Source organism: Algoriphagus sp. AGSA1 (genome assembly GCF_021390545.1).
Classification (GTDB): domain Bacteria; phylum Bacteroidota; class Bacteroidia; order Cytophagales; family Cyclobacteriaceae; genus Algoriphagus.
Genome location: NZ_JAJUWR010000002.1, coordinates 57,672 through 115,342, shown reverse-complemented (window position 1 = coordinate 115,342; position 57,671 = coordinate 57,672). Strand labels below are relative to the sequence as shown.

The 57,671-nt window shown below is 43.1% G+C and carries 45 protein-coding genes (2 of these 45 cut by a window edge); 28 read left to right on the top strand and 17 right to left on the bottom strand.

The window, feature by feature from the left end:
* Positions 1 to 112: the 5' end (the start) of a cellulase family glycosylhydrolase gene (locus LZF95_RS01625; protein ID WP_233753241.1), read on the bottom strand. 1,307 nt of this gene lie to the left of the window's left edge; 112 of the gene's 1,419 nt are visible here — the first part of the coding sequence; its start codon is at positions 110 to 112; its stop codon lies beyond the left edge, outside the window.
* A gap of 73 nt (positions 113 to 185) precedes the next feature.
* On the opposite strand from LZF95_RS01625, the gene LZF95_RS01620 reads away from it, so the two are divergent.
* The 9 genes from LZF95_RS01620 (at position 186) to LZF95_RS01580 (ending at position 6,534) form a co-directional block, all read left to right on the top strand.
* Positions 186 to 1,163, top strand: a complete 978-nt coding sequence (locus LZF95_RS01620) for a cation diffusion facilitator family transporter (RefSeq protein WP_306422248.1) — start codon at positions 186 to 188, stop codon at positions 1,161 to 1,163.
* A gap of 32 nt (positions 1,164 to 1,195) precedes the next feature.
* Positions 1,196 to 1,447 carry a hypothetical protein gene (locus LZF95_RS01615; RefSeq protein ID WP_233753370.1) on the top strand — a complete coding sequence of 84 codons (252 nt, stop codon included), beginning with the start codon at positions 1,196 to 1,198 and terminating at the stop codon, positions 1,445 to 1,447.
* A 98-nt stretch (positions 1,448 to 1,545) separates the two neighbouring features.
* Positions 1,546 to 1,842 carry a hypothetical protein gene (locus LZF95_RS01610; protein WP_233753240.1) on the top strand — a complete coding sequence of 99 codons (297 nt, stop codon included), beginning with the start codon at positions 1,546 to 1,548 and terminating at the stop codon, positions 1,840 to 1,842.
* 179 nt (positions 1,843 to 2,021) lie between these two features.
* The gene (locus LZF95_RS01605; RefSeq protein WP_233753239.1) at positions 2,022 to 2,444 is read left to right on the top strand and encodes a nuclear transport factor 2 family protein; all 423 of its coding nucleotides are present in this window, start codon (positions 2,022 to 2,024) and stop codon (positions 2,442 to 2,444) included.
* Positions 2,445 to 2,465: 21 nt separating this feature from the next.
* The gene (locus LZF95_RS01600; RefSeq protein WP_233753238.1) at positions 2,466 to 3,158 is read left to right on the top strand and encodes a response regulator transcription factor; all 693 of its coding nucleotides are present in this window, start codon (positions 2,466 to 2,468) and stop codon (positions 3,156 to 3,158) included.
* Positions 3,158 to 4,534: a HAMP domain-containing sensor histidine kinase gene (locus LZF95_RS01595; RefSeq protein ID WP_233753237.1), complete on the top strand. Its 1,377-nt coding sequence runs from the start codon at positions 3,158 to 3,160 to the stop codon at positions 4,532 to 4,534. The genes LZF95_RS01600 and LZF95_RS01595 overlap by 1 nt, the downstream gene beginning before the upstream one ends.
* Positions 4,535 to 4,644: 110 nt before the next feature.
* Positions 4,645 to 5,160: a hypothetical protein gene (locus tag LZF95_RS01590; protein WP_233753236.1), complete on the top strand. Its 516-nt coding sequence runs from the start codon at positions 4,645 to 4,647 to the stop codon at positions 5,158 to 5,160.
* Positions 5,161 to 5,293: 133 nt separating this feature from the next.
* Entirely contained in the window at positions 5,294 to 5,767 is a 474-nt protein-coding gene (locus LZF95_RS01585; RefSeq protein WP_233753235.1) for a hypothetical protein, read from the top strand.
* Complete coding sequence (locus LZF95_RS01580) at positions 5,764 to 6,534, top strand: YoaK family protein (RefSeq protein WP_233753234.1); 771 nt, start codon at positions 5,764 to 5,766, stop codon at positions 6,532 to 6,534. Before LZF95_RS01585 ends, LZF95_RS01580 begins: the two co-directional genes overlap by 4 nt.
* Before the next feature lie 83 nt (positions 6,535 to 6,617).
* Here the strand turns inward: LZF95_RS01580 and LZF95_RS01575 are convergent, their stop codons facing one another.
* The 13 genes from LZF95_RS01575 to LZF95_RS01515 form a co-directional block, all read right to left on the bottom strand.
* Positions 6,618 to 7,697 (bottom strand): bile acid:sodium symporter family protein, encoded by a 1,080-nt coding sequence (locus tag LZF95_RS01575; protein ID WP_233753233.1) that lies wholly within the window; start codon positions 7,695 to 7,697, stop codon positions 6,618 to 6,620.
* Between the two features lie 93 nt (positions 7,698 to 7,790).
* Positions 7,791 to 9,275 (bottom strand): mandelate racemase/muconate lactonizing enzyme family protein, encoded by a 1,485-nt coding sequence (locus tag LZF95_RS01570; RefSeq protein WP_233753232.1) that lies wholly within the window; start codon positions 9,273 to 9,275, stop codon positions 7,791 to 7,793.
* A gap of 129 nt (positions 9,276 to 9,404) precedes the next feature.
* Complete coding sequence (locus LZF95_RS01565) at positions 9,405 to 10,304, bottom strand: RraA family protein (protein ID WP_233753367.1); 900 nt, start codon at positions 10,302 to 10,304, stop codon at positions 9,405 to 9,407.
* A 353-nt stretch (positions 10,305 to 10,657) separates the two neighbouring features.
* Positions 10,658 to 11,932: a mandelate racemase/muconate lactonizing enzyme family protein gene (locus LZF95_RS01560; protein WP_233753231.1), complete on the bottom strand. Its 1,275-nt coding sequence runs from the start codon at positions 11,930 to 11,932 to the stop codon at positions 10,658 to 10,660.
* A 37-nt stretch (positions 11,933 to 11,969) separates the two neighbouring features.
* Positions 11,970 to 12,902 (bottom strand): RraA family protein, encoded by a 933-nt coding sequence (locus LZF95_RS01555; RefSeq protein WP_233753230.1) that lies wholly within the window; start codon positions 12,900 to 12,902, stop codon positions 11,970 to 11,972.
* A 60-nt stretch (positions 12,903 to 12,962) separates the two neighbouring features.
* Entirely contained in the window at positions 12,963 to 14,480 is a 1,518-nt protein-coding gene (locus LZF95_RS01550; protein WP_233753229.1) for a SusD/RagB family nutrient-binding outer membrane lipoprotein, read from the bottom strand.
* An 11-nt stretch (positions 14,481 to 14,491) separates the two neighbouring features.
* Complete coding sequence (locus LZF95_RS01545) at positions 14,492 to 18,025, bottom strand: SusC/RagA family TonB-linked outer membrane protein (RefSeq protein ID WP_233753228.1); 3,534 nt, start codon at positions 18,023 to 18,025, stop codon at positions 14,492 to 14,494.
* 43 nt (positions 18,026 to 18,068) lie between these two features.
* Positions 18,069 to 19,079 carry a FecR domain-containing protein gene (locus LZF95_RS27730; protein WP_233753227.1) on the bottom strand — a complete coding sequence of 337 codons (1,011 nt, stop codon included), beginning with the start codon at positions 19,077 to 19,079 and terminating at the stop codon, positions 18,069 to 18,071.
* A 76-nt stretch (positions 19,080 to 19,155) separates the two neighbouring features.
* Positions 19,156 to 19,746 carry an RNA polymerase sigma factor gene (locus LZF95_RS01535; protein WP_233753226.1) on the bottom strand — a complete coding sequence of 197 codons (591 nt, stop codon included), beginning with the start codon at positions 19,744 to 19,746 and terminating at the stop codon, positions 19,156 to 19,158.
* A gap of 85 nt (positions 19,747 to 19,831) precedes the next feature.
* Complete coding sequence (locus LZF95_RS01530) at positions 19,832 to 20,971, bottom strand: DUF819 domain-containing protein (RefSeq protein WP_233753225.1); 1,140 nt, start codon at positions 20,969 to 20,971, stop codon at positions 19,832 to 19,834.
* Between the two features lie 8 nt (positions 20,972 to 20,979).
* Positions 20,980 to 22,065, bottom strand: a complete 1,086-nt coding sequence (locus LZF95_RS01525) for a DegT/DnrJ/EryC1/StrS aminotransferase family protein (protein WP_233753224.1) — start codon at positions 22,063 to 22,065, stop codon at positions 20,980 to 20,982.
* Entirely contained in the window at positions 22,046 to 23,335 is a 1,290-nt protein-coding gene (locus tag LZF95_RS01520) for a glycosyltransferase family 4 protein (protein ID WP_233753223.1), read from the bottom strand. Before LZF95_RS01520 ends, LZF95_RS01525 begins: the two co-directional genes overlap by 20 nt.
* A gap of 398 nt (positions 23,336 to 23,733) precedes the next feature.
* Positions 23,734 to 25,185, bottom strand: a complete 1,452-nt coding sequence (locus tag LZF95_RS01515) for an NADP-dependent isocitrate dehydrogenase (RefSeq protein ID WP_233753222.1) — start codon at positions 25,183 to 25,185, stop codon at positions 23,734 to 23,736.
* A gap of 211 nt (positions 25,186 to 25,396) precedes the next feature.
* Between LZF95_RS01515 and LZF95_RS01510 the strand changes: the two genes are divergently transcribed.
* The 16 genes from LZF95_RS01510 to LZF95_RS01435 all read left to right on the top strand — a co-directional run bounded on the left by LZF95_RS01510 (position 25,397) and on the right by LZF95_RS01435 (position 48,388).
* Positions 25,397 to 26,182, top strand: a complete 786-nt coding sequence (locus tag LZF95_RS01510) for an enoyl-CoA hydratase/isomerase family protein (RefSeq protein ID WP_233753221.1) — start codon at positions 25,397 to 25,399, stop codon at positions 26,180 to 26,182.
* A 16-nt stretch (positions 26,183 to 26,198) separates the two neighbouring features.
* Positions 26,199 to 27,704 carry a lipopolysaccharide biosynthesis protein gene (locus LZF95_RS01505; protein WP_233753220.1) on the top strand — a complete coding sequence of 502 codons (1,506 nt, stop codon included), beginning with the start codon at positions 26,199 to 26,201 and terminating at the stop codon, positions 27,702 to 27,704.
* A gap of 158 nt (positions 27,705 to 27,862) precedes the next feature.
* Positions 27,863 to 29,590, top strand: a complete 1,728-nt coding sequence (locus tag LZF95_RS01500; RefSeq protein WP_233753219.1) for a tetratricopeptide repeat protein — start codon at positions 27,863 to 27,865, stop codon at positions 29,588 to 29,590.
* Positions 29,583 to 30,323 (top strand): DUF4292 domain-containing protein, encoded by a 741-nt coding sequence (locus LZF95_RS01495; protein ID WP_233753218.1) that lies wholly within the window; start codon positions 29,583 to 29,585, stop codon positions 30,321 to 30,323. Before LZF95_RS01500 ends, LZF95_RS01495 begins: the two co-directional genes overlap by 8 nt.
* Before the next feature lie 5 nt (positions 30,324 to 30,328).
* Positions 30,329 to 31,576, top strand: a complete 1,248-nt coding sequence (locus LZF95_RS01490) for a murein hydrolase activator EnvC (RefSeq protein ID WP_233753217.1) — start codon at positions 30,329 to 30,331, stop codon at positions 31,574 to 31,576.
* 112 nt (positions 31,577 to 31,688) lie between these two features.
* Positions 31,689 to 31,889, top strand: a complete 201-nt coding sequence (locus LZF95_RS01485; protein WP_111322719.1) for a twin-arginine translocase TatA/TatE family subunit — start codon at positions 31,689 to 31,691, stop codon at positions 31,887 to 31,889.
* 18 nt (positions 31,890 to 31,907) lie between these two features.
* A complete protein-coding gene (gatA, locus tag LZF95_RS01480) occupies positions 31,908 to 33,335 on the top strand; it encodes an Asp-tRNA(Asn)/Glu-tRNA(Gln) amidotransferase subunit GatA (protein ID WP_233753216.1) in 1,428 nt (475 codons plus the stop codon).
* A 14-nt stretch (positions 33,336 to 33,349) separates the two neighbouring features.
* On the top strand, positions 33,350 to 34,735 hold the full coding sequence (locus tag LZF95_RS01475; RefSeq protein ID WP_233753215.1) for a LysM peptidoglycan-binding domain-containing protein: 1,386 nt from the start codon (positions 33,350 to 33,352) through the stop codon (positions 34,733 to 34,735).
* A 124-nt stretch (positions 34,736 to 34,859) separates the two neighbouring features.
* Complete coding sequence (locus LZF95_RS01470) at positions 34,860 to 35,957, top strand: DUF4837 family protein (RefSeq protein WP_233753214.1); 1,098 nt, start codon at positions 34,860 to 34,862, stop codon at positions 35,955 to 35,957.
* A 22-nt stretch (positions 35,958 to 35,979) separates the two neighbouring features.
* Entirely contained in the window at positions 35,980 to 38,250 is a 2,271-nt protein-coding gene (locus LZF95_RS01465) for an NADP-dependent malic enzyme (RefSeq protein WP_233753213.1), read from the top strand.
* Positions 38,247 to 38,843, top strand: coding sequence for a Holliday junction branch migration protein RuvA (gene ruvA, locus LZF95_RS01460; RefSeq protein ID WP_233753212.1), 597 nt, complete (start codon positions 38,247 to 38,249; stop codon positions 38,841 to 38,843). The genes LZF95_RS01465 and ruvA overlap by 4 nt, the downstream gene beginning before the upstream one ends.
* Before the next feature lie 160 nt (positions 38,844 to 39,003).
* Positions 39,004 to 45,993 (top strand): cell surface protein SprA, encoded by a 6,990-nt coding sequence (gene sprA, locus LZF95_RS01455; RefSeq protein WP_233753366.1) that lies wholly within the window; start codon positions 39,004 to 39,006, stop codon positions 45,991 to 45,993.
* A gap of 55 nt (positions 45,994 to 46,048) precedes the next feature.
* On the top strand, positions 46,049 to 46,426 hold the full coding sequence (gene gcvH / locus LZF95_RS01450) for a glycine cleavage system protein GcvH (RefSeq protein WP_233753211.1): 378 nt from the start codon (positions 46,049 to 46,051) through the stop codon (positions 46,424 to 46,426).
* A 10-nt stretch (positions 46,427 to 46,436) separates the two neighbouring features.
* Positions 46,437 to 46,805 carry a VanZ family protein gene (locus LZF95_RS01445; protein ID WP_233753210.1) on the top strand — a complete coding sequence of 123 codons (369 nt, stop codon included), beginning with the start codon at positions 46,437 to 46,439 and terminating at the stop codon, positions 46,803 to 46,805.
* A 68-nt stretch (positions 46,806 to 46,873) separates the two neighbouring features.
* Positions 46,874 to 47,551, top strand: coding sequence for an energy transducer TonB (locus tag LZF95_RS01440; RefSeq protein ID WP_233753209.1), 678 nt, complete (start codon positions 46,874 to 46,876; stop codon positions 47,549 to 47,551).
* Positions 47,552 to 47,716: 165 nt separating this feature from the next.
* Positions 47,717 to 48,388 carry an energy transducer TonB gene (locus LZF95_RS01435; protein ID WP_233753208.1) on the top strand — a complete coding sequence of 224 codons (672 nt, stop codon included), beginning with the start codon at positions 47,717 to 47,719 and terminating at the stop codon, positions 48,386 to 48,388.
* Positions 48,389 to 48,482: 94 nt separating this feature from the next.
* Here the strand turns inward: LZF95_RS01435 and LZF95_RS01430 are convergent, their stop codons facing one another.
* The 3 genes from LZF95_RS01430 to LZF95_RS01420 are packed head-to-tail and all read right to left on the bottom strand — an operon-like array spanning position 48,483 to position 53,740.
* On the bottom strand, positions 48,483 to 49,364 hold the full coding sequence (locus tag LZF95_RS01430; RefSeq protein ID WP_233753207.1) for a YicC/YloC family endoribonuclease: 882 nt from the start codon (positions 49,362 to 49,364) through the stop codon (positions 48,483 to 48,485).
* 14 nt (positions 49,365 to 49,378) lie between these two features.
* Entirely contained in the window at positions 49,379 to 52,672 is a 3,294-nt protein-coding gene (locus LZF95_RS01425; RefSeq protein ID WP_233753206.1) for a biopolymer transporter Tol, read from the bottom strand.
* A 21-nt stretch (positions 52,673 to 52,693) separates the two neighbouring features.
* Complete coding sequence (locus tag LZF95_RS01420; RefSeq protein WP_233753205.1) at positions 52,694 to 53,740, bottom strand: FAD-binding oxidoreductase; 1,047 nt, start codon at positions 53,738 to 53,740, stop codon at positions 52,694 to 52,696.
* Between the two features lie 56 nt (positions 53,741 to 53,796).
* On the opposite strand from LZF95_RS01420, the gene LZF95_RS01415 reads away from it, so the two are divergent.
* The 3 genes in view from LZF95_RS01415 to porU are tightly spaced (each overlapping or abutting the next) and all read left to right on the top strand, a layout consistent with a single transcriptional unit that may run on beyond the window.
* Entirely contained in the window at positions 53,797 to 54,450 is a 654-nt protein-coding gene (locus LZF95_RS01415) for an MBL fold metallo-hydrolase (RefSeq protein ID WP_233753204.1), read from the top strand.
* A complete protein-coding gene (gene pssA / locus LZF95_RS01410; protein WP_233753203.1) occupies positions 54,447 to 55,136 on the top strand; it encodes a CDP-diacylglycerol--serine O-phosphatidyltransferase in 690 nt (229 codons plus the stop codon). Before LZF95_RS01415 ends, pssA begins: the two co-directional genes overlap by 4 nt.
* Positions 55,136 to 57,671, top strand: partial view of a type IX secretion system sortase PorU gene (gene porU, locus LZF95_RS01405; protein ID WP_233753202.1) — the 5' portion only. The gene runs 716 nt beyond the window's last position; the window shows 2,536 of its 3,252 coding nt (coding positions 1-2,536); it begins with the start codon at positions 55,136 to 55,138; its stop codon lies off the right edge, out of view. Before pssA ends, porU begins: the two co-directional genes overlap by 1 nt.

Here is a 57,671-nt window from a genome sequence, read left to right as displayed (position 1 = left end):
TTTCTTTAGATAGAGATAAATTGATAGGTTCTGTCTCTTCATCTTCTCCGCAAGAGAAAAGAGTCAGAGAAACAAATGGCGTTAATGCCAGTAATCTAAACAGGTTATTCATAAGGGTTGATTTTCAGATACTAAAATACCATATCCCCTATTCAGAGGAGGAGGATGAATGTTAAACAAAGGGGATGCATTTGTTACCTGATCTGGCAAAACACAAAAAGAATTTGATATTGCAGCCAATCCCTTCCAAAAAAAGAATAATCCCTACTTTTGTCATTCTCTCCCTTGTCCCTCCCATGAGCAGTTCAAGTTTAGCCATCAGAACCGTTATTTTCAGCATGCTGGGTAATGTTGTGTTGGCCGCGATTAAATTCTTGGCGGGCATTTTTGGCAATTCCTATGCGTTGATTGCCGATGGTATAGAGTCAGTGGTGGACGTGTTCGCTTCGATTTTGGTTTTGATAGGATTACGGTATTCTGCCAAACCTGCAGACGAAAACCACCCATACGGACATGGAAAGGCAGAACCATTGATCACCTTTTTGGTTGTGGTATTTTTAGTCATCTCGGCAGTCACCATCGCCTGGCAAGCCTACCAGCATATCATCACTCCACATGATTTACCCAAACCATTTACCCTGCTCGTATTGACGGTAATTATACTTTGGAAGGAAATTTCTTTTCAGGTAGTAATGTCACGGAGCAAAAGACTAAAAAGCAGTTCTCTCAAAGCTGAAGCCTGGCATCACAGAAGTGACGCGATTACTTCTGTAGCGGCATTTATAGGGATTTCCATTGCTATATTTGCTGGAAAAGGATTTGAAAAAGCAGATGATATTGCAGCGCTTTTCGCGGTGGCCTTTATCCTTTTCAATTGCTACAAGATCTTCCGTCCGGCTCTTGGCGAGGTGATGGATGAAAACAATTACGAGGAACTGACCGCCCTGATCCGCAAAGTCTCCCTGACTGTTCCTGGCGTGAAGGGAACTGAAAAATGCTACATCCGAAAGGCCGGAATGGAATACCATGTAGATTTGCACGCACTGGTGGAGGGGAAACTCACGGTCACCGAAGGCCATGATATCTCCCATCAGTTGAAGGATAAACTCTGTAAGACAATTCCGGAATTGGGAAATGTATTGATTCACATAGAGCCTGTCTGACTCTTCCGTAACTGACATTCAAAAAAACTTGTATGCTCGAAATCTTGTTTTTTCAAAGAGCTAATAAAGTCCGACACGAAGCCTACTTGGACAACTTGGAACCAAGTGATTCATGTAAATTTGTAAATTCAGACTATGCAGAGTCACTTCGGATTTTATTGGTCAGGCTTACTGGTTTCGGTTATTTTATCCCCATACTCTTAGCCAGTCTAACAGGCTACTTCCTAGCTCCCAAGACCCCTTTTATCAGTTCTCAGAAGGAAATCCATCCGGTACAGAAATAGGTTTTTATACTGCCTATCTTCAATTTCAGAGCGCAATTCTTTAAAACTTTGGTTAACTTAAAGTTGAATCTACTTTGAGACTTTAACCTGACTTTACCATGAATATCCTCGAAAACATGTCCTTCCATAATGATCGCCCCTCCGTCTGTGCAATCAAGCGAACGGATAAAATCAACTATTTTGCCATTGGATTGATTCATGATCAATATCTGAAAAAACACACCACTAAAGACCCCTCCCTTCTCACGGTACTCCAAGGAGAGCTGGAATTTTTCATACATGGTGGGGTAATTGTTCTAAAAGAATTTGACACTTATGAGATACCTGTGATGGTCGAACACGAAGTGAAAGGGCTGAAAACCAGGAATATTTTCACTATTGTGCAGGAAAAATAGCTTTGCAGGGCACAAGTTTATCAATCAACCTTCCTCTAAGTTTGATACGGGGTCACATGGGAAATTTGATCTTAATCCCATGTTGAATACCCTAATAACCGTCAATTTCAGTACCTTAATTATCGCATTAGCTTAAAATTGCTATGATTTCCATTTCAAACCCATAACTCAATATAACCATGAAAACAATTTTCACACTAGTTTTATTTATCAGTTTCACCAGTGCTTTTGCGCAAGCGGAGAAGGAAGTAGCCTCCCAGGTAGAAAAGCTCCGTCTGGCATTAATTGATCCCACAGTTGCCAATCTAAGTGAATTGACCTCTATACATCTCAGTTATGGACATTCCAATGGAAAGTTGGAAAACCAAACCCAATTTATCGAAGCATTGGTCAGTGGAGCATCTGATTTCGCGACAGTCGAGTTTCAAGATCAAACGATACAGATGCAAAAAAATCTTGCTATCGTGCGCCATAACCTGGCCGCCGATGTACTGGACGGAGGCATTGCAAATTCCATAAAAATAGGCGTCATACTGGTGTGGCATAAGGAAAAGGGTAATTGGAAACTTATTGCACGTCAAGCTTACAAATTACCACAGTAACACTCCTCAAATTAACTTCTTTTGAAAAAAATATTATTAGTAGAGGATGACACCCGTGTGTGCAGTTTTATAAACAAAGGACTGAGCGAAAACGGCTTTGAAGTCACAGTGGCCATGGATGGCACCATGGGACTTCAGGTTGCCTTGAGTAGTCAGTTTGACCTGATCATACTGGACATCATGCTGCCTAACATGAACGGTCTGGAAGTCTGCAAACAGATCAGAATCCAGAATAAAACCGTCCCCATTCTATTTTTGACTGCCATGGGCAGTACAGAAAATGTCGTCATCGGACTGGAATCCGGAGCTGACGATTATCTAGTGAAGCCATTTAAATTCATAGAACTAGTGGCCAGAATCAAAACCCTGCTTCGCCGTGGGGGGAAGATGGAAGAAAATGATAAGCAAGACCACCAGATCTATCAATTTGCCGATTTGGTTTTGGATGATACTGGGAAAACGATTTCAAGAAACGGAAATGAAATATCGCTGACCTCTACAGAATTCAGGCTTCTACTGATGTTTATGAAAAACCCTAGAAAGGTGCTCAGTAGAGTAGATATGCTACATGAAGTATGGGGAGTAAACTTTGACCTAGGCACCAATGTGGTAGATGTCTATGTAAATTACCTACGTAAAAAACTGGATAAGTACGGTGAACAAAAACTTATCCACACGGTAATAGGAATGGGGTATGTGTTAAAGGAAAATTGATGAAACTCCAAAACAAGATAATCTACATTCTGCTTACTGCCTTTATTGGGTACACACTGCTTTTCAGCGGCTTTATCTACTATTCAATTTCCAGATTTGCTTTTACGGATTTCTACAAAAGACTAGAAATCAGAGCTATTGCCACAGCTAAAATCGAGCTGGAAAAACAGAAAGATGGGAATGTGGTACAGCAGCTCAGACAAGATTATCTGGAGCCACTTACAAACGAACAACACCTAATCCTGGAAGATATAAATCCTCAAAACATATCCACCGATCCCAGACTAGTGGATTTTAATCAATCATTCTTGAAAAAAGTGGTCATAGATGGAATCGGGACCTATAGTCATCATAATACCTTCTTCTATGGAACGATATATAGGACTCCAAATCAAAAAGCGCATTTGGTAATCTTATCAGCTGAAAATTATTTCATTACTCATCATTTGGCATATCTGAGAAATCTAATCTTCACCTCTCTGATAATTGCCTTTCTGTTGATCGTCCTGTTTTCCATCATGTTTTCCAGAAAAATTATAGAACCTATTCAGAATATCATCAATAAGACAAAAAAAATCGGTTCCGAAAACCTTCATATGAGACTGGAAATCCCTGAAAACAATGATTCTGTACGGGAGCTCGCCCAGACATTCAACGATATGCTCAATAGACTGGAAACTTCTTTTGAAACACAGAAAAACTTCATTAGCAACGCCTCTCACGAGTTGAATACACCATTGACGTCTATAATAGGAGAAGCAGATGTCACTCTTTCTAAAACCAGGAAAACAGAGGAATATATAGAGTCAATCACCGCTATTTTGGGGGAGGCTGAGAAACTTCAGAAAAAAACGCAAGCTTTATTGCTATTGGCCCAAACCGGATTTGATGGAAAGCGGCAAAAATTCGGAAAGGTGAGAATGGATCAGCTGATACTTGATGTAAAAGAAACCGTTGAAAAAATCCAAACCAAAAACAGAATATGTCTGGATTTCAGCCTCTTGCCCGAAAACCCACTTTTGCTGAAAGTCATGGGGAATGAACAGCTACTTCACTTAGCAGTATCCAACATAGTCTTGAATGCATGTAAATATTCTGATGGAAAGCCCGTCAACATAGCCCTGGGAGTCATGGATGGCAATATCATCATTATTGTAAAAGACACTGGAATCGGTATCCCCTCTGATGAAATAGAGTACATTTATGACCCTTACTTCCGGGCTTCCAACACTAAAAATCATGAAGGATATGGGATTGGCCTGCCATTGGCACGAAACATCATCCGGATTCATGACGGCGAGCTGAAGGTGTACTCCAAAATAGATAAAGGTACAACTGTAGAAATCCATTTGCCAAAAGGAAATTTTGTTCTCTAATCGTATTCTAATCTAACCGCTTACATTCTAATTAGATCTTAATCCCATTCTTAATCCATTCTAATAAGTCGAAGGTAATTTAGGCCGTGTCCAATAAACCAACAGGAACAATGGCTAAAACTATTTTAATACCTACAGATTTCACGGTAGAATCACTGAATCTTGCGAAGATTGCTCTACAAAACAATCTGGACAAAGGCGAGAAACTTAATGTAATATTGGTATATGGGCAGTGGGTATCCACATCCATCAATGAATTACTCTTTTATTCCAAGGCCAAAGTGCTGGAAAAACTGGAAACTGAAGAATTCAAAACCAGCTGTCAGATGCTTCTGGGAAAATATGAGAATACGATAGTACAAATGTCCATTGACATCTTCAGTGGAACCAACCAAAATGCCTTTGAAAATTACCTACTCGGGAATAAAGTAACTGAGGCATATATCTCTCCAAATTATTCATTCAAGCTAAAAAACAGCAGCAGTTTTGATCTTACTCCATACTTAAACAAGAGTAACATACCCCTCATAAAGGTAAACTGGGACACTTCAACTGTACTTGGTCAAGAAAATTCAAAAGATGAGCTATCGGCGCTCTTTTTCACCCATGGGCAAATGGCTCACTAGAAAGCCAAGTCTGAGCCTGTAGTAGGCGACACAAGTTCGCTTTGGGTTCAGTATGCCTGCTAAAGGTTGACTGGCCGCCCCAACATCTCGCTGCCAAAAGAAGTCTAGTCATGGAAAGACAAACTACAAACAAATGAAATTCAATCTATTATATCCAACGTCTTTCTCTCTGGTACTAGGAGTTTACTTTACCTTACTTTCTTTTCAGGAAAGCCCAGAAATCCAACTGCTCGGTGAGTGGAAGGAAGTCTCATGGGAATACGAGAAACTGGATTCTCTCATCTCAGATGAAAGCTTTGATTATATGCTGACCGATCATATCAAAAGCCAAATCAGCAAGAACCTGATCATTCATAAAGCTGAAATCTGGAATTTTGTAGATGAACATACTTTGCAGATGAAAAACAACGATTCCCAAAACTCCCTAAAGTGGACACTTAAAGGGAGAGGCAACATACTCCAGATCCATGGATCTGAAGGTATCATGGAATACTACGTCATCCAAGAACTCAGCGCTGATCGAATGGTTCTACATTTCAGTTTTGACATGCAATTACGTGGAATTGTGAAAATGACATTTGAGCGATTGAGCACAAAAAAAGCATGATCAGCAAACACATAAACAGAACCAATAAGGAGAATATACAGCTGGGATCTCTTACAGCATTCTCCGCGGGAATGGTAAACGTCATTTCCGTGATTATTTTCTTTGCTTTCACATCCAATGTAACTGGACACTACGCCATATTGGCCCAAGAAATCTCCTTTGGCAACTGGTATCAAGCACTTGTAGTCTTGGGGTGGATATTTTTATTTTTCATGGGAAATTTCAGCTCCAACTTCATTGTAATTAATTTCCGGAATCGAAATGCCTATCTCGCCCATTCTCTCCCTATAATCATAGAAATCCTATGTCTCTTGGCAGTAGGAACTCATATTCAATTTTTCTATCAAGAAACACTCTTGGAAACTGAACTGATGGTAAGCGCCATGCTTTTTGCAATGGGAATCCAAAACGGTCTCACGGCTACCATTTCCAATTCAGCTGTAAAAACCACCCACCTTACAGGACTTACCACTGATTTGGGAATATTAGCCTCCTTATTTACCAAAGAACAAAACCGTAAGAATCCCGAGTTGCGGAGGAAGTGGAATTTACTTCTGGCGATTATGTTCTCCTATTTGTTAGGAGGTATTTCTGCTGGATACATTTATTTGACCATCGCCTATAACGTTTTTTACATAGTCTGCTTATTTCTGTTGATTGTAATCGGCTATGATTTTTATCGATTAAAAATGTCTTATCTCCTGACCAAAAAACAGCCTTACTATCGAAAAATCATCAAGGATACAACAGCACAACTCACACAATAACCTGAGTTGATCTTTAATGAGAAGAAGCTAGAGTTCTATGTTTAACAAGCCTTGGTTTACCATTCTGTTATTTATTGCCTTTTTTACTCATCTATGGGTTTCTTATGCCAATAAGAGGCTAGGATCGATCCTGTCACGTTCATCAATGGCCCAAACACTGCCGGTGCCAAACCTACCGTGGCGATCTTGCCCATCTCCTTGGCAATTCCTGATGCCAGTCCTCCGTTTTGCATCCCCACCTCTATGGCTATTGTTCTACAGTCCCTTTCATCGAGTTTGAACAATCTACTGGACCAATAGCCCAAGGTGTAACCTGCCAGGTTGTGTATCACTACCATAATGATGAGCAGAGGCCCGATATCCAAGAGGCTATCCCTTCCTGCGGCCACAATGACCACTAGAATAAGTGCGATCGCCGCCATGGAAATTATCGGCATCAAATCATCCAGCCATTTGGCCTTTCCCCGCAGGAAATAATTGAACACCAATCCCCCACCTATAGGAATGATTACCATCTTCACTATGCTGAACATCATGTCCATTACATTGATCTCCACAAATTCACCTGCAAGCCAGCCCATCAAGAACGGGGTGACAAAGGGAGCCAGCAATGTTGTCACGGAAGTTACGGTAATGGAAAGTGCCAGGTTTGCTTTGGCCAGAAAGCTCATCACGTTAGAAGCCATGCCACTGGGCGAGCAACCGATCAAAATCATCCCGGCGGCGATTTCCGGAGGAAAACCGCTTGATTTTGCCAAGACAAAGCCGATAAACGGCATAATGGTAAACTGGCATAATACACCGATCAATACGCCTTTGGGCATTTTTACCACCCCGAGAAAATCCTTGACACTCATGGATGTCCCCATGCCAAACATGATCACTTGAATCAACGGAACAATCAATGTGGAGAATTTGAATCCATCATATTCTACAAAATACTGAGGAAAATAAAGAGCCATAGTCACGGAGCCAAAAATCATCATGGCATAGGCATAACCTTTTAGTTTTGGTATTCCTAAAAAAGCAATGGCACAGATAAAGAAAAACCCGATCCAGAGAAATCCTGCTTTTGCTATACCAACAAAGATACTAACAGCTAGTGCGGCCAGTAATAGAACGCCTGTAAGAATTGAAAGGGATTTTATGATTTTGGGATTCAAAATAAAGGAATTTGGGTGAATGCTTTAGAAATTTGTCCAGGAACTAGACTCTCACTAGTTCCCGGAACTATAGGTTGGGCTACAAGATAAGTTTTAACTGTAAGTCCTATCATGGGAACGTTTATCATTCCACATATCGGTAGGGGCAAAATAAGAACCATCTGAACGGTGTAGGTGGGCTTTTACCACTTCCTCGTTCAGTTCTATTCCCAAGCCCGGAGCGTCCAGCGGCACCGGGGCGTAGCCTTTATCAATTATTTTTCCACCTCCGGTCATGGTCACCATATCCTCCCACCAAGGAATATCCACGGAATGATGTTCGAGCGCAAGGAAGTTTTGGGAGGCAGCGGCGCAGTGTACGTTTGCCATGAATGAAACCGGGGTTCCTGCTTGGTGCATGGCCATAGAAATCCCTTTTTCCTCTGCATAATCGGCAATTTTCTTAGTTTCCAAAAGCCCGCCGGATGATGCCAAGTCCGGATGGACAATGTCCACGGCATGGTTATCTATAAGGTCTTTGAAATACTGTAGCAAATAAATATCCTCCCCTGTGGTGGTAGGAGTGTTTAACGCATCAGTGATTGTTTTATGCTGCTGCCACATCTGCCAAGGCACCATATCCTCAAGCCAAGCCAAGCGGTACTTATCCAAGGCCTGCCCTAATCGTATGCAGTTGTTCAGATCAAAATGCCCGTAGTGATCTGTGGAAATGGGGATATCATAACCGACCATCCCCCGTACATGATCTACTATTTTGGCAAGCTCATCCAATCCCTTCTCAGTGATCTGTACACCTGTAAACGGGTGGGCGGTATTCGCATATGACATATATCCTCCTTGCCATTGGCTTTTCCCCATTTTGAAAATCTCAGGATTGACTATACAGCCTGGAATATCGATGATTTCACCTATTGACACATCCATTTTCAGCCAAGTATAACCCTGTTCCTCCGTTCTGTATTTGATCAGTTTCAGTTGCTCTTCTGGGGATTCGGCTTCGGGAGTATCGGCATAAAGCCTAACTGAATCCCTATATCTTCCTCCGAGAAGTTGCCAGGCAGGAACATTATATGCTTTTCCACAAAGATCCCAAAGAGCCATTTCCACAGCACAAACGCCCCCTGCTTGCCGGGATTGGCCTCCAAATTGTTTGATGATCTTGAAAATTTTCTCAACATTGCAGGGGTTTTCACCGAGTATCCTGCTTTTCAGCATCAGGGCATACTTAGGATCCGCTCCGTCTCTCACCTCTCCTAATCCATAAATCCCCTGATTGGTATCTATCCGGATGATTGCTGTGCCTCCCATTACATTGGTCAAAGCATAACGAAGATCTGTGATTTTCAGGTCGGAGGGAGCAGAGGCTCTACGGACATTTTTGGAGGTTTCTGCCAGGGTGTCTTCCATAGATAGCCCCATCAAAGCGGTAAGGCTTAATCCGCCAAGAGCGGTTTTTTTAAGAAAGTCCCTGCGGTTATCAAGGGTAAGGGGATTTTCGATCTCCGCCTGACGCTGTGCCGCATACTGCTCCTCTCTGAGTTTGTTTTTATAGACTAGATCTTGAAGGGTGTTTTTCATAGTAAATTGGGTTATTGAATTGATTATTTAACAGATTTGTATAATTGAGATCAAATCCCTGAATCCTAGATGCGGCAGACGGATTGTATCTGATAGTTGATTGAGAGCTCAGCCTTATAAATTTCCCTCTCAATAGTTACGCTCTTTAAGGTATTCATCCAGCTCTTGCTTTGTCATCGGTAGCTTTCCTGGGTAATTATTCAGCCAGTCCAGAAAATCCTTTTTGATTTCTTCAGTCCACTCACTATCAATCTGTCCGGGAAGATATTTTCCTTCTCTGAGCCGGAGGTGTCCAAATTCATCTCTCAAGCCTGTAACCTCAGAAGTCAGCACCAGTTCCTCTACCAAATGCGCAGGAATGAAGATCACTCCATACTTCTTAGCCAAAACCACATCTCCTGGAAGTACCGTTGCCCGTCCAATGCGGATTGGTGTATTGATGGATGTGAGCATCATCTGTTGGATGTATGAGGGATCCTGCCCTTTGATCCAGGCATTGAAACCATGGATCTTGGATAGTCCTTCCTGATCCCTGACAGATCCGTTAAAGATCACGCCCCGCTGGGACTTAGCATAGATCGCATTTCCGAGGTTATCCCCTATAAGAGTACCATCCGCTATTTTACCATATCCATCTGCCACATATACATCTCCGGTAGTCAATATATCTATAGGCCAGGAATTCGTCCCCCCTTTTGGTGCTCTCCCCTCCTTTTCCACGCCCTGGGTCTTGACCTGCTTTTCCAGATCCGGCCTCAGTGGCATATATTGCGCAGTGACCACTCTTCCTGTCATGGCTTCATCCGGAAGCATAATCTGCCATTCACCTTCATACTGGTTTTGGTAGCCTTTATTCCGCAGTACACCCCATGCTTCTTCTATGGAGATATTCTTTAGTCGCTCCAAAATGGCATCTGGGACTTTAGGCCTACCATCGGGAAATCTTTCTCCGTCCCAGCCTGGTGTCAATGCCTTGATATACTCGGCTGATGCCCCTACATTCTGGGCGGCTACTGGGAAATAGGGCATCAGAAAATAAATCACAGTAAGAATCCCTAATGAAAGTTTCAGTGTTTTGATGTGTGAGGTCATTGTACTCATTTAAGGTTGGGTTAGGTTAATTTGTTGAATGTGTTCATGCGCATTCAGGTTATGTACTTTAGGTTCTAAGGTCGTTCCTGATTTTTTTATTGAATACAGCTATCCAGACAATGACACTATATGGCAAAAGCTACCAAATGTCAATTAACTTATATCCCCGAAAGACCAACTTGCCTACTCTGAAGCGGACACACCCACTCTAGAATCACTCAAGCTAAGAAAGTGATACAGCTGGTATTTATTGGGCATCAGTGATAGTCTATTCTATAGTTTACACAGGGTCACTCAAAGAAAGGAATGCCCGGGACGGCGTGCTTCTTCATCCCTTCCTCATTGATTTCCACACCGATTCCAGGTTTTTCAGAAAGGGTAATGAAACTATTCTCTGTTCGCGGGCCATCGTAGGTTACAATATCCTTCCACAAATCGTCTGTATCCATATAAATCTGCCATTCCATAATCTGAAAGTTCGGTACTGAAGCACATACATGGCAACTGGCCATTGCGCCAAGAAAAGAAGCTACCATATGTGGGGAAAAAGGCACATAATACAAATTGGCCAAGTTTGCGATCCGCTGCCCTTCGCCTAATCCACCTGCTTTCTGCAAGTCAGGCATAATGATATTCAAGGCTCCATCAGACAATAATTTGGTGAATCCGTAAGCGAGATAGATGTTTTCGCCAGCACAGATTGGAGTACTTGTTTCTTGGGTAATATGCTTATACACTTCAGGATTATCTGCTGGGATTGGCTCTTCCAGAAACATCAGGTTCAAGGGCTCGTAAAGTTTGGCCATTTTCATCCCGGTGACGGCATCATATCTCCCGTGCATATCCACACAGATATCGATATGCGGTCCCACCTCCTCACGTACAGCTGCGATGGCATTGTACATACGGTCGATTTCCGCCGGGCTAGCAGTCCAGTTGAATCGGTCATATTTATTGGGATCCCTGCCATCATCCACATCAAATTTGACTGCATTATAGCCCTTATCCACTGCCCCACGCGCGGCTTCAGCATAATCATTAGGCGTAGGATTGGTGGAGGTATAAAGCGCAGTATCACAATAGACGCGGATTTTATCCCGGAATTTACCCCCCAAAAGCTGATAGACAGGTACGCCAAACACCTTTCCGGTAATATCCCAAAGGGCTGTTTCGATAGCAGTCAACACCGCCACAAAAACCCCGGATTGTGCCCCACCAAAAAATGCTCCTTTACGGATTTGCTCTGCAAGTCTATTTGGGTTTAGGGGATTTTGGCCTCTCAACATCCTGCCCATACGCTGTACCATATAATAGGTTCCCTGTATGGCATCCACAGCTTCTCCGCATCCCCATACATCCTGATCAGTATAGATTTTCACATAGACTGCTCCTCGCACATAACCGCATTTTACATCTGTGATTTTAAGATCCGATGGATTTGAGTAGGGATTCTGTTTCGCAACCGCTTCATTTAATCCTGAAAAGGTGCCCATCAGCCCGGCTCCTGCCAAGCCGGCAAATGTGCTTTTTTGAAGAAATGATCTTCTTGAATTTTTAGGTTTCATAGGCTGTTTTTGGTTTTGTTAATTTTTAAATGAGGGGTTACCAGGTCCGTTCTTTTAAAATCTCCTGAATCTGCGCTCTGGCAATGGGCAACTCATCAATATGATCCTCAAGCCACTGTGAAAAATCCCTTTCTATGTCATCCGACCATCTTGTATCAATATCGCCGGCAGTGTATTTCCCTTCACGGATTCTTTGGTGACCAAACATGTCCCTTAAGCGAACAACTTCGGAGGTAACCACGACTTTTTCAGCCAGATGTGCGGGAATAAATGACACTGCGCCATCTCTCCCAAGGACAACGTCTCCCGCCATGACCGTTGCCTGCCCTATTCTTGTAGGATGATTGATCCCTGTAAGCATAGTATTGAGATCTCTAGGTTGGTTGTGGTGAGAAGGATGATAGGTTCGATAGTAGGAGGTAAACCCACCAATTTCCTTCAGGCCAGGAATGTCACGTACGGCACCATTATATACTATTCCATTCCCTGAATTGGCATAAATGGCATTGCCTACATTATCACCGATCGTGGGACCTCCATCATGAATCCCAAACTGATCCACCACATATACATCTCCCTGTACCAATAGGTCCACCGGCCAGACATTCTGTCCTTTTTTACCTTCAGCTTTGCCTCTGGCATCTATAGCCCCGTGAATATCAGGTCTGCCGGGCATGAAGGTCGCCGTCAATGCCCTCCCTACAAGAATGCTGTCCGGGTTGATCATTTGCCACCCATCAGCATATTGGTATTTGTAGCCTGCATTTTTCATCACTGCCCACGCCTCATCATGGGTCACGATTTTCATCCGTCTCAATAGCTCATCTGAAACTTTGGGGCGTCCGTCCTCAAACCGTTCCCCTTCCCACTCTTGGGTGAGAAAAAGCATTTCTTCTTTAGAAATCTGTTGGGCGGAAGATTCTATCATTAAAAACAATAGAAGCAATAGGGTTATATAGGTTCTGTTCATTTTGGAATATAACTAATATTAAAAAAACCGAGACTGGATTTTCCAGACTCGGTAGTATTTTTATTTGTCCCACCACACTTTTGTGGCAAGATTATCAGGACCTTGGGCCGAAATAGCTGCGGAGACATTCTCTGAATTCACAGAAATCTCCGAATTTGGATAGGTTAGCCTATTGATGAACTCGACTTCTCTGCCTGGATATGGATTAGGCAAAAGATCCGGATAACCACTTCTGCGGAAATTCGCAAATGCTTCCGGTCCATTCAGGAAACTGGAAACCCAGTATTGTGTATTGATCTGTTCCAGGGCATTTGATGGATCAAACGGGTTTTCCTCAAGGTATTGATTAACTTCCGAAGCGGCTATATCAGATGCTTCGTCTATTGTCCCTAACTGATTCATATGCGCCCGTACTCCCGCAGTGTAGTATTCCTCCACAGTGCCTGTATTGATCCAGCCTCTTTCCCTAGCTTCAGCCATCAGCAAATAATTTTGTGAAGCTGTTACCAGGAAGTTCGGAGCGGTATTTTTGGTCACTCTCCTCCTGTCAGCTTGAGCAAATTCATAAAAACTCACCAATCCTAAGTCAGAGGCAGCTTTTACCGCTCCGGCATTATCATTTCCCATAGGAATGCCTATGTGAACATCCGCATCATACGTTTCATTCTCCGGAATTTGCTCAGGCCCGGACTTTGCCCCGACGTACGTCACGGCGATAGCGGACAATCTTGGATCATTTGTATTTTTCAGATAGTTGACAAATGGCTCAGTGAGATAGAAATTGGAAGCCTCAGTAGCATTTAGAAAGTTACCGATTGGATTTGTGTAGTTAGGATCATGGCGGATAGCTGCATTATCGGAATTATTCAGGATCACACCGCCTTGAACAGCAGCTTGGACCACCTGTGCGGCCCTGTTTGGATCCACTTTGCTCAATCGCATCCCTGCTCTCAACAATAAGGAGTAGCCAAAACTCCTCCATTTTTCCACATCCCCGTTATAAAGTACATCTGCGGTCTCTAGAGTTCCCGATACATTAAGGCCAGCAGTAGCTTCTGTCAATTCCTTGATTAAATCTGTATAAATAGCTTCTTGAGAATCATATACAGGCAGGTAAATCTGGTCCGAGTACCCTTTGCCACCTTCAAAATAAGGGATGCTGCCGTAATCATCCGTCAACACCATAAAGGCAAATGCCTGAATAATCCTAGTCATTTGCATTAAATTGGACCGGGTCTGATCTTCTTCCAACCTAACGATAACATCCCGGGTGTTTTTGATGACATTTCTATAATATCCCTGCCACAATTCCTGAGTCAAAGTTCTGTTATCTTGGTTGTAATTAGCTCCGGAGACTAACCCGGAATTAGGTGTGACTATCTGCTGAACCACCCCCATATCATAGACCAGAGAACCATTGGGATAGGCACAGCCTACGATCGCTGCGTTTAGCTGGAATGCGGGATCAATCGACGTGGCACTTACTTTATTGGTATTCAGCTCATCAAAGTTGCTGTCGCAGGCCGATGAGTACAGCACCACGAGTATGATTAGTATATATTTAGATATCTTTTTCATGGCTATTTGGGTTAAAATTTGACATTCAGATTGAAACCTAATCCCCGTGTGGAAGGGAGACCTGTTGACTCCATTCCCACAAGATTATCTGAGGAGTAGCCGAATGATTCCGGATCAATATTGTCCACCCATTTTTTGATCATGAATACATTATTGGCGACAAAGTTGAGCTTAACCGATCTGAACGGCTGGTTTTCAGGTAGATGCTTGGTAAAATCATACCCCAGGGTGATCTGTCTCAGTTTCCAATACCCTCCATTGTATATCACCGGCTCCACTAAGGCCTGAGATCTCACGATTTCCCAGTAAGATTGTACAGGTGCCACCACGGTATTTGTTTCACCTGCCTCATTCACCCCTTCTCCCACTACTCCGCCTTCTCTACCTTCCAGTGTCATCTTGTGAAGTCCGTGACGAACGGCATTGAAATTGGTACCGGAAAGCATAGTGTTTCCAAGCTTGAAATCAATCAGAAACGATAACATCACCCCTTTATAATTAAAGGAATTGTTGATTCCGCCCACCCAATTAGGCAATGCGCTACCAAAGTTTACCAGATCTGTAGTTCTGAGAGGCAGTCCATTGGCTCCAAAAATTTTCCGCCCCTGTTCATCCCTCCTAAAGCCAAAACCTGCTACCTGTCCCATTTCCATCCCCACAATCTGGCGCAATTCCCCGTTGAAAACGTGGGTGCCGACAGTGATTCTTTCCCCGGGTGTATCAGTCAGCAGGCTGAGTACTTCCGTTATATTATAGGCAGCATTGAAGGTAGTCTCCCAAGTGAACTTGTTATTCTCCATAGGAACGAGCGTCAAAAGCATCTCTACTCCTTTATTTACGCTTTGTCCGCTATTGATGGAAGTATTTACAAATCCACTTGCATCCGAAATCTGCGCACTCACGATCTGGTCTGTGGTGAGTTTGCGGTAGAAAGCCATGTCCAGACTGACCCTACTCTGGAACATCCCCAGCTCGAAACCTACCTCAGCTTCCCCTATCCGCATAGGCCTCAAATTAGGGTTGGGGAGGTTAGTACCTGTGGGACCACCCACCGGCTGACCGTCAAACAGGTTGTTATTTATCCCATAAAAAAGCACATTGGAATATGCTCCCACATCAGCATCACTCCCCACTTCCGCATAAGCAGCCCTGATCTTACCGAAATTCAACCAACCGGAGGTGGAATAGTTTTCGGTAAACACCCAGCTCGCTGATACCGAAGGATATAAGATACTTCTATTTGCCTTGGAAAGAGTGGAGAACCAGTCATTTCTAATTGTACCTGTCAGGAAGAACTTGTCCTTATAGGAAAATTCAGCTGATCCATATAGTGAATTAACAGCCCGTTCATTAAGATCATAAAGGGGATCTTTAGCTCTGCCATTTTGTACAGTATATAAGCCCCGAACCACAAAATCAGTCACTTGGACACTATTCAGTTCAGATCGGCGCTGCATGTGGTTCCCTCCAAAATTTGCGTTGACCCTCAAGTCCCCGAATTCTCTGTTGGCATTGATAAGGAAGTCTGTATTGATCTCCCGGAACCTTCGCTGCTCCTGGGTGTACATACCATTTACAAAACCTTCCGGGGCCTCAGCTCTAGATGCTTGTCCCGTTGGGAAGTTGTTGTAATCCTGGTCTCTGGACCAAAAATCCTCTCCAACTCTCCCTTGAACAAACAACCAATCATTTATTTGATACTTTAGCGCAACGTTCCCGAAAATACGGTCCCTTTTTATATTCTGAAATTGATCAGAGAGCGTGAAATATGGGTTTGTCCTGTTTCTGAACCTGGAATAGACCGCCTCATTCCCATTGGCATCATAGCGATTGTCCCGCAACACATCCAGCGGCATTGAATTGGCCATATTGTACAAAGCCACCGGAATGGTATTGTCCTGTTCCCCGATGTTAGGCGGATTGGTGTTTTTTTCGAAGGAATAATTAAAATTCCCCCTAAAGGAGAATTTAGGCGAAAGCTCATAGCCAAACCCTAAGTTGATCGTCTTTCTATTGTAAGAGTTATTAGGGACTATCCCCTTACTATTGAGATCGGAAAAGGATAGACTAAGACCGCCCTTTTCCGTAGAGGTGGCCAAAGTCACTGAATTGGTCACATTTTGTCCATTACGGAAAAAATCGTTGATAATTCCCCTCACCGGCTCGTATGGAACGGTAACCCCGTCAAACAGCATCTGCGTCATTCCCGGCTGGAACTTCTCTCCAAAAGACCACTGCCCTGACGTGGGATTAGGAGTGGTAGGTCTTACACCTTGCTCACCCTGACCGTATTCATATTGATAATCAGTAAAATCAAGCGGTGCCTCATTAGTATAATTAATATTATAAGTCACCCCTATTCCCTTGGTATCGTTTTTACTCTTGGTGGTGATCATGATGACTCCGTCTTTGGCCCGGGACCCATAAAGTGCCGCCGCCGCTGCTCCCTTCAGTATAGTCATGGATTCTACATCATCAGGGTTGATACTGGAAAGTCCATCTCCTCCATCCGAAGTATTGCCTCCTCCTCCTCGAACACCAATACCACTGTCTGAAGCATTATTACCTGGCTTTGAACCAAAATTAGTGTTGTCGATCGGGACACCATTCACCACAATCAGGGGATTGTTTTGACCGGAAATAGATGACTGTCCTCGAATCCTTATTTTAGAGGTTCCTCCGGGGCCAGACCCTAAAGTGGAAATATTCACACCGGCCACTTTTCCCTGAAGGGCATTCATCACGTTGGGAGTCCTATTGACAGTAAGCTCATCTGACTTGACCGTGGACGTAGAATACCCTAGGCTTTTTGCCGATTTTTCTATACCAAGTGCAGTCACTACCACTTCTTCCAGGTTACTCTCATCTACCTGCATGCTCACATTAATGACAGTCCTATTACCTACTACCACCTCCTGATCAACATAGCCGACAAAAGAAAACACCAATACGGAATTTTCATTTTCTACATTAATCAAAAAATCGCCTTGGGCATCTGTGACAGTACCTGTAGAGGTCCCTTTCAGCAGTACATTTACTCCTGGAAATCCTATGCCGTTTTCATCCACCACCTTTCCTTCGACCTGGATTCTTTTCAGCTGAACTTTACTTCTGTTTGTTTCTAAATTGGATTTACCAGACATTGCCGGGCTGCCAGACCTGGTGTCCACCAATATGGCATCTGAAGCCGTAAGCCCGGAATTTAAAATGGATTTTTTGGGTGAAATAATGTAAAAACGTTCTGCTGCTTTTTCATATTTCAGCCCAGTTCCTTGTAAAATCACTTGGAGGCCTTGCTCCACTGATTCAAATGACTCTTGCTTGATTTTGGTTTTCTTGGTACGTACCACATCATCTTGGTAGGCGATAGAGACATGAAAATCCTGCTCTAGCCTACTTAGGCTTTTGTGCAAATCGTCATAGGTTTTGCTGGGTTCGCCAGCAGTGTAAGTAGTCCGCCCGGATGCAATTAATTCCGTGCCTTGCGCCAGCGCATAGCAAGAAATCGAGCAGCCTATACACATGAATAGTAATAGCTTTTTCATGCTTAAAGGGTTTGAGGTTATTTGGGGAAAATTTCATTTTGGGTTATTCAATCAAGTACTTGTTGTTCTCTTTTGACAGTTCTACATTGAAAATCAGAGCAATCTGATGGAGAAATGAATCTACATCTGTCAATGGCATGGATCCCGAGGCGGTCAAGTGCAGCACTTCTCTATTTTGCACCTCGATTACAACCCCATAATTATCTTTAGCCATTTTCACCATATCTGCCAGACTGGTATGCTCCAGGTTCAGAATATTATCTTTCCATGAGGTATATAATGAAGTGTTTACCTTTTCTCTTTGGAACTGGTTATTCTTAAATTTGACCAGATCGCCTGGCTCCATCACTATTTTGCCTTCTTTCTCCGCCACCGGGAAGCTGAGGGTGACCAAACCGGAATTGAGTATGACTTCCGTCTCTTCAGCGCGGTTATATACGTTGAATTCAGTTCCCAGTACCTCAACTGTCACCCCTTTGGAACTCAGTACGCGGAATGGCTGGTGATCTACTTTGTGTACAACACTGAAAAATGCTTCTCCCTCAATTGTGATTTCCCGGACGGTCTGTTCTTCCCAATTGTCTGAGTAGGTAAGTCTAGAATTAGAATTGAGCTTGACTGTGGAGCTATCGGGAAGTGTGATATCGAGTGTTTCCCCGTAATGGGTCACAAACTCTACTTGCCTCGGGATCATAAGCCAATAGCCCAAAGTAACAGAAAACAAGACCACTAGCATTCCCGCCACCAATTTCCAACTACGCTTCTCCGACCTAAAAATCTCAAAGGGCTTTTGTGGCAAATCCACTTCTTCCTGAATCTTGCTCCAAACATCCTGTAATTCCGAAGGAGACAATTCTTCCCTAGAGCATTCCAACGACAGGACCAATCCCCTGGCACCGTCCACATATGGCCTTTTTCCCGGATTGGATTCCAACCACCTCATCCAAAACTCGTCATGTTCGGGTGTAGGATAAAGTACCCAATCCCTGAAAAAAGGGTCGAAGGTAAAGTCCTCTATGGAAAATTTTTGATAATCGGGATGATGAAAAGTCACAGGCTCTGGATTAGTATTATGACTATAAGAGCCACAGCCTAATCATTCCTCATCATTTTTTTTGGATTTTTTTTTGTCAGATAATTACTTTCATAGCTTGGAGGGCTTTTGAAATCAAATTATGTGCTGAGGCGGTACTAATGCCCATCATAGCAGAAATCTCGGAGTAGCTCATTTCATTGAAAAAACGGAGGATCACAATTTCCCTCTGCCGTTTGGATATTTTCTCCAAGGCTGAGGCAACTTTAGACTTGTTGGATTTCAGCAGATCCATGGCAATTATTTCCTCTTCCTTGGATATTACCCCGTCCAAAAAATCGCTTTCAGTTGGCTCAGTGGTGAATTTCCTGTCTTTGTTGATTTCTTTGATGAGGATATTCCTGAAAGATTTGAAAAGGTAAAATTTTACCGAAACTACACCTGGGAGCGAGGTTCTTTTCTTCCATAGCCAAGTAAAAAGCTCTTGAATACAATCCTTTACCAGATCTCTGTTGTAGCAGATATGCATCCCATAGTTAAAAAGTGAGTTTGCATAGCGGTTATATAGCGTGGAAAACGCCAGATTATTCCCTTTATATAGGCTTATCCACAATGCTTGGTCATCAGCATAGGCATCCTTTGTTAATTTTGAGCTATTTGAGGTCAAAAGATTTACATGATCACCCATATTCGAAATTATATTTTAGTAAAATCGAATTTTAAGGTAGTTAATATTTTGCCATAAATCAAAAATATCCGGCAAAGTAATCGTCTTAACCTAGTGCCCCCGCTATAAAAAAGCCTGCATATGTCCCTAGTGCATTACCCAAACTCCCCACTAAAACTCCTGGGATAAGGAGGTCAGGCCGATTTAAACTTTCCGCAGAAGCCAATGCTGTGGTGTTTCCCCCTACATTCGCCTGGGAAGCCACAGCTATCACATCCCAATCCACACGGAAAAGTGAACCTACCCCAAATATCACCAGTCCATGTATGAGCACGACCAAGCCCACAAAAACAACCAAAGTACCGGCTAAATCCTCTAGACCCGACAAGGTGCCCAGATCGCACAACGTGCCTATGGTGGCAAGGAAGATCAGAATCAGAAAAAATCCTATGGTATGTGTCCCTGAGGTTCGTCTGATCGTAGGAATCTGTGCCAAAATAAGCGCAAGGCTGGTAAGAACGATGATTTCAGGAATCTTGGGAAATGATAGATAAACCAACTTGGAAATAGCCATAGCCAAAAATGCCAAACCAAGAATTGCTGCCATGCCAGCTATACTGATTGATTCTTCTACTTTTATTTTTTGGGGCACTTTTGATTCACTAATCAGTTTTTTACGTGGAAAAAACCGTTGCAAATATTTTGGCAAAATCAATGTGGCTATAATCCAGGGAGTTCCTATCAAATTATCCACTACAGTGGCGGCGGCATATAAATCCGCCTGCTCATTGACTTTGAAGCTCAGGGCGATGGCGTTAAAATTTATACTTCCGCCGATATATGTACCTGTGTACATACCCGCAACAGCATTGGCCATTGAGCCTATCTCTGGCTCCGGCTGTACTATAAACCAAGCTATCAACACGCCAATAACGGTGCCCACAGCACCAAGTCCGAACATCAGCAAAATCGGAACTCCTACTTTTTTCAGGCTACTCAGATCCACTTCCAGCAAGGCTATGAAAATCCCCATAGGCGCTAGATAAACAAAGACTCCTGTATAAACGGCATTACCGCTGGTTGCGGCCGGAACCACCCCTATGTTTGCAGCGATAGCGGTTATAAGAATTACTAAAATCGGGGTACCGATGGTACGAAATCCTTTGTATCTGGATAGCCAAACGGACAACAGCACAAACAGGCAAAGCATACCACTGACGTACATCGGGTCTTGAGTCCAAGTCATCTGGGAATTTAAAGGAAAAAATCCTGAATAGCTTTTACAACATAATCAATTTCACCTTTCCTCATCCAGGGATTTAGTGGCAGCGAAAGACCCTGCTTGCTGATTTTCCTGGCTTTCTCAAAATTGCCAATACTACTGTAAGGTTTCAGATCAGGCAAAATGGAAGGATAGTGTATCACCGTCACTATCCCTTTTTGAAAAAGGAAATCCTTCAACTCATCTCTCCTTTCTATCTGGATTACAAAAAGATGCGTATTATGATCAGGCTCTAATGTTCCCTGCGGTAATCGAATTTCCTCAACTTTAGAGAGGCTAGTGAGGTAATAACCGGCAAACCTTCTCCTAAGTATCTGCTGGTGCTCAAACCTACCTAAGAAAACATCTAAAAACCCGGCCTGGATCGTATCTATCCTACTATTCCTTCCTATCAATTGATGTTCATCACGCACCAGTTGACCGTGATTTACCAGCATCTTCATTCGTTCAGCGAGGCAAGTAGAAGAAGTGAGGCACATTCCTGCTTCACCCAGAGCACCTAGATTTTTTGTTGGATAGAAACTTAAGCAGCCCACATCCCCAAAAGTCCCGGCAGCTTTTCCATTTTGAAATGCCCCAAATGACTGGGCTGCATCCTCTATGATATGGATCTTATTTGCTTCAGCTTTAATGACCAAGGCATCCATATCCACCATTTTCCCATAGAGATGTACTGGAATAACCGCCTTGGTTCTAGCGGTGATCGCACACTCCCAGTCCGCAGCCAAAAGCCCATCTTCGTCCGTATCCCAAAATACGGGAGTAGCACCTACAATCAGCACTGCTTCGGCGGTAGAAACCCATGTCATAGCAGGTACAATTACTTCATCTCCAAGCCCAATCTCTAGCGCACGGAGTGCCAATTCCAATGCATCTGTCCCATTTGCGCAGGAAACTGTAAAAGGGGAGTTGAGGTAGGTGGACACTTTTGCCTCCAAATTCTTCACTTCTTCCCCACCGGAAAAAACACCGTTTTCCAGTATGAGATTGAATTTTGTCTTCAGAGCGTCTTTCAACTCCTCATCCCACCGTTTTAGGTCAAGAAACGGAACCTTCATCCAGTAATTTAGCTAGTTGAAAACTGAGATTCCTTCTTGAGTAGTGCGCGATGCTTGATACCATTTCTGGCTTTCCGGTACGCTCAAATAGTTTTCTTAACTCTACTTGAATCCCAACGTGATCTGAGTGATCCAATACAGAACCCACTTCTGCTTGTTCAAGAATTTTCGCACTATCACCCATAGGATCTCCTAAAGCCAAAATAGGCAAAGTAGTCGCCATATATTCAAACAATTTTCCGGGGATATTACCTTTAGCGTTTTTTGTATTGGTGAGAATCAAAACCAAGCCATCAGCCTTTTTATAAAAATCAAAAACCTCATGATGTGATACATACCCTGCAAAATCCACATGGGAAACAAGCCAGGGATCCGAAGAGATCGCCTCACGAACCTGATCACTCACCCTACCGACAAAAGTAAATCTCACATCACCATGCTCTTTGGAAAATTCCTCGCGCATAGCATTCAACAAAGGCATAGGGTTACGGATCGAATCTATAATTCCCGTATAAACCAAGTGTAAGCTATCTGCCTTTTTTTCCGGAATAGCAAAGTCCTCCGGGATATCAACAGCATCATAACCATTGGTCAACAAATCCACTTTGCGATGGGCTAGCTGCGCTAGATCATGTTGGAAAGTAGGGGAAATAGTGGTGATGACGTCAGCCTCCTTCAATACTGACTGCTCCATCTTTTTGTGTTGGCTTCTCACGTATGCCTGCATGGGCAACTTGTCCAGAAACTCCCACTGAGACCAGGGATCTCTAAAATCCGCCAACCAAAAAACACCTTTTTGGCGTTTCAGTTCCCTTCCTATCAGATGCATAGAATGGGGCGGGCCTGTGGTAATCACAGCCTGAAACTGTCCTTTATCCACTAAATCAGCAAGAAATTTCACAGAAGGTTTTACCCAGAACACTCTGGGATCAGGTATCATCAGGTTGGCTCTAAGCCAGATTGCGGCTTTCTCCAGCAGACTTTGTTCTTTTTGTTCCAGAACTCTGCCAGGATGGGATGATTTTTTCCCCCGGAGCTTATCCAATAGCTGATAAGGCTCCCAGATCGGGAATTTCATTACCTCCAACTGGGAAGAGACTTCCTTTTCCAAACTTTCATCCTTCAGGTCAAAATCAGGATTCTCGGGTGTAAAAATTACTGGCTCCCAACCCGCTTCAGGTAGGTATTTGGCAAATTTCAGCCAGCGCTGAACACCCGACCCTCCACTAGGAGGCCAATAGTAGGTAATTATAAGAACTATTTTCGACATAATTTGCAACAAAGTACTACGCACAAAGTACCAAGTAGCCGACCATAAAATCAAATAGGAAGAAAAACATTTAGTCGCAGTCTCAGCATTCAGTCACAGTTGCAAAACTCCATCTATACAAAACATTCATGAATTAGGACTTCACAAACAAAAGTAAAAAGACTACAGCACCATGCAATCTGAGAAGATCGGCGTCCTTTTCAACGATAACCTGCCTACCACCAGACAGGTCGGCCAGAAACATGTGGCACTTTCATAAAAATGGCTTTCTTTCCTGAATCAAACAAAACAAAATTTAACTTGCGCCCCCGTTATACCCCGTTCCGCGGTTAAAATTAAAAAGGGAGCAGGTCAACCCACTCCCTTTTAAATCTTGAGCTTTTATCTCTATGATTTCCTTATTCTCCCTGAGCTAGGGAATATCCCCGTACCCCATCAAACGAATACAAGTTTTCGGTCTTGATAAAATCAAATCCCAATTCTTCTACTTGCTTTAGCAACTCACGAACTTGGGCGTGTGTGATGGTAGCTTGTTCAGCATTTTGGAATCTACATCTCCAGTGATCTGTGCAGAAAGACTCACGCATACCATCTGGGAACACTTTGATTCCTCTATTGGTGATCAATGTCAATTGTAACCCATCGGCATTAGCCTGACGGAGTTTCTCTCCCAACACCTGCGGATCCCTACCTGGCTCATCCCAATCTACAAATACATCCACTCCTATCAGTTCTTTTTTCGCTTTGGTCACCGATGACACAAAAACGTTCATCGGAGAAGTATCCTTATCAAATTCAGCAGGAACCATTGAAGAAGGCAGTTGCCCCAGTCTTTCTATCACAGCACCGGCAAATTCTTCAGTCCCCACTTTTTTAGTAGAAAGCCCTTCCTGATAGATATCTCCGGTGTGGATGCCATCTTCCAGGGTCTTCATCCAGGCATTGGATATCTTCTCTGCAACTTCTGGCTGACCGATGTGTACCAACATCATAATTGCCCCGTTTAGCAAGCCTGAGGGATTAGCGATCCCCATACCGGTGATATCTGGCGCAGAGCCGTGAATCGCCTCAAACATCGCGACTTCTTCACCTACATTGGCCGAGCCACCTAGCCCTACAGATCCTGTCACCTGTGCCGCCACATCAGAAATGATATCCCCATAGAGGTTCAAAGTAACGATCACATCAAAAGTTTCCGGTCTATCTGCGATAAGGGCAGTTCCTATATCAATGATCTTGTGGTCAGTCTGAATATCCGGATATTCCTTAGAAATCTCATCAAAAGTCTTGTGGAAAAGACCATCGGCTAGTTTCATGATGTTATCCTTGGTCATACAAGTCACTTTCTTGCGACCATACTTCTTGGCATATTCAAAAGCATATCGGATTATCTTCTCTGACCCCGGCTTTGAGATCAACTTCAAAGATTGGAATACCTCTTGGGTCTGTCTATGTTCGATTCCGGCATAGAGGTCTTCCTCGTTTTCACGGATGATCACTAAATCGGTTTTCGGAAAATGCGTCTTGATAAAAGGAGAAAATGCCTTGCAAGGCCTTACATTGGCATATAATCCAAAGGAAGTCCGCGTAGTGACATTTAAGGATTTAAACCCACCACCCTGAGGAGTGGTAATAGGAGCCTTCAGGAAAACTTTTGTTTCTCTAAGCGATTCGAATGCATTCGGTTCCATTCCCGAACTAATCCCTTTGAGATAAACTTGCTCGCCGATTTCGATCACATCATATTCAAGTTGAGCACCTGCTGCTTCGAGAATCGCCAAGGTAGCTTTCATGATTTCCGGGCCGATCCCATCACCATAAGCCACCGTAATTTTTCTTTTGGAAGACATATTAAACTAGCGGATTTAGTTGAAATTCGATTTTGGACAAAAGTAAAGAAAAATATGGTAGCAGTTTTTTGACCTAAGACAAATTCCACATTATCTGAAGCTAAATTATAAATGGGGTAATTATACATTAACTTAGAGGAATCATTTCCAGCGGCACAGTTTGGGAATGATGCCCCCGCTTGTATATTTGTTTTACACTCAACGACGAACTATGGCTGATTTCAAAAATATCCGTACTAATGTGAAAGATAGTGTCCTCTACCTGAGCATTAACCGAGAAGATAAAATGAACGCCCTGAATTTTGAGACTTTGGAGGAGTTAAGGTCTATTTTCGAAGAGGTGTCTGATAACAAGGAGATTAAAGCGGTAATCATCACCGGATCAGGTGAGAGGGCTTTCGTCGCCGGAGCGGATATCAGCGAGATAGCGTCACTCAATGAAGTGAATGCGAGGAAATTTTCCGAGAGTGGCCAGGAGATTTTCAGCATGATCGAAAACTGTCATAAACCCGTAATTGCCGTTACTAACGGCTATACTCTTGGTGGCGGATGTGAACTGGCCATGGCCTGCCATATGAGAATAGCTACCTCTAATGCGAAATTTGGCCAGCCAGAAGTAAACCTCGGTATTATCCCCGGATATGGAGGCACCCAGCGGTTGACTATACTTATTGGCAGAGGTAAGGCTAACGAACTCATGATGACAGGGGAAATGATAGGGGCAGAAGAAGCTAAATCATTAGGTTTAGTGAACCATGTTCTTCCTACTAAGGAAGATGCAATGCAAAAAGCAGAAGAAATTATCTCCAAAATCCTCAGTAAAGCACCGCTTGCCATAGGTATGATTATAGATTGTGTGAACTCGTCTTTTATACCCGATGAAAATGGCTACCAGACTGAAGCCAATAGCTTTGCCAGGTGCGTAAAATCCGGAGACTATAAAGAAGGCACTTCTGCTTTTCTTGAAAAAAGACAGCCGCGTTTCAAAGGGGAATAAGCTCCTTGTCTTCTGAATGGGTAATTTCAAAAAACTAGCCGGACAAACCGCAGTTTATGGACTGAGTAGCATCCTCGGTCGATCGATTAATTTTTTAATGATTATCGTATATACCGCATACCTCAGCAAAGAGGCCATGGGGTCGTTTACGAGTATCTATGCGCTGATCGGATTTATGAACATTGTCTTCACTTACGGGATGGAGACCACATTTTTCAGATACAGTACCGGCAAAAAACTTGACCCAAGAGAGGTTTATAATTCAACCCAATCCCTGCTCGTAATTTCCACCTTGCTATTGGGATCAGGCTTGTTCCTGCTTGCTCCCATACTCGCAGAATGGCTGGAATACCCAGGGCAGGCGTATTTGTTCAGATGGACTGCTTTGATATTATCCTTTGATGCGGTTTTGGCTATCCCTTTTGCCAAACTGCGTCTGGAAAACAAAGCTCTGATTTTTGCGGGGTCAAAGATACTCAATATCCTCCTGAACATATTTTTCAATCTGCTCTTGATCATAGGATTCCCTTACCTCATCTACTCGGATGTGATTCCAGAAGGGTTTCTTGGTTATAGATTGGATTGGGGAGTTGAATATATCTTGCTTTCCAATCTGTTTGCCAATGGGCTAATTATACCATTTGTATGGTGGAAAGCAGGTTTTTTCCATTTCCAACTGGAAAAAACTATTATCAAGCCCATGTGGAAATATTCCATCCCCTTGCTGTTCATGGGGCTGGCCGGAGTTACCAACGAACTGTTTTCCAGATTTTTGTTTGAGTATGTTTTGCCGCCCAATTTCTATGCGGGTCTTACAGCCCGGGAGGCCGGAGGAGTGTTTGGGGCTAATTTCAAGCTGGCGATCTTGATGAATCTGGTCATCCAGGCTTTTAAATATGCCGCCGAACCTTTCTTTTTCAAACAGGCATCGGATAAAAACTCCCCTTTTTTATACGCCAAGGTAATGCACGCTTTCATCGTATTCTGCACCTTGCTTATGGTTGCTATCTCAGTGAATCTAAACTGGATTGGAAATTTGTTCTTAAGACAACCAGGATATGAAGAAGGCCTGTTTATAGTACCCACACTTTTGATGGGGTATCTACTCTTGGGAGTTTATTTCAACCTTTCCATTTGGTTTAAAATCACCGATCAGACCAAGTATAGTTTCTGGATTACGCTTGTAGGTGCAGTGCTGACAGTCGTGGTAATTTACATATTTGTTCCGGTTTGGGGCTATATGGGAGGTGCGCTCAGTACTATTTCATGTTATCTCATCATGTGCGTGCTATGTTACTGGTATGGCCAAAAACATTACCTAATTCCCTATAAAACAACAAAAGGGCTTTTTTACCTTTCTTTCTCATTTATAATCAGCTATTTAGGCTTCTACTTGGATACCGGCAATCCCCTTCTTAATTTCCTGCTGAAAAACGGCGTGATCTTACTTTATCTTCTTCTTGTAATTATTTTGGAAAAAGAATTTATAAAGGCCTATTTTCCCAGAAAAAAGGTACTCTAATTTAAATTTTCACAAACTTGGGATCATTTTTGAGCCAACTATCGTTATCACCAAACCAACCCCGGCTATATTCAACTATCACATTACAATCCTCTGACAAAACCTTTTATAATAAAAGGCATTATGTTTGTAAACTCAAGCTGCAGCCTCCAATTCCCGTGAATTTCAAAAGATCTCTTCTCATATTGCTCATAGCTGTCTTAAGCTCTACTATTAGTTCAGCCCAAGACGTACTTTCAAAGAAAGAGCGCAAAGCTCAGTTAAAAGAATCCCAAAGCACCAGATATTTCATTGAAGGTGAAAAGAATCTAGTGCTGGATGATTTGGAAAAAGCTTTTTTTTACTTTCAAAAAGCGCTGGAACACACTCCTGATGAACCTGCCATCCATTACAAGATAGCCGAGGTACTTGTGAAAGCAAATCAGGCAGACAAAGCCATGCCCTTTGCCTCAAAGGCCGCGGAGTTGGATGGCGACAATAAGTATTACTCATTGATGTTGGCTGAGATTTACACCAATCAAAACCAACCTCTAAAGGCGGCAGAAATACTTGAGAGATTAACAGAAGATGGAGAAAACAACCAGCAATACACACTGGACCTGGCCTCTATCTACCTCAATGTGGGCGAACTGGAAAAAGCACTGATAGTACTGGACCGAGCTGAGGAATATTACGGTGTGATGGAACCCATTACCGTCCAAAAGCAAAGGATCTATCTGAACAACAACAAACTAAGTGAAGCTATAGAAGAAGGTGAAAAACTGGTAGAAGCACGTCCAGGGAACCCCTCCTACGTGATGAACTTGGTGGAAATCCTCTATAACAACAATAGGGTGGAACAAGCACTCGAGCTTGTTCTCGAAGAAATCAAGAAGTACCCTAACCAGCCGGAGTTGCAGATGGCCACTCACACCTTGCTCAAAGAAAAAGGAGAGTATAAACAGTCTAATGACTACTTATATTCGGCATTTGCCAGTCCTGATCTTGATCCGGAGGTAAAATCAAGAGCTTTCGCAAGCCAATTAAATGAAATCAAAACACAGGAACGTGAGATTCTTCTGGACAGTCTGGAATCCCTTATGCTGACTACCAATCCTGATAATGCCGATATTTATGCCGCCATAGGTGAGCGTAGGATGAAAGATCAAAACAATCAAGAAGGGATCTCCTACTTTAAAAAATCGCTTTTGATCAAGCCTAAAAACGCAAAATTATTAGAGCAGGTAATATTGGGGACTTTTGGAGAAAATGCGGACTTCAGTGAATTGGAGAAATTCACTATTATGGGAGTGGACGAGTTTCCACAAAATCCTGAATTCTGGTTTTATGATGGCATAGTGAAATCCGCCCAAAAAAAGGATGAAGAAGCTGTTGCTTCCCTAAAAAAATCCATAGGATTAAACAACAACAAAAACCCCCAATTGGATCAAGTGGCATTTGGGGCACTAGGAAACTCCCTGTACAATCTGGGAGAAAAGGAAGAAGCCTTTAAGAATTACGACAAAGCTCTGGAAATCAACCCAAATGACGAACAAGTCCTGAATAACTATTCATATTTTCTTTCCTTGGAGAAACAGGATTTGGAAAAAGCAAAATCCATGTCTGATAAAGTTGTGAAGAGATTCCCCGACAATGGCACCTTCCTTGATACGCATGCATGGGTTCTATTCCAACTGGAGGATTATGAGGGAGCAAAGAAATTTATGGACTTGGCATTGAAACATGAAGCTGCGCCTAGCGCAGTGATGCTAGAGCATTATGGTGATATCTTATTCCATCTTGGCAGAAAAAATGAAGCACTTAGTTACTGGAAACAAGCAGAAGGAAAGCCAGAAGCCTCAGAAAAACTTTCGCAGAAAATCAAAGAAGGGAAATACCATGAATAAACTCTTTTCGGGGATAGTACTCATCTTAGGTTTGGGTCTCTTGGTATCCTGCGCAAAAAAAACCACGCTTTTTGAGGCGAATGGCAAAATGGAAGATTTCTCTCCAATATATACTGATTACGATTACCTGAGTGCCAAAGCCAAGGTGGTGATTGAAGAAGAATCGGGAAAGATTACACGGGGGAGTATGAACCTACGATCCAAAAAAGATTCAGTGTTATGGTTTGTGGTTTCCCCGGGAATGGGCATGGAAGCCGTACGAGGTCTGATCACACAAGAAAAGATCCAAATAAAAGACAGGATAGGGAAAGAGGACGTCAATCTCACTTTCAAGGAATTTGAAACTATTTATGGGCTGAAACTATCCTTGGAAATATTCCAGAATCTGCTTTTTGCCAATCCTCCCTATGAAGCAGATTACAAGGACAGATTAGTGCGTGTGGGAAAATCCTTTGAACTGACGCAGGTACGTGACAAAGTACGGTATTTCTCCAAAGTAGATGTCAATTACCGAAAAGTCTCCGAAATGGTAAGTAACTCTTTGGACGATAGAGGATCCCTGCTAGCCAGCTATGCTACATTCCAGGATGTAAGTTCCAGTCCGTTCCCATTTGAAGTACTGTATAAGCTGGCTTATCAGCTACCTGAAGGTGGGCAAAACACCATTATCAATGTAGAATGGACTTCCGTAGACCTTAATTCCCAACCACTTAGCTTCCCTTTCAAATTTTGAATTGCATGTTCCGCAACTACCTTATTCCATTTAGTCTGCTGATTGGATTAGTTGTTTTTTCTTCAGCCGACCTAGCTGCGCAGACAAAAAAAACCAGGGAACAGCTAGAAAAAGAAAAAGCTGAGGTTCAGGCCCGCCTACTCGAATTTGATAAAATCCTAAAGCAAACTACCGCCACCAAGAAAAACTCCATAGGTGAATTAAATGCGGTTACCAGGCAGTTCCAAACCCAAACCAGACTGGTAAACACGTTGGACAGAGAGGTGAAACTCATCAACCAGGAGATAAAAGAAACAGAAGATAAAATCACAAGCCTGGAAGGGCAGCTCGTAGATCTCAAGGCCGAATATGGCAGGATGATCTATAATGCATCTAAAATGAACCGCGGGCTATCTATTGTTTCCTTTGTATTCAGTTCTGCTAATTTCAACCAGCTTTATGCCCGTCTGATGTATTTAAAGCAATATTCAGACAGCCGAAAACAACAGGCCGCTCAGATAGAAAAATTGACTTTAGAACTTGTCAACCAGCGTGAATTGCTCGATAATAAAAAAGCCGAGAAAGAAAAAGTATTGGAAGAAGAACGGAAACAGCGGGCTGAACTGGATAAAATGAAGCGGGAACAGCAAGGCCTTGTCAACACATTGACGTCCAAGGAGCAGGATATCAAGAAACAAATCGCAGCAACCAAAAAGCAGCAGGATCAACTGAACAGAATGATCAAGCAAGTGATCGAAGATGAGATCAGGCGAGCAGAAGCCGCGGCCAAAAAAGAAAACAGTACCGCCACCAAGTCTTCAGGTACAAGCATGCCTATGACCCCTGAAGTAGCCGCTCTTTCCAATTCCTTTGCCGGAAACAAAGGGAGACTACCTTGGCCTGTGGAGACAGGTTTCGTATCCCAAGGATTTGGATCTTATCCCCACCCCACTTTGAAGGGCATCACTATGGAAAGTGATGGGGTGGATATCCGTACTCAACCCAATTCCAACGTCAGGGCCGTATTTGATGGTACAGTGACCAAAATCACCACCATGCCAGGTTTTGGGGGAACAGTGATCATCAAACATGGGGAGTATTATACCATGTATAGTAAGCTCAAAACCATTACTGTAAAATCCGGTCAAACTGTAAGCGCAAAAGACGTAATTGGACAAGTGGCTACCGGTGCAGGAGGAGAAGCAGAGGTACATTTTCAGACCTGGAAAGGCTTGACAGTAATGAATCCTTCTGCCTGGCTTACATCCAAGTAGTGCAGAATTGCGTATATTCACAAAAAAGATAGGCAGCTTTCCCGCTGAACTTTGTGTAAGCGGATCACAGTTATATCTTTGTAACCTCATTTACCCTTAAACACACACCATCATGACTACATTAGGTTTCATTCAAAACATGGGCGGAGGCTCGATCGTTCTGATCGTATTGGTCGTCCTTCTACTGTTTGGTGCTAAAAGAATACCTGAATTGGCTCGTGGCCTTGGCCGTGGTATCAGAGAATTTAAAGATGCCACCAAAGACATTCAGAATGACCTTGAAGAGGGATTGAAAGACGACAAGAAGAAGTAATCCCTTAAGCCAAGAAAATTGGAAAAATTCATCTCATTCGACGAAATCAGAAAATCGCTCGAAAAGAAGGAAATTGACTGTCGAAGTATAGTCCAATATTATTTAAAAAACATCCAGACGAAGGCGCATCTCAACGCCTTCGTCGAAGTTTATGAGCAACCCGCCTATGAGCAGGCTGATCTTATCGATCAGAAGTTGGCAAATGGAAATGCCGGTAAACTTGCCGGAATGGTGATCGGCATCAAAGACGTGCTTTGCTATGCCGGTAAAGAGGCTAATGCTTCTTCCAAAATCCTTAAAGGTTTCGAATCCCAATTCACCACTACAGCAATCCAACGACTGCTGGACGAGGACGCCATTATCATTGGCAGGATCAATTGTGATGAATTTGGTATGGGGAGCTCCAATGAAAATTCTTCACATGGCAGAGTACTAAATGCCTTAGACGAGAGTCGCGTACCTGGAGGTTCCTCTGGAGGTTCCGCAGTGGCAGTACAAGCTAACCTTTGTACAGTATCTTTGGGGACAGATACGGGAGGATCCGTGAGACAGCCTGCCGCATTTACCGGAGTGATAGGCATGAAACCTACCTATTCGCGTGTTTCACGTTGGGGTCTGATCGCATACGCCTCTTCCTTCGACTGCATAGGTGTATTTTCCCACACTGTGAAAGATAATGCATTGGTAATGGAGATCATGGCCGGGCATGATGAGTATGATAGTACCTCTTCTCGAAAACCAGTGCTTCCTTATAGTGAGCTACTTCATTTTGAGAAAAAAGCTAAAATTGCTTACCTTAAGGAGACTATAGAATCCCCTTCCCTACAGGATGAGATCAAAACCAATACCCTTGCTGTATTGGAAAAACTAAAGTCTGAAGGACACGAAGTAGATGAGGTGGATTTCCCTTTATTAGATTACATCCTTCCTACCTATTATATCCTTACTACGGCCGAGGCCAGTTCAAACCTATCGAGATTTGATGGTGTGAAATACGGTTACAGAACTCCCAATGCCCATAATCTGGAAAGTATGTATAAACTTACCAGAAGCGAAGGATTTGGGGAAGAGGTGAAACGGAGAATAATGCTCGGGACATTCGTACTCAGTGCCAGCTATTATGACGCTTATTTCACCAAAGCTCAGAAGGTCAGAAGATTAATAAAAGATTTTACTGAGAATCTTTTGAATGAATATGACTATATTATCATGCCAACTACGCCATCTACGGCGTTCAAGTTCGGTGAGCATAGTGATGATCCTGTAGCAATGTACTTGGAAGACCTGTTTACCGTGCAGGCGTCCGTTTCAGGTGTCCCTGCCATCTCGCTCCCTAATGGAAAAGATGGACAAGGAATGCCTATAGGATTGCAAGTGATTTGCAACTCGTTCAAAGAAGCGGAACTTTATGCGTTTAGTAATTACTTGACCCAATTGTTATCATAAAACCCAACATTACAATGAAAAAGACTTTGCTCAGAACTATCACATTTGCCTTAGTCACAAGTATGATTCCTCTGCCCAAAGCCTTTTCTCAGGATAATGAAACGGTAGAAAGCCCTGCTATGGACGAGCAGATCCTGCCAAATTACCACTACGAATATATCCCAGATTTCACCTATGATGAAATAGACCGGCGTGTCAAAGCAATGGATCATGAAATGGCCTTTGAGCTGAATGACAGGGTCTTCTCATTTATCCAATACTTCACCGTAAGAAACCGGGACTATACCAAAATGGTTTTGGCACGTAAGGAGATGTTTTTTCCAATGTTTGATCAGACTATGGAAAGGCATGACATGCCCCTGGAAATCAAATATCTGTCTATTATAGAATCGGGACTGGATCCGCGAATCCGCTCCAGGGTAGGAGCCATGGGACTTTGGCAATTCATGCCCGCTACCGGGAAAATGTACGGTATGAATACCAACAGCGAGGTAGATGACAGAATGGACCCTGAACTTTCCACCGAAGCAGCTGCCAAATACCTCAAGTCCCTTTATCGGATGTTTGGAGACTGGGAAGTAGCCATGGCAGCATATAACTGTGGCCCTGGAAATGTGAGAAAGGCCATTAGAAGATCAGGAGGTAAGACGACCTTCTGGGGCATTTACAACTACTTACCCCGAGAAACCCGCAGCTATGTCCCTCAGGTACAGGCCATGCTTTATATCTTTAATCATCTGGAAGAACATAATTTCCATCCGGAAGACCCTACTTATGTAGTGGAATATGAGAAAATCCGCTTTGAAAGAGCACTTAGCCTAGATAAACTCGCAGAACTCACCAACTTATGTGTTCAAGATTTGAAAACATTGAATCCTGCGATTAAGGACAATAAATTGCCGGAAAGCAATAAAAACATGGCTCTACGCATACCAAAATCGAAAAGCCCATACATCAAAGAAAATTTAGCTTGGTTAAGTGATTCCCTGAACAATGCCCCCACTGTTTTTCTAGCATCTGCCGTACAGGTGCAATCGGTAGAAGCTCTGGCGCAGGACATCAAGCAAAATTCGACTACCTATAAAGTGAGATCAGGTGATGTATTGGGGTCAATAGCAAGGCGACATGGTGTTACCGTCACCCAGATCAAATCCTGGAACAATCTTTCATCTAATTTGATACGGGTGGGGCAGACCTTGAAAATAAACGGGGACATGTCCACGAATATCGCTTCTACTGACACCAACACTTCGGGACAAACCACTTATACGGTGCAACCGGGAGATTCATTATGGATAATTTCCCGAAAACATGAAGGACTGACCGTGGAGCAAATCAAGCGCCTGAACAACCTCAATTCGAACAACATCAAACCAGGGCAAAAACTTATCATCGGCTGATTCCAACAAGCCTAGCCTACCGTTTTGTTAATTTTTTTTAACTAGAGGCAATATTCAATCCTAAATAAGGATTTATGTGGTTATGTCATTAATTTGACCTTATCCAAGAACCAAACTATCGAAAATGAAAACCTTCTTCTCTATTCTCATAACTTTAGCTATGAGTACCTTACTGATATCCTGCGAATCTGACGACACTAAAACGGACAGTTCTAAACCGAAGGCGAGAGGATCGATTGGGGAAATCATATTAGTCATAGATTCCGCCAAATGGGCAGGGCCAGTAGGTGACCAACTAAAAGATATTTTTGAGTCTGATATTCCGGGCATGCTCCGGTCTGAGGCAAAGTTCAAAGTAAATACCGTCGATCCTAGGGCAATGACCAGAATGCTGAGAATGTCCACCAATCTGATCTATGTGACCACGTTTGACGATAGAGGATCTGCCAGCCAGGCCATCAATGCCCAGTTTTCTAAAGAGTCCAAAGAAAAAGCCATGAATGATCCTTCCATGTACTCATTGAGGATGGAAGATGAATACGCTATTGGCCAGGAAGTGCTATATCTGTTTGGAAATACCGAAGCTCAATTAATAGAAAATCTAAAGAAAAACGGAAACCGGATTCAAAACCTATTTGAAGTAAGAGAGAGAGGCCGATTAGAAAAAGTACTACTTGCCAGAAAAAATTCTGCAGCAGCTGTGGAAGCCCGGAATAATCTGGGAATAGAAATAAATGTCCCTGCGTCCTATCAGATAGCCAAGTCTGATGATGATTTTCTCTGGGTGAGGCAACCCACCCCTAGTGCCAATAGAGCTGACATCAGTTTATTTTTCTACGAAACGGACTATACCTCAGAAGAGCAGACATTTCCGGAAAACATCCTCAAACTCAAGGACTCCATTACCAAACAGCATATTTTTGGAGATCCGGAAGACCCTACGTCTTATGTGGTTTCTGAAAAACAAATCCCACCTGTCTTCAGAAACATGGTGATAAATGATAATTTTACCACAGAAATAAGAGGCGCCTGGAAAACCAATAACACAAGCATGGGAGGATCCTATCTTGGATACATCATGGTGGATCAGAAAAAAGGAAAACTATATTACATGGAAGGATTTGTATTTTATCCAAATGAAGTACACAGAGATGCCTTACGTGAAATAGAAACCATTCTTCTCAACACCAACGTGAATTGGAAGGATAACCAGGGTACCTAAAACCCAAATCATACAAGCTTTTATGGCAATCAAGATTCGCAAGGAAGACGCACTTAATTATCACACACAAGGTTCTCCTGGCAAAATAGAGGTCAACCCTACCAAGCCCCTTTCAAGTCAAATGGATTTGGCTCTGGCTTACTCTCCTGGTGTGGCTGAGCCATGCAAAGAAATCGCCGCTGATGTAGAAAACATTTATAAATACACCGCTAAAGGCAACTTGGTAGGTGTGATCTCAAACGGAACTGCTGTGTTGGGATTGGGTGATATAGGCCCAGAAGCTTCCAAACCTGTAATGGAAGGAAAAGGGGTTCTTTTCAAGAAATTCGCGGGGATAGATGTCTTTGATATCGAAATCAATGAGAAGGATCCAAAAAAGCTAATTCAAATCATTAAATCCCTGGAGCCAACGTTTGGCGGAATCAACCTGGAAGATATCAAGGCACCGGAATGTTTCGAAATCGAAACTAAACTTAAAAAGGAAATGAACATCCCTGTCATGCATGATGACCAGCATGGCACGGCCATTATTTCCGGAGCTGCTTTGCTCAATGCCCTGGAGATCGTGGAAAAAGACATTTCCCAAATTAAGCTGGTAGTAAATGGAGCCGGAGCCGCTGCGATTTCATGTACCAGATTCTACATTTCCTTAGGAATAAAAAGGGAAAATATAGTCCTATGTGACATAGTGGGGATTTTGCGGTCAGACAGAACTGACTTAGATGACACTCGAAGAGAATTCGCCACTGACAGAGACCTGCATACCCTATCAGACGCTATGCTTGGAGCAGATGTATTCTTAGGCCTTTCGGCGGGTAATATAGTCACTCAAGAACAGCTCATGCTGATGGCTCCCAATCCCATCGTGTTTGCCTTGGCTAATCCAGATCCGGAAATCACTTATGAATTGGCAATAGCAGCCAGAGAAGATTTGATTATGGCCACTGGTCGCTCAGACCATCCTAATCAAGTCAATAATGTGCTGGGCTTTCCGTACATATTCCGAGGAGCCTTAGACGTGAGGGCTACTGCTATCAATGAATCCATGAAACTTGCAGCGGCACATGCTATAGCCAAACTGGCGAAAGAACCCGTTCCTGATATAGTAAACAAGGCGTATGGTGAGGATAAACTTGGTTTTGGCCGATTGTATTTAATCCCAAAACCACTGGATCCAAGACTTATCACCACGATCGCACCAGCTGTGGCCAAAGCCGCAATGGAATCAGGTGTGGCAAAACACCCAATACAAGACTGGGATGCCTACGAGCTTGAGCTTCAAGAAAGAATAGGCATCGATCAACGGCTAATGTCTGTAGTAATCGCAAGGGCCAAGAAAGATCCTAAGCGGGTGGTATTTGCCGAAGCCGACAACAGGAAAATCCTTAAAGCGGCCCAGATCATCCGGGATGAAAAAATCGGTGAGCCAATTCTACTTGGCAATAGAGAGAAAATCCTCGCTCTCATTGAAGATAATTCATTGGACTTGAGTAATGTGACCATCATCGATCCTATGGAGGAGAAAGCCATGCTTAAGAAATTTGCCGATATCCTTTTTAGCAAGCGACAGAGAAAGGGCATGACCGTGGGGGATGCCGCAAGGCTGGTCACACAGAGAAATTACTTCGGGGCATTGATGGTAGAATCCGGGGCTGCAGACGCATTCATTTCTGGACTTACCAGAGACTATCCCAAGACCATACTACCATCACTCCAAACTATCGGGGTGAAACCGGGAGTAAACCGTGTGGCGGGGATGTACATCATGAACACCCCAAAAGGCCCGTTTTTCTTTGCAGATGCCACCGTCAACCTCAATCCTTCAGCCGAGGAATTGGTGGAAATTATCGGTCTAACTGCGGATGCAGTGAGATTTTTCAATGTGGAGCCAAGAATAGCAGTATTGTCCTATTCTAATTTCGGATCTGCAAAAGGTGATATACCGGACAAAATGGCCAAAGCAACTGCAATAGCACAGCAGAAATATCCTGACTTGGTAATTGAGGGAGAAATGCAGGCAAACGTAGCTATCAATGAGGATATCCAACGTGAAATGTATCCATTCTCCAAACTCATCAACAAGAAAGCCAATACCCTGATTTTCCCGGATCTAAGTTCCAGCAACATCGCCTACAAGCTGCTTTCCGAACTGGGGAACTCCGAAGCCATAGGCCCTATTCTGTTAGGCATGAACAAACCTGTACACATATTGCAGCTGGGAAGTTCTATCAGGGAAATTGTAAATATGGTAGCAGTGGCGGTAGTAGATGCGCAATCCACCAACAATCTATGATCGACTATCTAAACGGTAAGCTCGTACATAAGGATCCTACCCATGTCATCATAGATGTACAAGGCATAGGATATCATGTGAAAATATCCCTTCAAACCTATACTGAGATAAAAGATGAGGAGCAAATCAAGCTCCTCACCTATCTTCACATCAAAGAAGACGGCCATACACTGTTTGGCTTCAAACACGAAGCTGAAAAACGACTTTTTTTATTGCTGCTCTCTATCAATGGAGTTGGCCCAAGTACAGGCTTAATGATTCTCTCCTCCTTGAGCAGCACAGAAATCGAACAAGCCATACTCGCCGGCGATGTAGCTACTATTCAGCATGTAAAAGGGATAGGGGCCAAAACCGCCCAACGCATAATTTTAGAATTGAAAGATAAAGTAGGCAAAATCGGTTCTGACGTCCCGGGCGAACCTATTGGTTTTTTGAAATCCAACAATAAAATCCGCGAAGAAGCGTTAAAAGCACTCGTTACGTTAGGTTTCCCCAAGACCACCGCAGAAAAAAATATAGCCACTGTTCTCAAAAAAACCACCAAAGAAATTTCGTTAGAAGATTTAATTAAAGCATCTTTAAAGACATCATAAATCATAATCTTACGTAGAATTGAACTTTTGGAGTGTACTGACTTTTTGCGGGAGGAGGTTTCTCCGTCGTAGGCTTGAACTGTTCGTGCTATTCAGCCTGCTACTGGCCTATTCCACTTCTGAGGCTCAACAAACCAATCCTGACAGTGTCCAGTCCCGGATTGATTCTTTGAATCAAAGGAGATTAACTCCCTCATATTTGCTTTGGCAAAATCTGAGGACAAATCCGCTATTCCCTCAACGCAACCCATTTTCACAATCGCAAATACCTTTTTACCCGGCTAATCCCATCACGCAGAATGTAGCAGTAAAGGTGGACTCTACGCTTCGTTATAATGTTACAGATCAGATTGACACCGTCAGGGTAGGCAATGAGCAAGAATATGACTTCGAACAATTCTCGAAAATCCAAGAGTATAAAGTACGGCAAGACTACTGGAGAAGCAGGGCACGTGGTGGAGACGGGGAAAGTGCAGTGGAAGGAAGAGGCTTGATTCCACCGCTTACAGTCAGCCCATCTTTTGACAGGCTTTTTGGAGGCAGTGAAATCAATATTGTCCCTTCAGGTTATGTAAATCTGGATTTTGGGGCGATATTCAGGCGTGTTGACAACCCCACGCTTCCTATTCGTCAGCAACAAAATGGAGGGTTTAATTTTGATCAGCAAATCCAGATGGCCGTCAATGGTTCACTTGGGGAAAAAGTGAAGATCGGGGCCAATTTTGATTCCAATAATTCCTTTGACTTTCAAAACCAGATGAAGCTGGAGTTTAATGGCTTTGAAGAAGACATCATCCAATCCATCGAAATCGGCAATGTGAGCATGCCGGTTCAAAACAGCTTGATCCAGGGGGCTCAAAATCTTTTCGGTGTAAAAACCCAGCTGCAATTTGGGAAATTAGGGGTAACCGCCGTTGCTTCTACCCAGCGGGGAAGACGGGACAATCTGACCATTGATGCCAATGGACAGGGCAGATCTTTTGATATTCAGGCTTCCAAATACGATGAAAACAGACACTTCTTTATAGCCCACTTTTTCCGTGACAACTATGAGCGCTGGCTCAGAGGACTTCCCCAAGTGCTCTCAGGTGTAAATGTGACAAGAATAGAAGTTTATATTATGAACCGGGCGGCCAATACCGAGACACTCAGGAATTTTGCCGCATTTATGGATTTGGGCGAAGGGCGTGTGATTTCTAATCCTTCTAATCCCAACATAGGAACAGGAACACCTAATGCCCCCGCTGGAAATGCCGCAAACCTGCTCTATTCGAATATTTCAAACAATCCTGCCTTCCGTCCCTTCGACACCGGAGCCAGAGCGATGGAATCTAGCCTGGGACTGAGAAAAGGAGTTGACTTCGAGCAAATCAACGGAGCCAGGAAACTGGATCAGACGGAGTACTTTTTCAATCCCCAACTTGGCTATTTATCCCTTTTTCGAAGACTCCAAAATGATGAAGTTCTTGCTGTTTCCTATGAATACACCTACAACGGACAAGTCTATAAGGTAGGCGAACTGACCGAAGACTACCAAAGCAGGCAGGAAGATGAGCTGATTTTCATGAAACTCCTACGCCCCGCCCGCATCAACACCCGGGCGCCTACTTGGGATCTCATGATGAAAAACGTCTATAGTCTGAATGCAAATCAGATTACCCGAGATGGTTTTCAGCTCCAGGTGATCTATAGGGATGACCGTACTGGACTGGACAACCCTTCCCTATTGGAAGGGGCTGAAGTCAAGGACAAGCCCTTGATCCGACTCACAGGGTTGGATAACCTCAATCCACAGAATGATCCGGCCCCTGATGGGAATTTTGACTTTGTAGAGGGCCTCACCATTCTCACTGACAGGGGGCTCTTGGTCTTCCCCGTTCTTGAACCATTCGGCTCAAATCTAGAAAAGCATTTCCAACCCGGAGAAGTGGTCCTCAAGGAAAAATACGTTTATGACACCTTGTACAAAACCACCCAGGCCGATGCGGAACTAGTCACCCGACTCAATAAGTACTTTATAAAAGGACGACTGACCGCAGGATCAGCTAGTGAAATCCAGTTACCAGGCCTGAATATTTCCCCTGGATCCGTGATCGTGCAGGCAGGAAACATTCCTCTGACAGAAGGCGTGGACTTTACAGTAGATTATAATGTGGGGAGACTTGTCATTATAAATGACGCAATTCTGCAGTCAGGCAAACAAATCAATATAAGTTTCGAAAAGGCCGATTTGGTTTCGTTCCAGACCCGTAGTCTATTAGGAACCCGGCTGGACTATCTCTTTAATGACAAATTCAATATAGGCGGTACTTTCCTTTATTTGAACGAAAGACCAAATGTCACCAGGATAGCCACCGGAAGTGAGACACTGAGAAACAGCCTCTGGGGCTTGGACGGGAATTTCAGCGATGAATCCAGGTGGCTGACCAAGATGGCAGATGCACTCCCCTTTACAAGTACGAAAGAAACCTCCCTCGTACAAATCAGTGGTGAATTCGCCCACTTGATCCCCGGGACTTCCAATATGGTAAATGGAGAACCTGCTTCCTATATAGATGATTTTGAAGCCGCCATCACCCCGTTTAATTTGGGAGGAGCTGCTAATCAAAACTGGAAACTGTCATCTACCCCACAGACTTTTGACAATAGATTCGACCTCAGCAACCAAACTGAAGACAATCTGGGTACAGCGTATCGACGGGCACGGGTAGCCTGGTACAATATAGACAACATTTTCTATAGGGAAAGCGGGCCTGGTGTCCCTTCCAATATTACCCGGGAAGACCGTAGAAACCACTACGTGAGAAGGGTTTTACCGCAGGAAATTTTCCCCCAACAAGACAGGGAGGTAATCGTCACCCCTGAGCCTCTTTTTGAACTCGCCTACTTCCCAAGTGAGCGTGGGATGTACAATTACAACCCTAACCTGACCTCCGAGGGATTTCTGCCTGAGCCCAAAAAGAATTTTGGCGGGGTGACTAGAGCCATTACGACTGAGGTGGATTTTGACCGGACCAATATAGAATATATAGAATTCTGGCTATTGGATCCTTTTATAGAAGGGGAAAACGGGAGGGTACTGGACGGAAACTTCAATCAAAACAATACCACCGGGGGTAAACTTTTTATCAATCTGGGTGATATTTCAGAGGATATTCTAAAAGATGGTCGTCATGCTTTCGAAAATGGACTACCCGCAGATGGAGATCCCACAAAAACCGGGGAAAATGAATGGGGCAGAATTACCCGTGAGCAGTTTTTATTGCCCGCATTCGATAATTCTGAGACATCTAGACAAAATCAGGATGTAGGGTTGGATGGTTTGAAAAATGAAGATGAAGCTAATTTTTTCAGAAGCCGCTTCTTAGATCGCCTGAATGTGAACGCGTCTGCCAGAAATCAGATTCTGGAAGATGTGTCCGGGGATTTGTTCAAATATTATCTCGACGAGGATTTTGACCAGAATGATGTGAAAATCCTTGAACGCTACAAAAAATTCAATGGAATGGAAGGCAATACACCTGTCGCTGCCTCTGAAAACCTCCCCTATACTCCATCGGGATCCAACACCCCAGATAATGAGGACTTGAATTCAGACAATACCATCAACGAATTAGAAAATTATTATGCCTACGAAATGGATCTAAAACCTGGCAGCATGGTCGTCGGACAAAATAACATTGTGGATAAAACCACTGCCAATGTAAATGGAGAAACAGTAGATTGGTATTTATTCCGTATTCCAGTCCGCCAGCCAGACCGCGTAGAGGGCGATATTACAGGTTTCAAATCCATCAGGTGGATACGAACTTACCTCACGGATTTTGAGCAGCCGGTTGTATTGAGAATGGCAAATTTCAGAATGGTAGGCAGCCAATGGAGAGTATTTCAGGAATCCCTGTTTGAGAGAGGTTTTTTCGAAATTCCCGAACCTGACAATTCAAACGTGACGGTAGATGTGGTCAGCATTGAAGAAAACAGTCAAGGAAGTGCTACCGAGAGTCCATACGTATTGCCCCCGGGTATTACAAGAGACAGAGACAACACCTCTACAGTAGAGAGGAGATTAAACGAGCAGTCGTTGCGGGTATGTGTGGAAGATCTCGGGGCAAGAGACGCCCGTGCCGTATTCAAAAACGTGACGCTGGACCTCGTGCAATTCGAACGGATCAAGATGTTTTTGCATGCAGACAGTGAAGATGCACAAGATGGAGAGATCACTGCTTTCCTTCGGTTAGGTACAGATAATACAGATAACTTTTATGAGATCGAGGTACCCCTAGTGATCACACCGAAGGGTACACGGGATCCTGCCCAAATCTGGCCAGCTGCCAATGAAATTGATATCGCAATCCAAGACATCGTCGGTGTGAAAGTAGAGCGGGACAATAGACGTGCCCCGATGAATATCCCTTTTTCCCAGCAGGTAGGTCCTTACACAGTCACGGTGGTAGGTCGCCCTGAATTGAACCAATCCCAAACATCTATGATCGGTGTGAGAAACCCCGGGACAACTGGTGGTGGAAGTAGAAGCATCTGTATCTGGGCAAATGAACTCCGGGTGACAGGAGCCACTAAATCTAATGGCTGGGCTGCCAATGCGTTGATGAACGTGAAAATAGCTGATTTGGCTGTGGTTTCGGGATCGATCAGCCACAATTCAATCGGTTTTGGTGGATTGGAAACAAGGTTGTCCCAAAGAGCAAGATCCGCTACTACCCAATATGATATTTCCACTAACGTGGACATCCACAAGCTTCTGCCTGAAGGATTGGGGGTGAGTATCCCCATGTACTTCTCGGTAGAAAACAGCACTACCAAGCCTGAATTTGACCCGCTAAACCCAGATGTGCCTTTTGAGGTGGCTTTGCAAAAATTTGAAACACAGGATCAAAGAGATGATTATCGCAAAATCGCTTTGGACCAGGTGAACCGGAAAAACATCAGCTTTAATAATGTACGAAAGCTAAAAACCAACCAGGATGCAAAAGATCATTTTTACGACCTGAGCAATTTTTCCTTCTCTTATGCTTTTGGCATAATGAACCAGACAAACGCACAGATTCAGGATTACAGCTTCAAGACATATCGAGGGAATGTCACATATAGCTATAACCCCAAGCCCTTTGCAATACAACCTTTCAAAAACGCAGGCTTTCTGGACTCTCCTCATCTGAAATTGATCAAGGATTTCAACCTGAATCTATCCCCTACCCTCATACTGGCGAGACTGGACATTGACCGCAAACATCTTAGGTCACAGTACAGAAACGATCAACTCGACACGGCAGGTGTTGACCCACTGTTCCAAAAGAGCTTCTTCATCAACCGCTTCTACTCACTGAACTGGGATCTGACCAAAAATCTGAGGGTGGACTACACCGGAACTGTCATGGCAGTGGTCGATGAGCCCCAGGGAGATTTGGATACGGAACAAAAATCAGATTCGGTACGCTATAATGCCTGGAGATTTGGCCGACGCACCAATTATAACCACAGCATTAACATGAACTATACCTTGCCGCTGGATAAATCCCCGATCACAGATTGGATCAAAGCCGACTATAGATATGCTACTACCTATACTTGGCTCACCGGGGCGATAGGTCAGAAAGACACCTTAGGCAACTCCATCCAAAACACACGCGACCAATCCTTAATAGGAAAGTTTGACCTGATCAGGCTTTACAATAAAAACAAAAAACTGGCAGCACTAAATGCGCCAAACCGACCAAGTATTCCTGGCAGGACAGGTGTTTCAGCCGAAGATACGATAGGTACCCCTTTCACAAATAAGCTGATAAAGTCCCTCATGATGGTGAAAGAAATCACCTTCAGTGTAGGGAAGAGCGAAGGGACTTTCCTCCCTGGATATATGCCAGATGCAGGCATATTGGGAATGGACGATGTCTTTCAAAATCCTGGTTTGGCATTCTTACTTGGTAGCCAGGACGCAAATATCAGGAATGAATTTGCCCAGGCCGGTCTCATAGCCCCGAGTAGCGAGCTTACGCAGCCTTTCAGGCAGACTAGCGTGAAAAACATGACTTTTGGTAGTTTAATAGAACCATTTCAGGATTTTAAAATCACATTAAATGCCAGTAAACGGGAAGTTGGGGATTATCAAGAAATCTTTAGAAATTCTACAGAATCTCCGGGAGAATATGAATCCATAAGTCCCAATAGATTAGGAGCCTATAGAGTCACCACAATCATGTTGGGAACCAGCTTCAATAAAGATGGTTTTGACAATGTCTCATCCTTATTCACTGATTTTGAGAACAACAGGGCAATTATCAAAAGCAGACTGGATGCCATGAATTCTGGCGGGGAATATGCCCTTAATGGTCAAGATGTATTGATTCCGGCATTTATTGCCGCATACAGAGGAAAAGATGCTTCTTCTTTTGACATGAATCCATTTCCAAAAACCCCGCTGCCCAACTGGCGGTTGGATTATCGTGGGCTTTCCAGAATCAAGGCATTAAGTGAAATCTTCAGCAGCATCAACGTGCAGCACATGTACACTTCCACCTATGAGGCAAGCAACTTTTCCAATTCACTCCAGTACCAGCAAGGTCTGGAACTGTACAACTCTTTGCAGCGGATCCCCAGGCCCGACCAGATCAATTCCGAAGGGCAGTTTATCCCTATATACGTCCTGAATGACGTAGTGCTCACTGAGCGGTTTGGCCCTTTGATCGGGATAGACATGCTTACCAAAGAACGATTGAATATTGCGGTCATATACAATAAAGAGCGAAGTCTCGGCTTAAACTTTGCCAATGCCCAAATCACCGAACAGAAAAGCAACGATTTTAACTTCTCCCTTGGCTACACAAAAGCAGGCGTGAAAATCCCTTTCAAATTCCAGGGAAAACAAAGCGTATTAAAAAATGATTTGCAATTCAGGTTGGATTCAAAGGTGGTCAGCACGAAACAAATACAGCGTAAAATCGAAGAAGGAAGTACGGTGACGAGTGGGAATCTGAACATTTCTTTCCGTCCAACCATCTCCTATCTGATCAATCAGAATTTAAATCTTACCCTATATTTTGACAGGACTATCAACGATCCCAGAGTGACTACAGCATATAAACGAACCTCCACTGCCTTCGGAGGACAACTTCGATTTAATTTAGGACAATAGATTTTATACTTAATCGATTCGTATTAATTTTGGCTCAATTATAACTAATACAAACATGGATTTTCCTCAAGAACTAAAGTACACCAAAGACCACGAATGGGTTAAAATCGACGGTGACGTAGCAACTATTGGTATCACTGAATTTGCCGCAGGTGAGTTAGGTGATATCGTTTATGTAGAAGTTGAGACTATTGGAGACACATTAGAGACAAACGAAGTTTTTGGATCTGTAGAAGCAGTGAAGACCGTTTCTGATTTATTTATGCCTGTATCCGGTGAGATTTTGGAGGTAAATCCTGAATTAGAGGATTCCCCCGAACTGGTAAATGAATCTCCCTATGAGAAAGGATGGATGATCAAAGTAAAGATCACAGGCGATCTTCCTTCAGAATTACTCTCAGCGTCTGAATACGCCGACCTGGTGGGCAAATAAGGAAAGCATTGTGAGACTAGGAATAGCTATCGTCTGGCTTTTAATGATTTGCATTGCTATGCTTACCCCTGGCAACAACTTCCCTGATGCCACCTTTAATTTTCAAGATAAACTCATTCATTTCATCTGTTTTGGCATGTTGAGTTTCCTATGGTGTGGAGTCGGTGTAAAACGGGCAGAAATATCAGGACTAGAGGGTAGAGTACTGACCAATTATTTGATTTTCGGAGTAGCCGCTGGAGTGGTTTTAGAGTGCGCCCAGTTGTTTATCCCCTTCCGGTCTTTTGACTATATGGACATGATAGTCAATGAAATAGGGGGAATAGCAGGATTATTAGCATATTTTAAGATTCCAACTGCCAAAATCGGCTTGGATTAGTGCCTATTAATTATTACAATTGTTAATCTGAAACAGAAAAAAATTAACCTTTATAAACCAAACGTATCATGGAAGCAAAAAAGACTCCCAGTGCTGACTTAACCAGAAAAACAGGTATGTTCCTGAATCTTGGTTTGGCAGTGGCTGTTGGTGCTACCCTTGCTGCCTTCGAATGGAAGTCATTTGACGACGGTTCATTGAAAGACCTTGGTCAGGTAACTGATAACTTCGAAGAATTGCTGGATATTCCGATCACAGAGCAACCACCGCCACCACCACCGCCGCCAGTAGAGCAGCCTATCATACAGGAGATTCCTGATGAGGTAGAAATCGAAGAAAAAATCGAAGTCAACTTTGACGTCGATGTGAAAGAAACTACTGTAATCAAAGAAGTAGTGATCGCTGAAGCACCTGTTGAGGAAAAAGTGGACGCTATCTTTGACGTGGTAGAAAACCAACCTGAACCTCCAGGGGGAATGTCAGCATGGAACAAATACCTAAGCGACAATCTGAAATACCCTACCCAGGCAAGGAGAATGGGTACTGAAGGTACTGTAATCGTGGTATTCGTTGTGAATACTGACGGATCTATCCAAGATGTGGATGTACTAAGAGGAATCGGCGGAGGATGTGATGAGGAAGCAGTAAGAGTAGTAAAAAACGCTCCTAACTGGACTCCCGGTAAGCAGAGAGGCCGTCCAGTACGTACTCGTATGAGACTGCCTATCCGATTTAAACTGAGCTAATCAGAAACTATAAATCAATAAAAGACCCGACTAGTCGGGTCTTTTTTTTTGGTTAAATTTAACAACTTTTTAATTAGTTAAATAATGTTAGTGATTTAGTATCAGTAAGTTATCCAATGTAAATTATTAGAGTAATTTTCATTTCCACACTCTAATCACACACAGATGGAACCTAAAAAAAATCCAAGATCAGATCTTAGAAAATGGTCTGGCGCATTATTCAACTTGGGACTAGCTTTTAGCTTGGGCTCGGTATTGGTGGCTTTCGAATGGAAAGCAAAAGATAAGCTGATCATGAAAGATATCGCAGGAATAGAAGACGACTGGGAGATACTGGACATCCCCATTACAATTCATACTCCTCCTCCCCCACCACCTCCTGCCCCAATAGAGATTAATGAATTACCGGACGAAATAGAGCTTGATCAAATCAAAGATTTTACTATTGACCTCAATACCACAGAAGAAACCATCATACCGGAAATAGAAATCTCTTCTGCTCCTATTATTGAAGATGTGGACAAAATAGTAGATTTTGCAGAAGTTCAGGCAATGTTCAAAGGAGGAATGGATGCATGGTATGCCTATCTTAACAAAAACCTGGTATATCCTTCTCAGGCCAAAAGAGCAGGTATAGAAGGCATGGTGGTAGTACGATTCGTAGTAAATACAGACGGCTCTATTCAGGATATAGAATTAGTCAGGACAATCGGTGGTGGATGTGATGAAATTGCCAAGAAAGTAATCGAAAACTCCCCCAACTGGAATCCAGGGAAAATGGGAGGCAAAGCAGTAAGGTCTCGAATGACTATGCCCATACGCTTCCGACTGAATTAAAAAAAGTCGCTGTCTCATAATTATGTAGCATTGGCTGAGCGAAGTCGAAGCCCTATATGTGCTAATTAGGAGTTATGGGACAGCTTCTTCTTTGTTACAATACATTTAAAGATTGTTCCTTTACTTTTTCCAGCTCATCTTTCATCAGAATCACATGTTTTTGCATACCGGCATCATTCGCCTTGGAACCAATGGTATTGATCTCTCTGCCTATTTCCTGACTGATAAAACCAAGTTTTTTACCTTGGCTGTTTTCTTCATTCAGACACTTCTCAAAATAATTCAGATGGGTATTTAACCTCACTATTTCCTCGGTGATATCGAGTTTTTCAAAATAATAGATCAACTCCTGTTCAAAGCGGTTGGCATCAAAGGAATTTTCGTCCAGCCACTCATTAAAGTGGTTTCTTATTTTCTGCTTGATTCTCTCCTTACGGTTTCCCTCTTCTGCTTCTATTTGTTTTAAGCCATTGGCGATCTCCCGTATATTTCGTTGAAGCTTTTCCTCCAGCGAATTGCCCTCGTCCTGTCTATATGCATTGCATTTTGCCAGTGCCTCGGTAAATACTTTTTTTATCTGCTCCCAATCCTCCTGGTCATTTCTTTGTTCTCCGGCCAGTTGAGTTATTACTCCCGGCGACTGCATCGCCAACTTGAAAATATCCTGAGAATCATCTCCTACAGTCCCGGCAAGGTCTTTATACTTCTTGTAAAAAAGCCCAAACAGCGCCTCATTGATGCTTACAGGCATTTCCGTGCCACCTTTAGATTGAAAATCAATGGTAACACTCACTTTGCCCCGATCTAAAATAGATTGGACAAGTGTTCTTATTTCCAGTTCTTTATCATTAAACTGTCTCGGACTCCGGATAGATAGATCCAAAAATTTTGAATTGAGGGTGCGTACCTCCACCTGGATCACCATGCGCTCATCCTCAAATCCGGCATTGCCGAAGCCGGTCATTGATTTAATCATAATAAGATATGTAGTTAGAAATTGAAGCCTAAAGTTACATAGAACTTTAAGTCTTCTGCTTCATAATTTCGTATGGGTCTTGCCACATCAAACTTCACGTAATAATTAAGCAAAACTGTACGCAAACCAGCGCCATAACTCTGGAGCCAAGGATTGTTGAAATTATTTAATGTAATGGTGAAGGGTGATCCCCCGGTGTTAATCACTTCAGTATTTTGATCGTTTATACGTTCCCATGGAGCCGAGTCATTCCATGCCGAACCAATATCATAAAACCCGACAATTTGGAAATTCCTGATAAAATTTGAGGTGATATTGCCCCTGGTGAGATATGAAAAGACCGGCACTCGTAACTCAGCGGTAAAAGTCACCATATTCCTACCTCTGATTTCATCATAGTCATATCCTCTCAAATCGACAAAATCAGCAAATAAAACATTGGAATTCTCCACTCCCGATGGATTTCTGATAGGAGAAGATTCCGGTCTGTTGGTCGGAGGGTTGTAAAATTCATTAAACAACCAATTATCCATTCCGCCTAACATATAAGTCTGCGGATTATTCCCCATGAATGAACCAGCGTACAACCTTCCAGCCAGCACTATATTCTTGTGAATGGCGTAATACTCCCTCAGATCAAGGAAAAAGTTACCAAAAGATCGGTCATTATGCTTGAATGAATGATACTGCGTATATCCTACTTTGGCCTTGAATCCTGACTGGGAATACAATCCCAGAGATTGGGTGCGGTCATACACGAATTCAGCTCTACCTCCTATATAATTAACGTCAAACCGATTCTGCTCTGGCACTTGCCCATATATCAGAGAATCGGGATTCAAATTGAAATACTGCGTTTTGGCAACGAATGGTGTTAGAGACACTCTTGCATTGGCGTTGAGCGGATAAGAAAATCCTGCTTCCACCTTTGTCAATACGTATTTTTGGTAAGTGACATCCCCCTGCTCTATTCGGACAGTTCTCCGGTCAAATCTACCCTTAAAATCAACTCTGCTTTTCAAATACTCATACTCAAAGAAAATATCTCCCCCGGATCTGAAGTCAAGCGTGGTCATAACCCCACCATGGAAGACATGATTATCCAACAAATCAGTCATTTTTCCGGTAAGACCTATTCCAAATCCCCTCAGCGGATCTACCACAAAACGGGTATTGATATTGTTGATGAAAAACTGTGGCTCCATCTGGCTTGGGCCTGTAACTCTTTTTTTCAAACTCTCTTTTCTGAATGTCTCCAATAGATTTGTTTTGGCCTCGGCTGCTGAAGCCGCAGGGGATTCCAAACTTGAAGGTAGGGTATCAAAGGAATAATTGTCAGTATTAATCCCTCTCCTATTTTCAAAACTTAACCGTTTAAGATCTATAGAGGATGTTGGGTTTTTGGAAATTGTATCAATAGGTGTGAGATCCTGCTGATCAGGAAAAATAGTGTTCTCGGCAGGATTAGGTGAATTTTCTTTTGCCTCCTTTTCTTCCGTCATCCGTCGGGCAGCAAGTCTTTCATTCAGGCTTTTCGCCTGCTCAAGTTGTATCCTGGGAGTACTTGGGGTGAATTGGTCTGCATTTGAGAATCCCTCCACCACCAGGTAGCTTTCTCTTCCATCCCGAACAGAATAAGCAATCCGATTCATTCTGGAATTGACATCATATGCTTCCACACTTTTATTATAGGCTGATATCTGGTTAGAGACCTGGTTCCCTATACTCATTCTCATCAGATTGTTGATACCACTGAGATCGCTTAAGTAAACGATCGAGTTACTATTCACCCTTCTCGGCAGGATGTTCTTACTATTGGAATTGGTCAGCTGCTTTGTGATCACCGTATCGGTCACCTGCACCATATACAGGTTATAGTAGTTTGGCAAGGAGTTCAGTTCAAGATTTTTACCCATCAGGGAATCAGGGAGATCCGTCTGATTAGAACTGTAAATAATCGTAGAATCATTTAAAAACATCGGAGTTAACTCGTCAAAGGAATCATTTGTCAGCCTTCTTCCTGCTCCTCTGGCATTCAGGGTATAGATATCAGATTTCCCATTTGAAATTGCGGAAAGCACCATGTTTCTACCAGTGCTATTGAAGTCCAAACTTAAAATCTGGGTGATATTCCTAAGGAAAATCTTGTCCTGGTTGGACCCGTCCAGCGACCGGAGCCTCAGTGTGGTAAACCCTCTCTTAAACGAGGCGATGGCAATGTTGGCGGAATCTCTCCATGCAATAACCGGGGATTTAAAGTTAGCTTGCTGATCCTGCAAAGAAGTCCCTCCGGCAAATATCGTCTGCTCCCGGCCAGTGCTTACTTCCCTCACCTGAACCTTATATTTACCTCCATTATTGATCACATAGGCCAGATTCAACCCATCTGGACTGAATTTGACATCATTAATCGCCCCAATGAATTTCGGGGAAGTATAGGCTACCGCTGCACTTTTGTCAGGCTCCTTAAAAGTGGAAGATACTTGCTTATTCACATTCAGATAATATTGCTTCCAGTCTTCTATAAAGGTTTTAAAATTCAACCCCACTGTATTTGCAATACTGTTTTCTTCATTTCTATTGATGCGGGACAGGTTTAGCACACTGGATACATATCTTCTTCCATATCTTTCGGCAATGTAATTCCAGACAGATTGCCCCACCAAGGCAGCTTCTCTTTCTTTCAACTTGAAGATTTTCGGGGTTTCGTCTTCTTGGAAATAATGCCGTACATAATCATCCATTTCCCTACTCCATCCTTTGGCCAAGTACAAGGCTATCCCATCCACATACCACTCCGGAAAACTATTCGTCAGATTGGACTGGAATGCATCTGACACGGAAGATCCATACAGCATTTCCTCAATAATCACCTTCGCCGTACCATAGATCAAGTCTTCTTTGAACAAATCCACTTCCCCTTTATAGGAAATTTCTGCCAGCAGCCTGTTAAAATTAGTCTGTCCTTGCTCATTGTACTCTTCCTTGTTGAGATTTACGTTGCTCTGGAGCAGTTCTTCGGGAGAATTATAGATATAAATTTTAGGCTTGGTATAAGCCACATAGCCAATCATCTGGGTAAGCCGGTTAAACTCCCCTTCCAAAAAATCTATGGCCATCTTGGCGTTAGCTCCGCCCCGGTCATAATAATAAACCTCAAAATTATTTGAGGAATAGAAATACCATTCAAACTGCTTGTGCTGGATTCTGTTTTTCCCAAAACGCTCTTGGTCAAACTGAGCTAGGGCAAAAAACGAATTTAACCATAGCCCTGCAAAAACTAAAATCCGGAAAAGATGATATCGCATTCGATTTTCTGAAAGATGTCTTTAAATATAATTAAAATACCGAGCTATGTCCACTTCCTTATCAATAGCCTTTTTATTTAAAAGGAAACCTAGCATTTGTTCGCTAAAATAAGGGATTAGTGAAACACCTTTGGCCCCAAAACCATTGAATATGTAAACGCCTTCTTCGATAGGATGTTTCCCTAAAAAAGGCTTTCTATCTCTAGTCGCAGGTCTTACCCCCGTCTTATGGCTGATAATTTCCCGAACCGGCAGCTGAACCAAATCTGTAAGTCTTTCCAATATTTCTTTTTTGGCCTCATTTGTGGGACCTTGATCCAAATCATGTTTGGTATAGGTAGCCCCTACTCTATGCACTGATTCTTTCAAATGTATTCTAAATACTCCCCTATTCACAATGTAATCTGGTGTAAACCCCTGCCTCACTTCCAATATTTCCCCTTTCACTGGGGAAAAAGGCAAAAAACCGAAAAACCTGGAATTTATTGCTCCCAAACCGTTGCAATAGATAACTGATTTGGCCTTCAAGTGTTTGTAGTGCCAGAGTTCTGACTCACGGTAAAGCAAATGTTCATCAAAGCGCTCCAAAATCAATTCTTCTTGAAAATACGATATCATCGCGTCAAGTAGATTGTTGATATGAAGCCAACCTGAGCTGCGTAGCATAATACCCCCATAAGGATCCTTGAGAAAATCAGACTGGCTTTCACCATATATTCTTTCCAAATACGCTTCACAACTGGGATCAGCACTATGCCCCATCCATTCGTTTTGTTCTTCTATGGTGAGAAAAGGACGATAAATTGCCTTTTCGGTAAGGAACTTACTATCGGTAAGCCGCTCCAACCCTCTATAAAACGGTTTAATTTCCGGAAAAAGCATATCAGCCTTCCAGGTTTTTACCATCTTCCTACCGGTCACAGGATTGAAAAGTCCGGCTGCTACTCTACTTGAGTTGTTAGCCTCTGGCTGATCAATTATCCTTATGCTTTTACCTGCCTGCTTAAGGCGATAAGCCATCGCAGTCCCGGCGAGACCTCGACCAATTAGCAAAAAATCGATTTCCATAGCCCAAAATAAAGGTTTAATTCCTTATTTTGTCACATTACACCGAGACATTTCCCATGCTGCATATTAAGTCTTTTACTTTCAACCCATTTCAGGAAAACACCTATGTGCTATATGATGAGAAAGGCGATGCTGTACTGATAGATCCAGGATGTTTTGATCTGGCCGAACGCAAGGAGCTGCTGGATTTTGTGAGTGATAAGAAAATCCGGGTTACCCAACTGCTCAACACCCATTGTCATATAGACCATGTTTTGGGAAACGCTTGGGCAAAAAAAACATTTGGAGTACCGCTTCTGATTCATAGAGAGGAAGAGGCCGTGCTGAAAGCAGTGGAAGCATATGCTCCCAATTACGGCTTTGTCGGATATGAAACGAGCGAAGCAGATGGCTTTCTGTCAGAGGGAGAAGAGATTAATGTCGGAAGTGAAGTCCTGCAAATTCTCTTTGTACCGGGGCATGCTCCGGGCCACGTGGTTTTTTACCATAAAGAATCCCAACAGTGCATAGCAGGTGACACATTATTCCGAGGCAGCATTGGGCGCACAGACCTTCCGGGAGGCAACCATAATTTACTTCTTAGCAAGATCAAATCGGTTCTTTTTACGTTACCGGAAGAAACGGTATTATACCCCGGGCATGGTCCAGAAACCACCATATCTTTCGAGAAACTCCACAACCCATTTGTGGGTAAAAACGCAAGACGTTGAAAATCAAATCCCATATCCCTAATACTATCACACTGCTTAACTTACTTTCCGGGGTGGTTGGTATCATATGGGTCCTCGATGGAAATATTCTATCTGGGGCTTACTTTATTATTTTAGCCGCGGTTTTTGACTTTTTTGATGGGTTTGCGGCAAGGTTGCTAAATGTACAAGGTGAAATAGGAAAACAGCTGGACTCACTGGCAGATCTGATTTCATTTGGAGTCCTTCCAGGGATGATTCTGTTTCAAATGGCCAAGGCGAACAATGGAATAGAATGGCTTTCCTACCTTACACTGATAATCCCGGTCTTTTCTGCCGTGCGGCTTGCAAAGTTCAATATCGACACCCGCCAAAGCGATAGATTCATCGGCTTACCTACTCCAGCAAACGCATTGTTTATCAGCACATTGCCTTATTTCGCTATTAAATGGTCATCCACAGGGGTATGGCTGACTTCTACTTTATTTCTTGTGGGCATAGCGTGGATTTTCGCGATTTTATTGGTGGCCGAGTTACCGCTCATCGCCTTGAAATTCAAATCTTATTCCTTTGCGGCGAACAAGTTCAGGTATGCTCTTTTGGCAACAGGGTTAATCCTCATTTTATCATTAGGATTGGCAGGAATCCCACTTGTGATTGTTGCTTATTTAGGATTGTCAATAATTGAAAACCGAATCAATACGTAATGAAGTCCCTGGCCAGACTTCTGTTTTATATAATTACCAATCTTATCTTGATTGCTTCGGCATGTGCCCAAAACCCATTTTACAAGTTTAAAGTCCCAAATGAAGGTGTATATAAAATAAGCACTAAACAAGCAAAAGAGTTAGGGGCTTCCTCACTGGGCGAATTGACAATATATGGAAATCCGGGCATGCTTCCTCAGTTGGTAGATAGTAACAATTTGGAATTGCAGGAAATCCCAGGCCTGGAAAAAAACGGTTTTTTGTACTTTTATCTCCCTCCATCCGATTCGTACTCTCATTCAGTTAATCAAACTGTATTTTCCCCTAACCAATTCACTGATTCCCTAAGTTTTTTGATAGGATTCTCATCCAATCCAAAAGGGGTGCAAACAATAACTGCACAGCCAGGACCTGAATCCCCGACAATACTTTATGAATGGAAATGGCTCAAAGAAGAAGAAAACAATATTTTAAATTCAGGTCGGACATGGTATTCTAGAGCAGTAGCTCCCGGAGTGACCAGAGGGTACGCTTTCCCCCTATCCACTGACACAAACGCAGCCTGGAAAGTATCCGCTGTGGTCATGGGAAGATCAGTTTCCGAGTCCACCATTAACCTCTCCGTAGATGACCTGACGGTTGCTGAAAGTATAATCCAAGGTGTGCCTGCTAATACCTATGGAGTCAAAGGTTTTGAAAGTTATGTAGAGGGGGAATTTTTCCCGGCAAACCAAAAAACAGACAGGCTCAGAATCAGCTACATGTCCCCAGATCCAAATGCCAGAGGATATTTTCACTATATAGGAATAGGGGTGCCACATATCAGCTCATCCTTGGATAAAGGTGTATATACGACTAACCAAACTCTCCCACTATCCATAAGCACCTTACCTGGATTATCCATCTGGGAAGTCAGCGATGTATTCCTGCCAATAGCATTTGATTTGACTTCGGACACCGGCGTATCCGGACAGAAATTTATTGTTTTCAAGGAAGAAGAGACTATGGAAATATCTGAATTTGAAACCGCAGATCTTTCCTTAAGAACAACATCTTCTTGGCCAGAACTGCTGATAGTCACCCATGAGTCACTGAAATCTTCAGCAGAAAGACTAAGCACTCATAAATTTGGTATGGGTGTCTATACTGAGGTAGCTTACTTAAATGAGATCTACGATGCTTTTGGATATGGCAATCCAGATTTGACAGCTATCCGGAATTTCCTTGCTTGGCACTATCACCGTGGAGGGAAACTAAAAAATGTCTTGATCCTGGGAAAAGGTACTTTTGACTATAAAGGCATTTTAGGCGGGCGTCCAAGCCTTGTGCCTATTTACACCAGCAGAAACAGTCTAAACCCATTGACGACTTTCAGTTCGGATGATTATTTATCTTTACTCGACTATGGGCAAGGTGAGTGGGATGAAAACCGTAAGGACGATGAATTGTTGCAAATCGGAGTGGGAAGATTGCCTGTCATTACGCCTGAGGAAGCCCGGGTAGCTGTGGATAAAATCATCAAGTATGAAAGCAGTCCAGTCCACGGCGAATGGAAAAAAACGGTGACTTTTTTTGCCGATGACGGAGACAACAACATTCATGTAAGGGATTCTGAGTCCCTCTCTTCCTTTTTAACCAATACTTACAAAGAATACAAACAGGAGAAGCTGTATCTGGACAGGTACGAGCAGCGGAGAGACGGAGATAGACAGTCTTCTCCACAAGCCAAAACCGCCTTGGAGGAGGTACTTGAGCGTGGCACTTTATTGCTCAACTACGTAGGACATGGCAACGAGACCACACTCACTGCTGAGGAGGTTTTCCTTGCTTCAGATATATCCAACTGGGCAAACCAGGATCAATTAGCCCTTTGGGTTACAGCCACCTGTGAATTTGGCAGGCATGACAGCCCATTGATCCGGTCTGCTGCCGAAGAGCTTCTGATAGCCCCTAACAAAGGAGCTATCGGCCTTCTAACGACAGGTAGGCCGGTTTTTAGCAGTGTTAATTTTTCTCTGAATGAAGCTTTTATTAAGGAAGTGTTCAAACCGGAAAATGGACAGTACCAAGATCTGGGCAGTATCTTCAGAAACACCAAAAACCAAAGCCAAAACGGGGTACTTAACCGAAATTTCAGCTTGCTGGCTGATCCCAGTATGAGGCTTGCTTCCGCTGAATTTGATATAAATATCACCTCTCTGAAATCTCCTCGGAACCAAGTAACCCTAGATACACTTTCAGCACTCCAGGAAGTGATGTATGAAGCAGAGGTACTTAACCCAGCTTCAGGGGGAATTGCAACGGATTTTAATGGAACATACACCATAGAATTGCGGGACAAGGCAGCCATGAGCAAAACCCTGGGAGACGAAAGTAGTGCCGTCGAGTTCCCAGAAGAAAAAAACATCCTTTTTAAGGGTGCAGGTGAGATAGTATCCGGGATGATCAAAGGCAAAATGATCATCCCTAAAAATATAAATCCCGATTTTGGTGAAGGAAGAATACGGGTCATCGGTGAAAGTCAAGAAAACAGAT

What these genes read in the sequence shown, in the direction of transcription:
- LZF95_RS01580 (WP_233753234.1), top strand. Translation starts at nt 5,764, where the DNA reads ATGATCAGCAAACACATAAACAGAACCAATAAGGAGAATATACAGCTG.
- LZF95_RS01605 (WP_233753239.1), top strand. Translation starts at nt 2,022, where the DNA reads ATGAAAACAATTTTCACACTAGTTTTATTTATCAGTTTCACCAGTGCT.
- LZF95_RS01570 (WP_233753232.1), bottom strand. Translation starts at nt 9,275, where the DNA reads ATGAAAAACACCCTTCAAGATCTAGTCTATAAAAACAAACTCAGAGAG.
- LZF95_RS01425 (WP_233753206.1), bottom strand. Translation starts at nt 52,672, where the DNA reads ATGCGATATCATCTTTTCCGGATTTTAGTTTTTGCAGGGCTATGGTTA.
- LZF95_RS01560 (WP_233753231.1), bottom strand. Translation starts at nt 11,932, where the DNA reads ATGAAACCTAAAAATTCAAGAAGATCATTTCTTCAAAAAAGCACATTT.
- LZF95_RS01430 (WP_233753207.1), bottom strand. Translation starts at nt 49,364, where the DNA reads ATGATTAAATCAATGACCGGCTTCGGCAATGCCGGATTTGAGGATGAG.
- LZF95_RS01595 (WP_233753237.1), top strand. Translation starts at nt 3,158, where the DNA reads ATGAAACTCCAAAACAAGATAATCTACATTCTGCTTACTGCCTTTATT.
- LZF95_RS01415 (WP_233753204.1), top strand. Translation starts at nt 53,797, where the DNA reads ATGCTGCATATTAAGTCTTTTACTTTCAACCCATTTCAGGAAAACACC.
- LZF95_RS01615 (WP_233753370.1), top strand. Translation starts at nt 1,196, where the DNA reads ATGCTCGAAATCTTGTTTTTTCAAAGAGCTAATAAAGTCCGACACGAA.
- LZF95_RS01440 (WP_233753209.1), top strand. Translation starts at nt 46,874, where the DNA reads ATGGAAGCAAAAAAGACTCCCAGTGCTGACTTAACCAGAAAAACAGGT.
- LZF95_RS01420 (WP_233753205.1), bottom strand. Translation starts at nt 53,740, where the DNA reads ATGGAAATCGATTTTTTGCTAATTGGTCGAGGTCTCGCCGGGACTGCG.
- LZF95_RS01555 (WP_233753230.1), bottom strand. Translation starts at nt 12,902, where the DNA reads ATGAACAGAACCTATATAACCCTATTGCTTCTATTGTTTTTAATGATA.
- LZF95_RS01590 (WP_233753236.1), top strand. Translation starts at nt 4,645, where the DNA reads ATGGCTAAAACTATTTTAATACCTACAGATTTCACGGTAGAATCACTG.
- LZF95_RS01515 (WP_233753222.1), bottom strand. Translation starts at nt 25,185, where the DNA reads ATGTCTTCCAAAAGAAAAATTACGGTGGCTTATGGTGATGGGATCGGC.
- LZF95_RS01490 (WP_233753217.1), top strand. Translation starts at nt 30,329, where the DNA reads ATGTTCCGCAACTACCTTATTCCATTTAGTCTGCTGATTGGATTAGTT.
- LZF95_RS01620 (WP_306422248.1), top strand. Translation starts at nt 186, where the DNA reads ATGCATTTGTTACCTGATCTGGCAAAACACAAAAAGAATTTGATATTG.
- LZF95_RS01525 (WP_233753224.1), bottom strand. Translation starts at nt 22,065, where the DNA reads ATGAAGGTTCCGTTTCTTGACCTAAAACGGTGGGATGAGGAGTTGAAA.
- LZF95_RS01585 (WP_233753235.1), top strand. Translation starts at nt 5,294, where the DNA reads ATGAAATTCAATCTATTATATCCAACGTCTTTCTCTCTGGTACTAGGA.
- LZF95_RS01485 (WP_111322719.1), top strand. Translation starts at nt 31,689, where the DNA reads ATGACTACATTAGGTTTCATTCAAAACATGGGCGGAGGCTCGATCGTT.
- LZF95_RS01545 (WP_233753228.1), bottom strand. Translation starts at nt 18,025, where the DNA reads ATGAAAAAGCTATTACTATTCATGTGTATAGGCTGCTCGATTTCTTGC.
- LZF95_RS01550 (WP_233753229.1), bottom strand. Translation starts at nt 14,480, where the DNA reads ATGAAAAAGATATCTAAATATATACTAATCATACTCGTGGTGCTGTAC.
- LZF95_RS01475 (WP_233753215.1), top strand. Translation starts at nt 33,350, where the DNA reads ATGAAAAAGACTTTGCTCAGAACTATCACATTTGCCTTAGTCACAAGT.
- LZF95_RS01610 (WP_233753240.1), top strand. Translation starts at nt 1,546, where the DNA reads ATGAATATCCTCGAAAACATGTCCTTCCATAATGATCGCCCCTCCGTC.
- LZF95_RS01535 (WP_233753226.1), bottom strand. Translation starts at nt 19,746, where the DNA reads ATGGGTGATCATGTAAATCTTTTGACCTCAAATAGCTCAAAATTAACA.
- LZF95_RS01435 (WP_233753208.1), top strand. Translation starts at nt 47,717, where the DNA reads ATGGAACCTAAAAAAAATCCAAGATCAGATCTTAGAAAATGGTCTGGC.
- LZF95_RS01530 (WP_233753225.1), bottom strand. Translation starts at nt 20,971, where the DNA reads ATGACTTGGACTCAAGACCCGATGTACGTCAGTGGTATGCTTTGCCTG.
- LZF95_RS01505 (WP_233753220.1), top strand. Translation starts at nt 26,199, where the DNA reads ATGGGTAATTTCAAAAAACTAGCCGGACAAACCGCAGTTTATGGACTG.
- ruvA (WP_233753212.1), top strand. Translation starts at nt 38,247, where the DNA reads ATGATCGACTATCTAAACGGTAAGCTCGTACATAAGGATCCTACCCAT.
- gcvH (WP_233753211.1), top strand. Translation starts at nt 46,049, where the DNA reads ATGGATTTTCCTCAAGAACTAAAGTACACCAAAGACCACGAATGGGTT.
- LZF95_RS01495 (WP_233753218.1), top strand. Translation starts at nt 29,583, where the DNA reads ATGAATAAACTCTTTTCGGGGATAGTACTCATCTTAGGTTTGGGTCTC.
- LZF95_RS01565 (WP_233753367.1), bottom strand. Translation starts at nt 10,304, where the DNA reads ATGCCCTATTTCCCAGTAGCCGCCCAGAATGTAGGGGCATCAGCCGAG.
- LZF95_RS01510 (WP_233753221.1), top strand. Translation starts at nt 25,397, where the DNA reads ATGGCTGATTTCAAAAATATCCGTACTAATGTGAAAGATAGTGTCCTC.
- LZF95_RS01470 (WP_233753214.1), top strand. Translation starts at nt 34,860, where the DNA reads ATGAAAACCTTCTTCTCTATTCTCATAACTTTAGCTATGAGTACCTTA.
- LZF95_RS01520 (WP_233753223.1), bottom strand. Translation starts at nt 23,335, where the DNA reads ATGTCGAAAATAGTTCTTATAATTACCTACTATTGGCCTCCTAGTGGA.
- LZF95_RS01465 (WP_233753213.1), top strand. Translation starts at nt 35,980, where the DNA reads ATGGCAATCAAGATTCGCAAGGAAGACGCACTTAATTATCACACACAA.